The sequence below is a fragment of the Sphingomonas aracearum genome, assembly GCF_003345355.1.
GTDB lineage: Bacteria > Pseudomonadota > Alphaproteobacteria > Sphingomonadales > Sphingomonadaceae > Sphingomonas > Sphingomonas aracearum.
Genome location: NZ_QQNB01000001.1, coordinates 334539 through 389441, shown reverse-complemented (window position 1 = coordinate 389441; position 54903 = coordinate 334539). Strand labels below are relative to the sequence as shown.

The window sequence follows — 54903 nt, the reverse complement described above, 5'->3', positions numbered from 1 at the left end:
TGGGACGGGCTGGGCTTCGTGGTGCAGGCCTATGGCAAGCGCTGCCCGTTCGTGATCGACTGGATCGTCGATCTGGCGGGGCGCACCGGGCGGCGGATCATGGTGCGGCTGGTCAAGGGCGCCTATTGGGATGCCGAGATCAAGCGCGCGCAGGTGGACGGGCAGGTCGACTTCCCGGTCTACACCCGCAAGATCCACACCGACGTCGCCTATCTCGCCTGCGCCCGCCGGCTGCTGGCGGCGCGCGACCGGGTGTTCCCGCAGTTCGCGACGCACAATGCGCAGACGCTGGCGGCGATCTTTCACATGGCGGGTGGCCGGGACAGCGCGCGCGATTACGAATTCCAGTGCCTGCACGGCATGGGCGAGCCGCTGTACGAAGAGGTGGTCGGCGCCGACAAGCTCGACCGACCGTGCCGCATCTATGCGCCGGTCGGCACGCATGAGACGTTGCTCGCCTATCTCGTCCGGCGCCTGCTGGAGAACGGCGCCAATTCCTCCTTCGTGAATCGGATCGCCGACCCGGCGGTGGCGATCGAGGAGCTGGTGGCCGATCCGGTAACGGCGGTGCGCGCCATGCCGGAGCCGGGCGCGCCGCACCCGGCGGTGGCGCTGCCCGCCGACCTGTATGGCGCGCGCCGCAACTCGGCGGGGCTCGACCTTGCCGACGAGAACACGCTGGCGGCCCTGGCGGACGCGATGCAGGCGAGCGCCGCACGCGAGCGGCGCGCCGCATCGCCGCTGGGCGGCACGGCGCGCGAGGTGCGCAACCCGGCCGATCACAATGATGTGGTAGGCGTGGTCGAGGAATTGGCGCCGGAGCGGATCGGCGAGCTGGTGGCGGCTGCGGCGGGTTCGGCGGAGACCTGGGCAAAGGTGCCGCTCGCGGAGCGCGCCGCGTGCCTGGAGCGGGCGGCGGACCTGATGCAGGAGCGCATGCCCGAGCTGATGGGGCTGGCCGTGCGCGAGGCGGGCAAGTCGGCGGCCAACGCAGTGGCCGAGGTTCGCGAGGCGATCGACTTCCTGCGCTATTATGCGGCCGAGGCGCGCCGGGCGCTGGGCGAGCAGCACCGTCCACTCGGGCCGGTGGTGTGCATCAGCCCGTGGAACTTTCCGCTCGCCATCTTCACCGGGCAGGTTGCCGCGGCTTTGGTCGCCGGCAATCCCGTGCTTGCCAAGCCGGCCGAGGAGACGCCGCTGATCGCCGCCGCGGGGGTGGAGATCCTGCACCGGGCGGGCATTCCGGCGGATGTCCTTCAGCTCGTGCCGGGGGACGGCGCCGTGGGCGCGGCGCTGGTCGCGGCTCCGGAGACGGCAGCGGTGATGTTCACCGGCTCCACCGAGGTCGCCCGGCTGATCCAGCGGCAGCTTGCCGGGCGGCTGGGCGCCACGGGTCGGCCGATCCCGTTCGTCGCGGAGACGGGCGGCCAGAACGCCATGATCGTGGACTCCTCCGCGCTGGCCGAACAGGTGGTCGCCGATGTGATCGCTTCCGCGTTCGACAGCGCCGGGCAACGGTGTTCGGCGCTGCGCATCCTGTGCGTGCAGGAGGACGTGGCGGACCGGCTGCTGGAGATGCTGCGTGGTGCGCTGGCGGAGCTGACCGTTGGCAGCACCGATCGGCTGAGCCGCGACATCGGTCCTGTCATCACCGCGGAGGCGCAGGAAGGCATCGAGAAGCACGTGGCGGCGATGCAGGCGCGTGGCTGCGCGGTGCAGCGGGTGACCTTGCCGGACGAAACCTCGCGCGGGACGTTCGTGGCGCCGACCATCATCGAGCTGGCCGACATCGCGCAGCTGGAACGCGAAGTGTTCGGCCCGGTGCTGCACGTCGTGCGCTATCGCCGGCAGGATCTCGGCCGGCTGATCGATGCGATCAATGCGACGGGCTATGGGCTCACCTTCGGCCTGCACACCCGACTGGACGAGACGGTCGCAACGGTGTTGCCCCGCGTCCATGCCGGCAATCTCTACGTCAACCGCAACGTGATCGGCGCGGTGGTGGGGGTGCAGCCGTTTGGCGGGCGGGGCCTGTCCGGCACCGGGCCGAAGGCGGGCGGGCCGCTGTACCTCGGACGGCTTGTGGAGGGGCCGGCGATCGCCGTCGACGGCGCCGATGCAGCGCCCGATGGCGCCGCACGGGCGCTGGGCGCGCCGCAGCCTGTGGGCGAGTGGATCCGTTGCGATCGGCCGATCGAGCTGGCCGGGCCGGTGGGCGAGCGCAACCTTTATGCGCACCGCCCGCGCGGCCGCATCCTGCTGGTCGCGCAGACGGCGGCCGGGTTGCGCGAGCAGCTGGCGGCGGCGCTGGCCACCGGCAACGACGCGCTCGTGTCCGGCCCGGCGGCGTTGCGGCAAGCGCTGGTGGAACTGCCGCCCGCCGTGCGCGCGCGCGTCACGTTGCTGGGGGACGGGGTTCCCGCCGATTGCGCGGGCGTGCTGATCGAGGGCGATGCGGAGCAGCTTCTGGCGGCGCTGACCCAGGTGGCGGCGATGCCCGGCCCGATCCTCCTGCCGCAGGTTTCGCCCTATCGCGCCGACTGGCTGGTGGAAGAGGTATCGACTTCCATCAACACCACGGCCGCTGGCGGCAATGCGAGTTTGATGACGCTGGTATGACCCTCAGCCGGGCAGCAGCGCCAGGAACGCTGCGCCCCGCACGTCGGCGCGCGCATCGCTCAGGTGCGGCGTCCCGTCCCGGTCGAGGGCGAGAACGGTAACCCCGCCGCTCTTCTCGTGCGCGACGAACAGGCAGTCTTCGTGCTGTAGCAGGAAACGCGGGGACGAACCGCCGCTGGGCGCATGGCCGACGAGGCGGGCCTTGCCGTCGTCGATGGCGAAGGCGGCGACGCTGTCATGGCCGCGATTGCTGACCCACAATCGTCCGCCGTCCGCAGACAGCGCGATGGCCCCGCCAAGGCTTTCCCCGGCGGTGCCGGGCGGCAGGGTGGAGATGGTCTGCCGGGCATGCAGCAGGCCGGCCTCGTCCCGCTCGAGCACGGTCAAGGTCGAGGCGAGTTCGCTGACCAGGAAGGCGAGCGGCAGCGCAGGATGGAAGGCGAGCTGTCTGGGTCCGGAGCCTGGCGGCGCGGAAAATACGGTCGCAGGAGCCTCCAGCCCGCCGCGCGCCGGATCGGCAAAGGCGAGAATGCGGTCCGCGCCCAAATCGACCGCGTAGAGCCGCCGATCCGCACCGAAGCCGACCCAGTGCGCATGCGGTCCTTCCTGCCGTTCCCGGCTGGGGCCGCTGCCATGGTTCTGATGCCGTGCGAGCGGGCCGGCAGGCGATCCGTCCGGCGCCAGCGGAAGCAGTGCCACCGTGCCGCTGTCGTAATTGGCCACGGCGAGCAAACGGCCGTCCGGAGAGAGCGCAAGATAGCAGGGGCCCTCACCGCCCGACGGGAGAACCGCCTCTCGTCGCCAGCCTTCCGCACCGTCGAGCAGCACCAGCTGGCCCGCGCGCTCCTCCACCAGCCACCAGCGGGAGGAACCGGGTAGGGCAAGGCCCGCCGAGACGTTGGCGACGTTCGCGAGGGTGGCGCTTACCGCCAGCGCCCCGTTTCGGAACTCCAGCTCGACAAGGCCCTTCGCACCGGCCTCGGCATAGCCGCCTGCGATCAGGCGCAGCATTCACGCGATCCGTTGCGTGCGAGGGGGAGGACAGCCGTTTCCGCCATGCTGCCATGAACGGGTGCCTGACGGCTGGGTTGCAACAGATCAGCTGGAAGCCGGGACGCGCGCGCCCGAAGGGCATGTTTCTTCGGCACGACGCATGGCACTAGACAGCTAGCCAAGGCTGTCCCGCCGCGCCCGTGTCATTGCATTGCCGAAACGGAACCGGCCATCTACCTGCCCGTTGAACATGGGAACGGCAGTGGGAAACTTGCGATGACGGTGATTTCGATGGCGCGCAGTCTTGGCACGGCGGCTCTGGGCGTCGGTGCGGCACTCGCCCTGGCAGGCTGCGAGAGAAAGGAACTGGAGGCGGGCGCGCCGGTTTCGGGTGGCGCGCGGGCGGTCGCCAGCATGGTCACCTCCGATGGCGCCCCGGCAGGCCGCGCCACCGCCACCGAAGTGGCAGGCGGCGTGCGCTTCACGCTGGACGCCATGGGGGTGCCGGCTGGCACGCATGGTGCGCATGTCCACATGACCGGACGCTGCGACGGTCCGGATTTCACCTCGGCCGGCGGGCACTGGAACCCCACCGCGGCGAAGCACGGGACGATGAACCCGCAGGGGCCGCATCAGGGCGACCTCCCCAATCTGATCGTCGGCACCGACGGCCGCGGCACGATCGGCATCACCATCCCCGGCGCGACCATGGCCGGGCTGCTCGATGCGGACGGCTCGGCGATGATGGTGCATGCCAATGCCGACGATCTGATGACCGATCCCAGCGGCAATTCCGGCGGCCGGATCGCCTGCGGCGTGTTCCAGCCCGGCTGATACGTCGGCGAACTCAGCGGCGTTGCAGCAATTGCCAGGTCTTCGGTGCGCCGGTCGGGCGTGGCGTGCCGTCGATCCTCTGCGCGCGAAGGATCCGCACGGGGTGGAGGATCATCTGTCCCTTCATCGCTTCGGAGCCGCCGCCGCTCGGCTCCGCGAGGATGCGGCGAACGGTTGCCATGCCTTCCACCACCCGGCCGAAGGCGGGATATCCCGAATAGCCGGGGCGAGCGTCGAACTGCGGCGCCGGCCCCACCGTCACGAAGAAATTGCCGCCGGCGGGATCGTTCACCGTGCGGCGGGCCATGGAAATGGTGCCGTCCAGGTGCCGGATGCCGGTGCGATTGGTCGGCTCATGCGCATCCGGCGGCGGCAGGATGCGGCGCGCGTCGGTGCCGATCCCCCCTTGGATGAACCCGATCCTGGGGCGCAGGCGACTGCGCGCTGCGCGGTAGAAGCGCGTGCCGTCCAGTCGTCCGTCATCGACATATTGGAGGAACCGTGCCGTGGTCTTCGGCGCGTGGCGAGCATCCAGCGCGAGGACGAACGCGCCGTCGGAGGTGGTGATGCGGACACGCACCTTCCCGGCCTCGGGACGGGATTGCGCGACCGCGCTTCCGCTGGCGGCGAGCGTGAGCAGGGGGACGAGCAGGGAAAGACGGCGGAGCATTGCAGGCGCAGCTATGCGGGTGGGGCGACCGGGGCAAGGGGAGAGGCGAGGGCAGCGGAAGAGAGCAGGAGAACCTAGGCCAGGGGCCATCGCCCGACCGGTTCGTAACGGGCGCCCTCGCGTGTGAGAAAGCTTTGGTAGAGGAGCAGGTGCGACAGGCGGAAGGGCTCGCTGGCGAGCGCGGCATGCCGCGCCTGCCAGGAGACGATCTCCGGCGCCGCGCGCAGGCTGCGCGGGAAGCGCGCCAGCGTTATGTGCGGCAGGAACGCCCGGCGCTCCGGCTGGAGCCCGCAACGGACCAGCGCGTGATCCACCTTGCGGTGGAGCCTGGCGACGGGCTCGGCAGGCGCGACGCCGGCCCACAGCGCCGTGTCGAACGCGCCGACGCCGCGGATGCTGACAACGGGCGCTTCTCCCCCGACCTGGTCGATCGCGGCGGCGACGTCCTCCGCCGCGCGCCCGTCAACCTCGCCGATGAAGCGCAGCGTGAGGTGCAGCTGCTCGTCATCCTGCCACCGCACGTTCGACGGGCCTTCCATGGTGGCCAGCAGAAGATCGCGAACGGCAGGAGGAGGGCGCAGCGCAGCAAACAAACGAAACATGACAGAAACGTTTTAACCTCGCCACGGTGCCTGCAGAATACCCGGTTTCCCTTGTATTGGCGTATCGGAAGCGCGATATTCCGTCCATCCGGCCCGCTTGGCCGGGAGAGGAGTTTTATTCGCAATGGCAAACTGGTCTGACCCCCGGCCGACAGCCGCACCGTTCGGTGTTGCAGCCGGTACGCGCTCGGACGCGTACGATGCGGGGCTGCGGTCCTACATGCTGTCGGTCTACAATTACATGATCTCGGCGGTGCTGCTGACGGGTATCGTGTCCTTGTCCGTCGCCTATACGGGCATGTGGCGGATGCTGGTGTCGCCCACGGGCGGCATGAGCGGGCTTGGCATGCTGTTCGCCTTTTCGCCGCTCGCCATCGTGTTCGCGATGAGCTTTGGTGCGAACCGCATGTCGTCCACCACGCTTCAGGCGCTGTTCTGGGCCTATGCCGCGCTGCTCGGCGTGTCGCTGTCGACGATCTTCATCGCCTACACCGCCTCGTCGGTGGCGGGTGCGTTCTTCGCGACCGCAGCAGGCTTCGCCGGCCTCAGCCTCTATGGCTACACCACGCAGCGCAGCCTTGGCGCGATGGGCACGTTCCTGATCGTCGGCCTTGTCGGCCTGATCGTGGCGAGCCTGTTGAACCTGTGGCTGCAGTCCGGCCCGCTGGGCCTGGTGATCTCGATCGTCGGCGTGCTGATCTTCGCCGGTCTCACCGCCTATGACACGCAGCGGATCAAGAGCATGTACTCCCATGTCGCCGGTACCCCGGCGGAGGGGCACACCAAGATCATGTCGGCGCTGTCGCTGTACCTCGACTTCATCAACATGTTCCTGTTCGTCCTGCGTCTGTTCGGCTCCAGCCGCAACTGATCGCATCGACAGGTCGGTATCGGAGGCCCGGCGGGGAAACCTGCCGGGCCTTTTCTTGTGCGAGGAAAAAGCATGCGGGTCGGCATCGAGGCACGGCTGGACTATTGGATCGAGGAGCCGGCCGAAGTGCTGCTGCTGATCGAGGCGGCGGCGCTGCCCGACCAGCAGCTGCACCGGCAAAGCCTGTGGGTGTCGAGCGACGTGCCGCTGACCGCGCATCGCGGCACCGATGGCGTCGGACAGCGGACATGGGCGCTGGGTCGCGGGCGCTTCGTGGCCGATTACCATGCCGAAGTGGAGATCGTCCGGTCGTCCCCACCTGCCGCGAGCCTGCCGGCGACGCCGCTGCGCGATCTGCCGGACGAGGCGGTGCCCTATCTGCTGCCGAGCCGATATTGCGAGGCGGCCGAGTTCGAGGGTTTCGTGCACGACACTTTCCCCGGGCTGGAAGGTGGCGCACTGGCGACCGCCCTTGCCGCCTGGGTCCGCGACAACCTGCGGTACCGCTCCAACGCGAGCAGTGGCACCACGACCGCGCTGGACACCTTTGCGCGTCGGCGTGGCGTGTGCCGCGATTACGCGCACCTCCTCGTCGCCCTGGCCCGGGCGGGCGGGATTCCGGCGCGGTGCGTGTCCGCCTACGCGCCCGGCGTGGACCCGCCCGACTTCCATGCTGTCGCCGAATTGTGGCTGGCCGGCGGTTGGCGCCTGTTCGATGCGACCGGCATGGGGGACGAGAACAGCCTGGTGCGGGTGGCGGTGGGCCGCGACGCGACCGACATCGCCTTCATGACCATTTTCGGCGAGGCGCAACTTCTCTCGCAAAGCGTGCGCGTCTGGGAGGTTGGAGACGGGAACGCGGAAGGAAACATTTCGTTGTAACGGTTGAACACGCCCAGGAGAGAGCAATGAGCGACGTTGACACCGGCATCGATCAGGAGGCGCTCGACGAGAGCCTTTCGGTGAACCCGGGCTCGAACACCGAGGGCCGCAGCGAAGCGCAGGACGCGGGCCGCGATGAGAGCATCCAGCAGCGGCTGGACAAGAACCCGGAGAACAAGCAGGCCCGGCTCGACCGTGCGCTGGACGAGTCGATGGACGCGTCCGATCCGCCCGCGACGACCCAGCCCGTCCACAGCCACGAACCGCCGGCCTCGTCGGGCTATGACCCCGAGGCGGAAGCCCGGATCGCCGGCGAGCGCAAGTAAACTCCCAACCTTCGTCGGGGGCGTCCGGTTCGGCCGGGCGCCCTTTTCCTTGCCCGGCGCGCCGACCGCGGCGCCTTTCAGCCCTGTTCGAACGCGGCCAGGATGGGGCAGGGCCCCGAACCGCTGCTGCCGCATTCACCGGCAAGATGGCGAAGCGAGGCGCGTGCCTGTTCGAGTTCGCGGATGCGCAGGTCGAGCGCGGCGATCCGTTCCTCGGTGAGGGCACGGACGCGCGCCCGATCCTGCGTCGCATCGAGGTCCAGCAACTCGCGGATCTGCTCAAGCGTAAAGCCCGCGGACTGCGCGGCGCGGACAAAGCGAAGACGCCTGAGGTCGATCTCGCCATAACGCCGCACGCCGGCTCCGGTGAGGCGGTCCGGCGCATCGAGCAGGCCGCGGCGCTGGTAATAGCGCACGGTTTCCACGCCCACGCCACCTTGCTGTGCGAAACGTCCGATCGTCCAACTGGTCACCGCTTGACTCCGTACCATGGTACGGCCCCCATATGGGGGCGGACTCCAGTGCAGGAAACCCGCCATGACCGCCGCACCCGCTCGCCGCGCCACGCTCCACCGGATGGTGCTGGAGCACCATGTCTGCCCCTACGGCCTGAAGGCCAGGGACCTGCTGCGCCGCAAGGGCTATGCGGTCGAGGATCGCTGGCTGACGACGCGGGACGAGGTGGATGCGTTCAAGGCGGCGCAGGGCGTGAAGACCACGCCGCAGATATTCATCGGGGGCGAGCGCATCGGCGGCTATGACGATCTGCGCCGTCACCTCGGGAAGGCGGTCCGCGATCCCGGCAAGGCCAGCTACAGGCCGGTGGTGGCGCTGTTCGCGATCACGGCGGCGATGGCGCTGGCGGCGAGCCAGGCGGCGTTCGGGACGCCGCTGACGGTGCGCGCGGCGGAGTGGTTCGTCGGCTTCAGCATGGCGGTGCTCGCGCTGCTGAAGCTGCAGAATGTCGAGACGTTCGCGACCATGTTCCTCAACTACGACCTGCTGGCGCGGCGGTGGGTGCCCTATTCCTATCTCTACCCCTTTGCCGAGGCGGTTGCGGGGGTGCTGATGATCGCGGGCGTGCTGCCGTGGCTGTCGGTGCCGATCGCGCTGTTCATCGGGACGATCGGCGCGATCTCGGTGACGAAGGCGGTGTATATCGATCGACGGGAGCTGAAATGCGCGTGCGTGGGCGGGGCGAGCAACGTGCCGCTGGGCGCCTTGTCGCTCACCGAGAACCTGATGATGATGGCCATGGCCATCTGGATGGGGATCGCGGCGGTCGGCAGCAGCGCGCCGGCGGCGGATGCGAGCAGCGGCTATGCGACGGCTCGCCACGACATGATGGCGGGCATGGCCGGTGCGGCGACCGGCGACGCCGATCGCGACTTCCTGCGCAGCATGATCCCGCATCACGAAGGCGCCACGGCGATGGCGCGGGTGGAACTGATCCATGGTCGCGATCCGAGGGTGCGCGCGCTGGCGGCAAGCGTGATCGAGGCGCAGGAGCGGGAGATCGCGCAGATGCGTGGCTGGCTGGCCGAACGGCCGCGAGATGGAGCGGCGAAGTCACTCGGTTCAGCCGATTGACGGGGCGTCTTGCCCGGCTACAACACGCCTTCTCCCAGTGAAGGAAGCCCGATGCCGCGTTCTCCGTTGTTCCTTTCCCTTCTCGCCGCCTCGGCCCTGAGCGGCGCGGCCTTTGCGCAGCAGGCAGCCAAGACTGCGCCCGCCGCGGTGCCGGTTTCGCGCCCCGGCCATCCTGCCTACGGCACGTTCGGCATCGACACGCCGGGCATGGACCGGGCGGCGGTGCCGGGGGACGACTTCAACCAGTTCGTGAACGGCACCTGGGAAAAGACCACGACCATCCCGAACGACAAGCCGAACATCGGCGCGTTCGACGTGTTGCAGGACATGTCGCGCGAGCGGACCAAGGGCATCCTGGAGGCCGCCGCGAAGCAGCCCGGCTCCAAGATCGGGGACGCCTATGCGACCTATCTCGACACCGCAACCATCGAGGCGAAGGGCCTCGCGCCGATCAAGCCGTGGCTGGCGCGCATCGCGACCCTGTCGGACAAGGCCGGTTACCCGGCGCTGGCGGCCGAAGCGGACGTGAACGGCGTCGCCGGTCCGTTCGGCGCCGGCGTGTCGCAGGACTCGAAGGATCCGGAGCAGTATGCCCTGCGCATGGGCCAGGCGGGCCTCGGCCTGCCGGATCGCGACTATTATCTCGATGCGAAGCTGGCCGCGAAGAAGCAGGCCTATCAGGATCACATCGCCAAGATGTTCACCCTGGCGGGCGAGGCGAATGCCGAGGCGCGCGCCGCCGCGCTGGTGGCGTTCGAGACGCAGATCGCCGAAGTGAGCTGGGACCGGATCAAGAACCGCAATTCGGACCTCACCTACAACAAGTTGAGCGTGGCGGAGCTTGGGCGCTCGGCGCCGGGCTTCGACTTCGCGGCCTATTTCAAGGGCATGGGCACGCCGGTGGACACGGTGATCGTCGGCCAGCCGGATGCCGTGGCGAAGATCGCCGCGCTGATCGGGGCTGCGCCGCTCCAGGTGCTGAAGGATCAGCTGCTGCTGCGCTCGCTCGACGGCTATGCCTCCGTGCTGCCCAAGGCGTTCGATGACGAGCGTTTCCACATGTATGCGACGGTGATCGCGGACGTGCCGGAACAGCAGGCGCGGTGGAAGCGGGCGGTGGATTATACCGGCTCGATCCTGACCGACGAGGTCTCCAAACCCTATGTCGCGCGGTACTTCCCGCCGGCCACCAAGGCGGCGATGGACACGCTGGTCGCGGGCGTGATCGCGGCGATGAACGTGCGCATCGACAAGCTCGACTGGATGACGCCGGAAACGAAGGTGAAGGCGCATGCCAAGCTCGCCGCCTTCACGCCGCGGATCGGCTATCCCAGCCAGTGGCGCGATTATTCGAGCCTCAACATCGTGCGCGGCGACGCCTTCGGCAACGAGCTGCGCTCCAACCAGTTCGCGCACCAGTACAACATCGGCAAGCTGGGCAAGCCGATCTATCGCTGGGAATGGGGCATGACGCCGATGACGGTGAACGCCCAGGCGAACCCGACGCTGGTGGCGATCACCTTCCCCGCGGCGATCCTGCAGCCGCCGTTCTTCGATCCCAACGCCGACCCGGCGGTGAACTACGGCGCGATCGGCGCGGTGATCGGGCACGAGATGAGCCACCATTTCGACGACCAGGGATCCAAGTACGACGTGCAGGGCCGGCTGGCGAAGTGGTGGACCGACGCCGACGTCGCCGCCTTCAAGGCGCGCACCGACAAGCTGGTCGCGCAATATGACGCCTATGAGCCGCTGCCGGGCTATCACGTGAAGGGCGGGCTGACGCTGGGCGAGAACACCGCCGACATTGCCGGCCTCCTGGCGTCGCTGGACGCCTATCATGCGTCGCTCGGCGGCAAGCCGGCGCCGGTGATCGCGGGCACCACGGGCGACCAGCGCTTCTTCATGGGCTATGCGCAGGTCTGGCGCCGCAAGCATCGCGAAGGCGATCTGCGCAACCGCTTGCTCACCGATCCGCACGCGCCGGCCGCGCAGCGGGTGATGACGGTGCGCAACATGGACGCCTGGTACGACGCGTACAAGGTCGCTCCGGCGCAGAAGATGTACCTTTCGCCGGAAGAGCGCGTCCGCATCTGGTGAGACGAGCGGTTGCCGCTTGACGGGTGAGGCGGCGGGGCGACAGACAGCCGCATGGCTACCGCCCCGCTTACCGTTCCTGCCCTGACCCCCGCCCGCCAGGCCGCGCTGATCGCGGGCGGGGCGGGGCTGGCCGCGGCGGTGCTGATCCTCTGGGCGCTGGGCGACAGGACGGTTGCCGCCTGTTTTCTGGCGACGGGGCTGCTGGTGGCCGGCGGTCTGGTCGCCGCCCGCCATCTGTTCCCGGCGGCCGCGCGCGGCTCGGGCGACCCCGACTGGTCGGTTGCGCGCAGCCTGGCCGCCGACCTGCCGGAGGCGGTGGCGGTGACCGACCGCGCAGGCCGGCTGGTGTGCGCCAACGACCGTTACGAGGCCCTGTTCGAGGGCTTTCCCACGCCCCCGGCGCTGCCCCTGGGAGAGGCGGGGGTGGCGCGGATCGGCAGTGCCGGGCGTGCCGCCTGGCGGGACGGTCGCGCCGCGGCGGATGGGCTGATCTCGCGCGGCACGCCGCTGGCGGTGGTGGTGGAGCGGGTGGGTGCGGAGGACGATCTGCTGCTCTGGCGCTTCCGCGCGGCCGAGCAGGCGGAGCAGGCGCGCTCGGTGGAGACGATGCTGGCGGGCGCGGCGGGCGACCGGCTGGCGGAGGCGGGCATCATGGCCGCCCTGATCGCGCCCGACGGCCGCATCCGCGCCGCCAATCGCGTGCTGCGCGCGCGCGCGATGGGGCATGAGGAAGGGGCGATCGCCGGCCGCGATCTGGCGCACTTCCTCGTCACCGACCATCGCGGGCTGGTCCGTTTCGAGCGCGAGGGAACGGCGGGCAATCCGCTGCGCGTGCTGCAGGTGCCGCTGGCGCCGAACGGGGGCGAGGACGCCGCGCTGCTGATCGCGCTGCTGGACGAGGAGGAGGCGGTTGCCCATCCGGCGATCGGCGAAAGCGCGTCGGCGCATGTGCGCAGCCTTGTCAGCCTGATGCCGTTCGGCATGGCGCTGGTCGATCGCGACGGGCGCTTCCTCCAGATGAACGACGCTTTCGCCCGCGCCGCGCAGGTGGATGCCAAGGCCCCGCCCATCTACCCCGGCGACCTGGTGATCCGCGAGGACAAGGCGGCGGTGGCCGATGCGATCCGGCGATTCGCCGGCGGCGCGACGCATTCGGCCGACCTTGCGGTGCGGCTGAAGGACCATCCGGACGAGCCGGTCGCGCTTTCCATCGCCGGCGCGCGGGGACTGGGCGACGCGGCGGTGCTGCTGAGCCTGAAGGACAACAGCGAGGAAAGCCGGCTGAAGCGCGAGGTGGCGCAGGCGACCAAGATGCAGGCGGTGGGCCAGCTGGCCGGCGGCGTGGCGCACGACTTCAACAACATCCTGACCGCGATCATCGGGCATTGCGACCTGATGCTGATGCGCCATTCGCCGGGCGACAGCGATTATGACGACATCCAGCAGATCCGCGCCAATTCGAACCGCGCGGCCAGCCTGACGCGGCAGTTGCTCGCCTTTTCGCGCCAGCAGACGCTGCGCCCGCAGGTGCTGCAGCTGCCCGACGTGATCTCCGAGGTGTCGAACCTCCTCAAGCGGTTGCTGGGCGAGACGATCGTGCTGGACGTGCGGCATGGCCGCAACCTGGGCGCGGTGCGCGCCGATCCGGGCCAGCTCGAGCAGGTGGTGGTGAACCTGGCGGTCAACGCGCGCGATGCGATGCTGACCAAGGACCCGCGCCGGGGCGGAACGCTGTCCATCCACACGCGCGGCGTGACCGCCAGCGACGTGCGCCGGATGGCGTCGGACATCCTGCCGGTGGGCGATTACGTCGCGCTGGAGATTTCGGACACCGGCACCGGCATCCCCCCGGACGTGCTGCCCAAGATCTTCGAGCCGTTCTTCACGACAAAGGAGTTCGGCAAGGGAACGGGGCTGGGCCTGTCCACCGTGTACGGCATCGTCAAGCAATCCGGCGGCTACATCTTCGCGGACTCCAGGCCGGGGCAGGGCGCCACTTTCACCATCTACCTGCCGGTGCACGCCGCAGCGGCGCCGATTGCGGCGCCCGCCCCGGCGCCGGCGCGCGAGCGGCCGGCCGAGCTCTGGGGCACGGGCACGGTGGTGCTGGTGGAGGACGAGGACATGGTGCGCGCGGTCGCCGAGCGAGCGCTGGCGCGGCAAGGGTACACCGTGCTGACGGCCGAGAATGGCGAAGCGGCGCTGGAACTGCTCGAGCGCTGCGAGCGGCCGGATCTCTTGATCTCGGACGTGGTGATGCCGCTGATGGACGGGCCGACCATGGTGCGCCACGCGCGCAGGCGCTATCCGGACCTGCCGATCCTGTTCATGTCCGGCTATGCGGAGGAGCAGCTGCGCAAGTCGATCGACCTGGACAATGTGGCGTTCCTGCCCAAGCCGTTCTCGGTGCAGCAGCTTGCCGAGGCGGCGCGCGACGTGCTGGCGCCGAAATGATGTCCCACCGCCGGCCGGGAAATGGCTTTGCGCGGTGCAGCACGCCGCGCTAGGAGCGCCTGATGACCGGACCCTCCCGTATCCTCATCGTCGAGGACGAGCCACTGATCGCCATGATGCTGGAGGATTTCCTCGATCTCCTCGGCAAGCGGGTGGCAGGCACCGCCGAGACGGTGGAGGATGCGCTGGCGCTGGTTGCGGAGGGCGATGTCGATGCCGCCATTCTCGACGTCAACCTGCGCGGCGGGCAGAAGAGCTGGCCCATCGCGGACGCGCTGGCGGAGCAGGGCATCCCGTTCCTGTTCGCCACCGGCGGCACCCAGGACAGCATCGCGCCGGAGCATCAGAACCGCCCGACCCTGTCCAAGCCGTTCACCATGGACGGCGTGACGCGGGCGCTGGACGGCCTCGCCTGAACGGCGAAGAATTTACGTTCTCCTCTTGTTCTTTTGGAACAGATGTCGTACATGACCGATGACGCGTTGAACGGCGCGGACATCCGGTTTAGCGATGGAGGCAGGCAGTGGCGGCAAGTTTGAAGGTGATCGGCGGCGACATGGCGGCTTCCAGCGACAAGGCAAATGATCGGGTGAGTGCGGACCGGCAGAAGGCGCTCGACGCCGCGCTGGCGCAGATCGATCGCGCATTCGGCAAGGGTTCGGCGATGAAGCTGGGCTCCAAGGAGGCGATGCAGGTGGAGGCGATCTCCACCGGCTCGCTGGGGCTGGACATCGCGCTGGGCGTGGGCGGGCTGCCGCGCGGTCGCGTGATCGAGGTGTACGGGCCGGAAAGCTCGGGCAAGACGACGCTGGCGCTGCATGTGATCGCGGAGGCGCAGAAGAACGGCGGCACCGCGGCCTTCGTGGACGCCGAGCATGCGCTGGACCCGGTCTATGCCAAGAAGCTGGGCGTCAACATCGACGAGCTGATCGTCAGCCAGCCGGACACGGGCGAACAGGCGCTGGAGATCACGGACACGCTGGTGCGCTCCAACGCCATCGACGTGCTGGTGGTGGACTCGGTGGCGGCGCTGGTGCCGCGCGCCGAGATCGAGGGCGAGATGGGCGACAGCCATGTCGGCCTGCAGGCGCGCCTCATGTCGCAGTCGCTGCGCAAGCTGACAGGCTCCATCAGCCGCTCGCGCTGCATGGTGATCTTCATCAACCAGCTGCGCATGAAGATCGGCGTGATGTACGGCAATCCGGAAACCACGACCGGCGGCAACGCGCTGAAGTTCTACGCCTCGGTGCGCCTGGACATCCGCCGCACCGGCCAGATCAAGGACCGCGAGGACATCATCGGCAACACCACCCGGGTGAAGGTGGTGAAGAACAAGGTCGCGCCGCCGTTCAAGCAGGTCGAGTTCGACATCATGTACGGTGAGGGCATCTCCAAGATCGGCGAGATCCTGGACATCGGCGTGAAGCAGGGGCTGGTCGAGAAATCGGGTGCCTGGTTCAGCTATGACTCGGTGCGGATCGGGCAGGGGCGCGAGAATGCCAAGACGTTCCTGCGCGAGAATCCCGAGCTGCGCGACAAGCTGGAGCGTGCCTTGCGTGCACGCACGGAGGAGGTCGCCGAGGGGATGATGGCGGGCCCGGAACCGGACGACGACCTCTGATCGCGTCGGCGTCCCGGAGAAGGTACAAGCGGCTCGCCGGCAATGGCGGGCCGTTTTCGTGTGCGAAGGTGTTGCCGCAGCGGCGGTGTGGCGGCGCACCACCGCCCGAGGCGTCGGGCGGTGGGCTGCTCCCGTGCCGGTGTCCGTCGTCAGCGCACTGTCGAGCGCATCGCGCAACGGCGGAGGGCGGGGTGCGGAGCAACCGCCTTTCGGCTCGCGGCGCCGATCATTGGCGCGGTACGCACGTTTCGAATCTCGCCGGTCGGGGCGGGCGGTCATCGCCGGGCGCAGCATGACAGGCGCCGCAGACTGGACCGGCCGTGTCGGCGATGTCTGGGCGGCCGAATGGCGCCGCACCGACCGCGCGCTCGCGGATCTGGCGAGCCACCTCGATGCGGCGATCCTGGCAAGCGCCGGAGCCGGCACGCGAACCGCGCTGGACATCGGCGCGGGCGCGGGGGCGACCAGCCTGGCGTTGGCGCGATCTCGCCCGCAATTGGCGGTTACCGCTGCCGAGCTCTCGCCAGGTCTTGCGGCGATCGCGTCGCAGCGGCTTGGCGAGTCCCGAAACGCCCGCCTGGTGATCGGCGACGCACTTGGCGTGGCGTCGTCGGTCGGCCCTGTGGACCTGTTCTTCTCGCGGCACGGCGTGATGTTCTTTCCCGAGCCGCAGGCCGCCTTTGCGGCGCTGCGCGCGGCGGCGGCACCGGGGGCCGCCCTGGTGTTCAGCTGCTTCGCTTCGCGCGCCGACAATCCCTGGTCGGGCCTGATCGCCACGCCGCCCGCTCCCGCGCCGGGCTACGTGCCCGGACCGTTCGCCTTTGCCGATCCGGGGTTCGTTGAAGATATGCTCGGGAGGGCCGGGTGGCGCGAGCCGACACCTCGATGCGTCCGCTTCGCCTATCGTGTGGGCGCAGGCGACGATCCGGTCGGCGACGGCGCGGACTTCCTGTCGCGCATCGGCCCCGCCGCATCGCTGCTGCGCGACGCGGGTGCCGCCGAGCGTCCCGGCTTGCGGGCGCGGCTCGAATCCGCGCTCCGTGCGTATCGCAACGGCGATGTCGTCGATATCCCCGCGGCCGCCTGGATCTGGACCGCGCGGGCAGCAGGAGAGCATGCATGATCGTCCACCATCTAGAGAACAGCCGCTCGCAGCGCGTGCTGTGGATGCTCGAGGAACTCGGGCTGCCGTACGAGATCAAGCGCTACGAGCGGAACAAGGAGACCATGCTCGCGCCGCCCGAGCTGCGCCGGGTGCATCCGCTCGGCAAGTCGCCGATCCTGGAGGACGACGGCCGCACCATCGTGGAAACCGGGGCGATCGTCGACTATCTGGTCGACAAGGCGGACGGAAAGCTCGGCCCGCCGGCGCATCGGGACGCGGTGCTGCGCTATCGCCAGTTCCTGCACTATGCCGAAGGCTCGGTGATGCCGCCGCTGCTGGTGCTGCTGGTGCTCGGGCGCATTCCGCTGCTGGGCAAGCCGGCCGCCAAGCGCATCCAGCCGATGATCGACGTGCATCTCGATTATATCGAGTCCGAACTGGCGCAGCGGCCCTGGTTCGCCGGCGACACGCTGACCGGCGCCGACATCATGATGAGCTTCCCGCTGGAGGCCGCGCGCAGTCGCGCCGGGCTGGGGCCGAGCCGCCCGCATACCATCGCCTGGCTGGACAAGGTGCATGCGCGGCCCGCCTACCAGGCGGCGCTCGCGAAGGGCGGGCCTTATGCCTATGCGTGAGATGCGACTGCCGAACGGCTGACGAGCTCGAAAGCGCAAGATCGGTCGAGCCTGCAAGGCTCCGCGGCGCCTAGATGGGCGCGCCACGGAGGACGGAAGGATGAAGGCGCTTCGGAACTACCATGCCCGACTGCGACGGGCGCTGGACCATGTCGATCGTCATCTCGACGACGACCTGGACCTGGCAGCGGTGAGCGAGGTTGCGGCCTTTTCCAAATACCATTTCCACCGACAGTTCACGGCCGTGTTCGGCGTGTCGGTGCACCGCTATGTCCAGCTGGCGCGACTGAAACGCGCTTCCTACCAGCTGGCGTTCCGCGATGGGCAGAGTGTCACCGGCATCGCGTTCGACGCCGGCTACGATGCGCCGGACGCGTTTGCCCGTGCGTTTCGGCAGCGGTTCGGCCAGTCCCCTTCTTCGTTCCGTACAGCCCCCGATTGGGGGCCGTGGCTCCACGCCCTTGGGGCACTTGACGATGCAAGGAGCACGCTGATGACGAAGAACTATTCCGCTGCGGACGTGACGATCCGCGAGGTGTCGCCGACGTCGGTGGCCATCCTGGAGCACCGGGGCGATCCCGCCATGGTCGGCGCGACGATCCAGCGGTTCATCGCGTGGCGACGCAAGGCAGGGCTGGTCCCGCCGGCCAGCGCGACGTTCAACATCTTCCACGGCGACCCGAGGACGGCGGCGCCGGCCGACTATCGGATGGACCTGTGCGCGGGCACGGACCAATCGTTCGAGCAGCATGGCGAGCGGGTCGAGGCGGGGCTGATCCCGGGTGGGCGGTGCGCGGTTTTGCCCGTCGTCGGCGGCACAGACGATCTGGAGCCGGCTGCGCTCTTTCTCTACCGCGACTGGCTGCCGGCAAGCGGCGAGGAACTTCGCGATTTCCCGCTCTACTGCCAGCGCCTGAGCTTCTTCCCCGACGTGTCGGAGCATCAAGCCGTGGCGGAGCTGTTCCTGCCGTTGCGATAGGCCAGGATGGCGTTCAGCGCGATGCCTCGGCGAAGCTGTCGTCGTCGCGCTGCACGCCGCCGCCGCTCGGCGCGACCGGGGCGAGCTGTTCGGCCGGCTCGCGCGGGTCGAGCGGGCCTTCCCAGCGGGCGACGACGCTGGCGGCCACCGCGTTGCCCAGCACGTTGGTGGCGGAGCGGCCCATGTCGAGGAAATGGTCGATCGCCAGGATCAGGAGCAGGCCGGCCTCCGGGATGTTGAACGACGACAAGGTGGCGGCGATCACCACGAGGCTGGCGCGCGGCACGCCGGCAATGCCCTTGGACGTGATCATGAGGGTCAGCAGCATGGCGATCTGCGTGCCGAGCGGCAGGTCGATGCCATAGGCCTGCGCGATGAACAGCGACGCGAACGTCATGTACATCATCGAGCCGTCGAGATTGAACGAATAACCGAGCGGCAGGACGAAGCTGGCGATGCGGGGCGGCACGCCGAACCGGTCGAGCGCCTCCAGCGTGCGCGGAAAGGCGGCTTCGGAGGAGGCGGTGGAGAAGGCTAGGAGCGCGGGCTCGCGGATGTAGCGCAGGAGCAGCCGCGTGCGCCCGCCGACAAAGAGGAAGCACAGCGCGATCAGCACGCACCACAGCAGCGCCAGGCCGATATAGACCGAACCCATGAAGTAGGCGAGGTTGCCGATCACGCCCAGACCCTGCTCGGCGATGGTGGCGGCCACCGCGGCGAACACCGCGAAGGGCGCGAACCGCATCACGTAATCGGTGATCTGCAACATCACCGCGACCAGCGCCTCGGCGGCCTTCACGAGCGGCGCGGCACGCTCGCCCACCGCGGTGATGGCGACGCCGGCGAAGACGGAGAAGACGACGATCTGGAGGATGTCGTTCTTGGCCATCGCGTCGATCACGGAGGTAGGGAAGATGTGGGTGATGATCTTGGCGACGTCGAACGCGCTGCGATCCAGCCCGCTGCCCTCGGTGGCGGGCGGCAGCGGGAGGTTCAGGCCGACGCCGGGTTGCAGGATGTGGACGAGGATCAGCCCGAGCGTCAGCGAGATCAGGCTGGCGCTGACGAACCAGCCGAGCGAGCGCAGGCCGATGCGGCCGAGCGCGCCGGTATCGCCCATGTGCGCGATGCCGACCAGAAGCGTGCCGAAGACGAGCGGCGCGATGATCATCTTGATGAGCGACAGGAACACCGTCGTCACGATCTTCAGATAGCCGGCGATCGCCTCCAGCCGGTCGGCGGCGGCGGGCGTGCCATCGGCGATGGCGGCGTTCAGGGCCCAGCCAACCAGCAGCCCCGCCACCAGGCCGATCAGAATGTAGAGCGTGAGGCGCTTGGCCATCGAGGATCCTTCGAAACAAACTTGCGCGGCAGGGAAGGGGATTGCGGCGTCCGGGTCAAGCGCCCTAGTGTTTCCGGCATGCTCTCCCTTCCACGACGCCGCCTGATCGGCGCGGCCGCCGCCTTGCCGCTTTTGTCCCTGCCCGGCCTGTTGCGGGCGGCGGAGCCGGACACGTCAGACCTGAAGGACATCACCGGCGGCGCGGTGCCGATCGGTCCGGAGGAGCGGCGCGCGCGGATCGCCCGCGCGCAGGAGCGGATGCGCGCGAGCGGGATCGGCGCGGTGCTGATCGAATCGGGTTCCTCGCTGACCTATTTCACCGGCGTGCGCTGGGGGCGGAGCGAGCGGCTGACGGCGGCGGTGATCCCGGCGGACGGTGCGCCGATCATCGTCACGCCCTTTTTCGAGGCGCCGTCGGTTTCCGAAAGCCTGGGCATCCCGGCAGAGGTGCGCACCTGGCAGGAGGACGAGGATCCGCTGGCGGTGGTCGCTGCGTTCCTGAAGGAGCGGAGACTGGCGACGCAGCCGATCGGGGTGGAGGAGACGGTGCGCTTCTTCGCGGTGGATGGCCTGCGCAAAGCGCTGCCGGGCGCGCGGATCGTGTCGGCCAATCCGGTGGTGCGCGGCGTTCGCATGGTGAAGACCGCGCCCGAGATCGCGCTGATGCAGCTGGCCACGGACGTGACGATCGCCGCCTATCGCTGGACCTGGCCCAAGGTGAAGCCGGGCATGACGGCGGGCGAGATCGGCGCGCTGATGAACGCGGCGACGAGGCGGCTGGGCGGAGCGCCGGAGTTCAGCCTGGTGCTGATCGACGAGGCGGCGGCGCTGCCGCATGGCAGCCGCAAGCCGCAGGTGGTGAGGAACGGCAGCGTGGTGCTGATGGATTGCGGCTGCACCGTGCAGGGCTACCAGTCCGACGTGTCGCGCACGTTCGTGTACGGCACGCCCTCGGCCGAGGTGCGCAAGGTGTGGGGCGACGTGGCGCGCGGGCAGCAGGTGGCGTTCGCGGCGGCAAGGCTCGGCGCGCCGGCGGGCAGCGTGGACGATGCGGTGCGGCGCTATTACGAATCGCTCGGCTACGGCCCGCACTACCGGCTGCCGGGGCTGTCGCATCGCACCGGCCATGGCATCGGGCTGGACGGGCACGAGCCGGTCAACCTCGTCCACAACGAGGCGACGCCGCTTGCCGAGGGCATGTGCTTTTCCGACGAGCCGGGATTGTATCTGCCGGGCAGGTTCGGCGTGCGGCTGGAGGATTGTTTCCACATGACCGCAAGCGGGCCGCGCTGGTTCTCCGAGCCGCCCAGGTCGATCGACGCTCCCCTGGGCTGATCCGAAAGGACCGACGATGCGTGCTGCCGTTCTGACGATGCTTCCCTTGTTGCTGACCGCCGGTGCACAGCCGCCCGCGGCGGCACGGCTGAAGCCGGGTTTGTGCGCCTTTACCCAGGTGAAGACGGTCGGCCAGCGGCTTGAGGACGGCGGGGGAAGGCCGGTGCCGAACTCCGGCTCCGTGGCCGTGCTGGCCAACGGCATCGTCACGATCTCCTACGATCAGGTGCAGGCGGTTCTCTCGTCAAAACCGGGCGACCGCGCGATGGTGTGCCTCGTCCGCCTGCCGCGCCACTGCCCGCCGGGAGACGATCGCGGGCGCATCTACACCGTCACCAACCTGCGCACCGAGCAGAGCTGGACGCTGCCCGATTCGCAGCACATGTGCGGCGGGGCGTGAGGCGGGGGCTTAGCCCCAGGCGGTGAGGGGCGGGGTAGGTGCCTTGCGATCCTATTCGTCAGCGGGAAGTCGGGACGTTGGCATGCGCTCTCCTGACGTTTCCTCATGCGGCATCCGCGGTGAGCCGCAAGGGAAGCCAATGACGAACGATCCTTCCGCCGGCTGGGACGCGGTCGCCGGGCGCTTCATGGCCGTGCGGTCGGATGTCGGCGCCGACCTGGTCCGATCGTGGGCGAGACGCTGTCTTCCCCCGGCGTCCGACATCCTGGACATAGGCTGCGGGTCCGGCGTGCCGATCGCCCGGGCACTCGCAAGCGAAGGGTTCACGGTCCATGGCGTCGATGCGTCACCGGCGCTTGTGGCCGCCTTTCGGCGCCATCTTCCCGGCATGCCGGCCGCCTGCGAGACGGCGCAGGACAGCCGCTTCTTCGACCGCACCTTTGCCGCTGCTGTGTCGATCGGGCTGATATTCCTGCTCGACGAAGGCGACCAGCGGCGGCTCCTCGCCAACGTGGCGCGTGTGCTGGAACCCGGCGGGCGATTCCTGTTCAGCGCGCCGCGGGAGGCATGCCGCTGGAGCGATACGCTGACCGGCCGCCCGTCGATGTCGCTGGGAGCGGCCGCCTATGCCGCGCATCTTGCGGAGCTGGGCCTGACCCTGACCCGCTGTTACTCCGACGAAGGCGGGAACACCTATCACGAAGCCATCCGGCCCGCCGTTGCGGACGCGGCGGGCCATTGAGCGTGCCGCATCGCAGCCGTGCCGGTGACTACCAGCGACAAGGCAGAGCGCACGCTTGAGTGTAGGCTATGGCTCGCCTAAGTCGCGAGGCATGAGCTCGACCAACGACATCCGCCGTTCCTTTCTCGATTACTTCGGGTCCAACGGGCACAGCATCGTGCCCTCGGCGCCGCTGGTGCCGCAGAACGACCCGACGCTGATGTTCGTCAATGCGGGCATGGTGCCGTTCAAGAACGTCTTCACCGGGCTGGAATCGCGGCCGTACACGCGCGCGACCTCCTCGCAGAAGTGCGTGCGGGCGGGCGGCAAGCACAACGACCTCGACAATGTCGGCTACACCGCGCGGCATCACACCTTCTTCGAGATGCTGGGCAATTTCTCGTTCGGCGACTACTTCAAGGAACAGGCGATCACCCATGCCTGGACGCTGCTGACCCGCGAATGGGGGCTGCCGGCGGACAAGCTGCTGGCCACCGTCTACCATACGGACGACGAGGCGTTCGATCTGTGGAAGAAGATCGCGGGCCTGCCCGAGCACCGCATCATCCGCATCCCGACGAAGGACAATTTCTGGGCGATGGGCGAGAACGGACCGTGCGGACCGTGCTCCGAGATCTTCTACGACCATGGCGAGCACATCGCCGGCGGCCCTCCCGGCAGCCCGGACGAGGATGGCGACCGGTTCATCGAGATCTGGAACCTCGTCTTCATGCAGTTCGAGCAGGAAGCCAACGAGATCGTCGGCGAGCTGCCGAAGAAGTCGATCGACACCGGCATGGGGCTGGAGCGCGTTTCCGCGGTGCTCCAGGGCGTGCACGACAATTACGACACAGACACGTTCAAGGCGCTGATCGCCGCTTCCGGCGCGCTGACGCACACGCATACGACCGGCGAGAACCAGGCGAGCCACCGGGTGATCGCGGACCATCTGCGCTCGGCCGGCTTCCTGGTGGCGGACGGCGTGCTGCCGGCGAACGAGGGGCGCGGCTATGTGCTGCGGCGGATCATGCGGCGCGCGATGCGCCATGCGCATCTGCTGGGCGCAAAAGAGCCGCTGATGCACCGGCTGGTGCCGGCGCTGGTCGCCGAAATGGGCGCGGCCTATCCGGAGCTGGTGCGGGCGCAGCCGCTGATCGAGGCGACCCTGCAGCAGGAAGAAACGCAGTTCCGCCGCACGCTGGACCGCGGGCTGAAGCTGCTGGACGAGGCGACGGCGGGGCTGGGCGAAGGCGACACGCTGCCCGGCGAGACGGCGTTCCGGCTCTACGATACGTTCGGCTTCCCCTATGACCTCACCGAGGATGCGCTGCGCGCACAGGGGCTGGCGGTGGACCGTGCCGGCTTCGACAGCGCCATGGCCGAGCAGAAGCGTGCGGCGCGCGCGGCATGGAAGGGTTCGGGCGCGAAGGCTTCCGACGAACTGTGGTTCGACTTGGTCGAGGAAGCGGGCGCGACCGAGTTCCTCGGCTATTCGAGCGACAGCGGCGAGGGGCAGGTGCTGGCGCTCGTCAAGGATGGCGTGCGCGTGGAGCATGCGACTGCCGGCGACGCGGTGGACGTGATCGTCAACCAGACGCCCTTCTATGCCGAAAGCGGCGGGCAGGTGGGCGACGCCGGCAGCATCACCGGTGAAACGGGGCTGCGCGCGGCGGTGCGCGATACGTCCAAGCAGCTCGGCAAGCTGTTCGTCCACCATGCCGTGGTGGAGGACGGCACGATCAAGGTAGGCGACGCGGTTCGCCTGCAGATCGACGTCGCGCGGCGGGGACGCATCCGGGCGAACCATTCCGCGACGCACCTGCTGCACGAGGCGCTGCGCCAGCGGCTGGGGAGCCATGTCGCGCAGAAGGGCTCGCTGGTCGCGCCGGAGCGGCTGCGCTTCGACGTGTCGCATCCGAGCGCGATGAGCGTGGGCGAACTGGCCGATGCGGAAGCGGCGGTGAACGAGCAGATCCGCGGCAACGGCGCGGTGGTCACCCGGCTGATGACGCCCGACGACGCGATCAAGATGGGCGCCATGGCGCTGTTCGGGGAGAAATATGGCGACGAGGTGCGCGTCGTCTCCATGGGCAGCGAGGATGACGGCCGCACCTACTCGATCGAGTTGTGCGGCGGCACGCATGTGAATGCGCTGGGCGATATCGGGCTGTTCAAGGTGGTCGGCGAGAGTGCGGTTTCCTCGGGCGTGCGGCGCGTCGAGGCGCTGACCGGCGAGGCGGCGCGCCAGTATCTGACCGGCCGCGACGACAAGCTGCGCGAGGCGGCGGCGGCGCTGAAGGCCACGCCCGACGAGGTGCCGGCCCGCGTCGTCTCGCTGCTGGAGGAACGGCGGCGGCTGGAGCGCGAACTGGCGGAGGCGAAGAAGGCGCTGGCGCTCGGCGGGGGCGGGGGCGCTGCGCCGGCCGGGCCGGAGCAGGTTGGCGGCATCAACTTCGTCGGCCAGGTGCTCGACGGCTTTGAGGCCAAGGGCCTGCGCGGTGCGGTGGACGAGGCCAAGGGCCGGATCGGCTCGGGCGTGGCGGCGCTGGTGGCGATCAACGACGGGCGCGCCTCGATCGCGGTGGGGGTTACCGACGATCTCGTCGGGTCGCTGAGCGCGGTGGAACTGGTGAAGCTCGGCGTGGCGGCGCTGGGCGGGCAGGGCGGCGGCGGTCGCCCGGACATGGCGCAGGGCGGCGGGCCGGACGCAAGCCAGGGAGCGGCGGCGCTGGACGCGATCCGCGCGGCGCTGGCGGAAGCGACGGCGGCGGCATAACGGCCGTCGGGCGCTTCACCAGCCGGTAACGGCTTTGCGGCAGGGCAAGCGGCACGGAGGTGTCCATGCCGTTGCTGTTCCTCGCATTGCCCCAGGCCGCGCCGACCTTCACCGTGCGAACGCCGCCGCCGGTGGTCGTCACCTCCGCGCCGATGCGAACGGTGGCGGAGACGCCCCGGCCCGCGGAAAGCTATACCGTCGACGTCGAGGTGCGGGCGGGGCCTGCGCTGCTGTGGGCCGGCAGCCTGCGGGTGGCCACCGGCCAGTCGTCGCGCTTCTCGCGCAACCAGTCGGAGCCGACCGCGCCAGGGTGTGCGCCGGCTCGGGAGCGCTCGATCGACACCGCCTTCACGTTCGCGCTGTCGCCCCGCTATACCTACACGCCGGAACAGGGCGGTCGCGTGACCCTCTCGGTGCGCTGGAGCCGTCCGGCGGATACGAACTGCGCGGACGGCAGCGGGCTGCGAACGGTGGAAGTGAGCGAGGACCTGGTCCTGTCGCCGGGGGCGACGGTGACGGTGCGGGGCGATGCGGACCTGAGCGTCAAGCTGCACCGCCGCTGAGCGCTAGCGCGTCAACGCCGGGCGGCATGCGCTTCGGCGCGGGCCAGCAGCGCGTCCAGATCCTCGCGGCTGATATCGAAGCTTTCGTGCATCTCGGCGAGGGCCGCGTCGATGTCCGACGGGGCGAAGCGCGGCCCCGGCGCGGGCGCCAGCCTGTGCGGGTAGCTGTGGCCGCTGATCCGGTGAAAGGCGATGCCGAGCAGCACCAGCAGGACGGAGTTCACGGCAACGGGCCAGAACGCGAAGGCGAAGCCGGCGGCGTGGATCGCCGGGCCGCCGATCACCGCCGTCAACGCTGCGGCGCCGCCGGGCGGGTGAAGGCAGCGGAGCAGCGACATGACCAGGATCGCGGCGCCCACCGCGACGCCGGCGGCGAGCGCCGCGTCGGGCACGATCCTTGCGACCGCCACGCCGACCAGCGCGGAAAGCGTGTTTCCGCCAACCACCGACCAGGGCTGCGCCAGGGGGCTGGCGGGAACGGCGAACACCAGCACCGCCGAGGCTCCCAGCGGGGCGACGAGGAACGGCAGGTCCGCGCTTGCCAGCGGCACCAGGCGGCACAGGGCGGCCGTCGCAGCAAGGCACAGCAGCGCGCCGAGACAGGCGACCAGCCGGTCGCTCCACCGCGCGCCGGGTAGCAGCAGGGCAAAGCGCATCGCTTCAGGTCGCGTCCTGCGTGCGCAGGCGGCGGATGCGCGGTTCGCGCTCCAGCTCGGCCTCGGCCCTGATCGACTGGCGCAGCTCGTCGCGCTTCTCATGGATGGACGCGATCACCGGTCCCATCGCGACACCCAGATCGACCAGCAGCGCTTCCGAAAGCTGCAGCGAGCTTTCCAGCGTCTCGGGCACCGCGTCCGTGACGCCCGCGCGATACAGCTGCGCGGCATGGTGCGCATCGCGCGCGCGGGCGACAATGGTCAGGCCGGGCACCCAGCCGCGAACCCGGCGGGCAAGGCGGACGGTGAGCACCGGATCGTCCATGGTCAGCACCAGCGCATCGGCCCGTCCGAGGTTCAGGCGATCAACAAGCTCGGGCCGCGCGACGTCGCCGAACATCACCGGATAGCCGTCCCGCCGGGCCTCGGCGACGGCATCGATATCCGCCTCCACCGCGGTGAACGGCTTGCCATGGGCGCGCAGCATGTCGCACACCATGCGCCCGACCCGGCCGAAGCCGATGACCACCGTTCCCGGCCCGACTTCCGCCACTTCGGCCTCCACGTCCTCGCCTGTGCCGCGCATCTCGATACGGCGCGCCGCGGACTTGCCGGCCTGCGCCAGCAACGGCGTGATCGTCAGGCCGATCGCGGTCACCGTCTGCCAGTAGCTCGCGGTGGACGGCTGGATGAGCTGGGCCTGGGCGGCCGTTGCGAGGACGATCAGCGTGGTTTCGCCGGGGCTGGACATCAGCATGCCGGTTTCGGCGGCAACCGCGCTGCGGATGCGCGACAGCTTCAGGAGGCCGAACGTCACCAGCGCCTTCACCGCCACGACCCCGGCGATGCCCAGCAGCAGCGACTGCCAGTTCTCCGCGATGAGGCGGAGATTGAGGCTCATGCCCACGGTGATGAGGAACACGCCCAGCGCCAGGCCCTTGAACGGCGCGGTCATCACCTCGACTTCGCTGTGATACTCCGTCTCGGCGATCAGGAGCCCGGCGAGCAGCGCGCCGACGATGGGCGAAAGGCCCGCCGCGGCCGTGGCAAGGCTGGCGACGATCACGACCAGCAGCGAGATCGCCAGGAACAGTTCCGGGCTCTTGGTGCGCGCGGCCTGGCCGAACAGGCGCGGCAGGAAGATGCGGCCGCCGATGAACATGATCGCCACGGTGATGAAACCGCGCAGCAGCACGCCCATGATCCCGGCCCATCCCTGGTCGGCGGTGGGCGCCATGGCGCCGAGCGCGAAGATGATGGGGACGAGCGCGAGATCCTCGAACAGGAGCATGGCGAAGGCGGGGCGGCCGACCGGGCTGCTCGTGCCGGCGATCGGCAGGATCAGCGCGGTGGACGACAGCGCAAGCGCAAGACCGAGCCCGATCGCACCGGCCCAGCCCTGGCCGAGCAGGTTCAGGCCGAGGCCGATGATCGCCGCCGCGCCGATCAGCTCCGCCGCGCCGAGGCCGAACACGGACGCGCGCATCGCCCACAGGCGGCGCAGGGAGAGTTCGAGCCCGATCGAAAAGAGGAGCAGAACGATGCCGAACTCGGCGAACGGCTCGATCGCATGCGCATCGGAGATGGTGAGGTAATAGAGCCAGGGGTAATCGCGCACGAGCGTGCCCAGCCCCGAAGGGCCGACCAGCAGGCCGACCAGGATGAAGCCGATCACCGGACTCACCTTGAAGCGCGCGAACGCCGGAATCACGATGCCCGCCGCGCCAAGGATCACAAGAGTGTCGCTGAAGCCCGTATTTTCCAATCCGATCGCCATGGCGGCATGTAGACAGGTAGCGGCGGGTTTGTCAGGTCATGCGGACAGTTTTTGTGCTTTGGGCCGAGCCGGCGCGCCTTGATCTGGTAGCGGCGGCCGCTGGCATCGCAAGCGTCGAAGGCGGCACGGGAGTTGGGCTCCAGCGTCCAGCCGAAGGCGCGGGCGAACAACGTTTCGGCATAGTCGCCGACCGGAGAATAGGACACGCCCTAGCCGAGCGGATGGTGCCGCGGGCGCGTAGTTCCTCCAGAACGCCGGCGTAGAGCGAAAGAAGGACAGCTTCCCCGTGGCCGGCAAGCGCGCTGCGCTCGGCAGGCTGGCCGACTGCGGCTGCATCGTGATCGATGAAGGACGCGTAGGCTGTCAGTGCGGCGCGACAGTTGCGAACGCTGGCCGGGGCACGCCGGCGGACGACAGCCGCAGGGCGAGTGCATCGACAGGGTCTTTGCCGAGCAGAGTGGTATCGAGATCGAGTGCGAGCACGCGCTCTACCCGGCGGAGATAGGCAAAATAGCTTCCCGCGCTGGCCTCGCTGATGCGGCGAACCAGCCAAGCGCGGAAAGCATCTTCTCTTATCGATCAGGCGGCGGTCGCGCCCATCTTGGTTTCGAGGTTCTTCACGATCGCCTCGAAGAACTGCTCGGTGGTCATCCAGGGCTGGTCCGGGCCGATGAGGATGGCGAGGTCCTTGGTCATCTGGCCCTGCTCGACCGTCTCGACGCAGACCCGCTCCAGCGTCTCGGCGAACTGCGTCACCTCCGGCGTGTTGTCGAACTTGCCGCGATACTTGAGGCCGCCGGTCCAGGCGAAGATCGAGGCGATCGGGTTGGTGGAGGTCGCCTTGCCCTGCTGGTGCATGCGGTAGTGGCGGGTGACGGTGCCGTGCGCGGCCTCGGCCTCCACGGTCTTGCCGTCGGGGGTGAGCAGCACGGAGGTCATCAGGCCGAGCGAGCCGAAGCCCTGGGCGACCTGATCCGACTGCACGTCGCCGTCATAGTTCTTGCAGGCCCAGACGAACTCGCCGTTCCACTTCAGCGCGGAGGCGACCATGTCGTCGATCAGGCGATGCTCGTAGACGATGCCGGCTTCCTGGAACTTGTCCTTGAACTCGGCCTCGAACACCTCGGCGAACAGGTCCTTGAAGCGGCCGTCATAGGCCTTGAGGATGGTGTTCTTGGTGGACAGGTACACCGGCCACTTCAGGTTCAAGCCGTAGTGCATCGAGGCGCGGGCGAAGTCGCGGATCGAATCGTCGAGGTTGTACATGCCCATGGCGACGCCCGACGAGGGGAACTGGAACACCTCCTCGTCGATCACGGTGCCGTCCTCGCCCTCGAACACCATGCGCAGCTTGCCCGGCCCGGGGACGCGGAAGTCGGTGGCGCGGTACTGGTCGCCGAAGGCGTGGCGGCCGACGACGATCGGGTGCGTCCAGCCGGGGATCAGGCGGGGAACGTTCTTGATGACGATCGGCTCGCGGAAGACAACGCCGCCCAGGATGTTGCGGATGGTGCCGTTGGGCGACTTCCACATCTTCTTGAGGCCGAATTCCTCGACGCGCGCCTCGTCCGGCGTGATGGTGGCGCACTTGACGGCGACGCCGTATTTCTGGGTGGCCTTGGCCGCATCCACGGTGATGCGGTCCTCGGTTTCGTCGCGCTTCTCGACGGAGAGGTCGTAATATTCGAGATCGATGTCGAGGTACGGAAGGATCAGGCGCTCGCGGATCCACTGCCAGATGATCCGCGTCATCTCGTCGCCGTCGATCTCCACGACAGGCGTCTTCACCTTGATCTTAGCCATCGAAACTCTCTTTCCGTAGGGGAGGTTGCGGCGTGTCCTAGGAGCATGGACAGCGGGGATCAACCGGCCCGATCCTTGTTGTGCGTCAAGTGCGGTTGTCCTCCCGCGCCGGGCGGGATAGACGAGGGCGATGGCCTCTCTCGACAAACCACCGGTGGTGACCACCACGGTGAAGTGGCGCTTTCCGGACGTGCATCCGGAAGGCCGCAAATATATCGCGATTTCCGCTGTTCTGGTGCTGCTGTCCTGGTTCTTCCTGTGGGACATCGTCACCTGGCCGTTGATCGGCCTGACGATCTGGGTGGCGGCGTTCTTCCGCGATCCGGTGCGCGTGACGCCGCAGGGCGAAGGGCTGATCGTGGCGCCCGCGGACGGGCTCGTTACCATGATCGAGCGCGTGCCCGTTCCGCGCGAACTGGCCGGGCCGAACGGCCTGGGCGAGGCGCCGCTGGTGCGCGTGTCGATCTTCATGTCGGTGTTCGACGTGCACATCAATCGCTCGCCAATCGCGGGCACGATCCGGCAGGTCGTCTATATCTCCGGCAAGTTCCTGAACGCCGATCTCGACAAGGCGAGTGAGGAGAACGAGCGCCAGCACGTGGTGGTGGAAGGCCGCGACGGGCAGCGGATCGGCTTCACCCAGATCGCCGGGCTGGTGGCCCGCCGCATTGTCGGCTTCGTGAAGCCGGGCGACATGGTGGCGGCCGGCCAGCGCGTGGGCCTGATCCGCTTCGGCAGCCGGGTGGACGTCTACCTGCCGGACGGCATCGCGCCGCAGGTGGCGCTGGGCCAGCGCAGCATCGCCGGCGAGACGGTGCTCGGTCGCCCGCACGTGCCCGCCGCGCTTGGCGTATCGCAATAACCGTGCGCCCTTCCTTGCCCCGGATGCGTCGCGGGCTGCCGCTGCGGGCGGTGGTGCCCAATGCGGTCACCGCGCTGGCGCTATGCTCCGGGCTCACCGGCATCCGCTTCGCCATTGCCAGCCAGTGGGAAACGGCGGTGCTGATGATCCTCCTGGCCGGCGTGCTGGACGGTCTGGACGGGCGCATCGCCCGGTTCCTCCGGGGCGAAAGCCGGTTCGGCGCGGAGCTCGATTCGCTCAGCGATGCGATCTCCTTCGGGGTGTCGCCGGCACTGATCCTGTATCTGTGGTCGCTGATGCTGGTGCCGCGGCTCGGCTGGCTGGTGGCGCTGATCTTTGCCGTGTTCTGCGCGCTGCGCCTCGCCCGGTTCAATGCGCAGATCGACCTGACCGAGCAGCCGCACAAGTCCGCCGGGTTCCTGACCGGCGTGCCGGCGCCGGCCGGCGCCATGCTGGCGATGCTGCCGCTCTACCTGTGGTTCTGGAGCGGCGAGCCGGTGTTCGCCTCGCCCTGGCTCGTCGCGCCCTGGGTTGCGCTGGTTGCGCTGCTGATGGTGTCCAGCGTGGCGACCTTCTCCTGGTCGTCCCTGCGCCTGCGCAGGAACATCCGCTTCGAGGCGCTGGCCGGGCTGGTGCTGGTGGGGGCGGCGGTGATCGCCGCGCCGTGGCAGATGCTGTCGCTGGTGTGCGTCGCCTATGCCGCGACGATCCCGTTCAGCTATCGCGCCTACGCGAAGATCAGGCGGCTACGCGCCAGTTCGCCACCGGCGCCGTGACCGCGGAGGTGCCCGCAAACGAGCGGGTCCGACGACGCTCGCCAATGACGATGCGGTGCTGGCTGGCCAGCGCGGGATCTTCCCGGCCGGCAAGAACGGCGCGGATGCGCGGCAATGCCGGAACGAGCGTAAAGGCGAACACCCAGGCGACAAGGGCGAAAGCGAAAGCGAAAACCAGAACCGTGGAAACCATCGTCATCGGCCCAACTCCCTGAATCTTGGGCTGGAATTTGGATGGAACAACGCCGCCAATTCGAACGCGGTTCCATGAGCCCGTTGTGATCTCCTAATGTTCCCCAATCGTTCCCTTGTCAATACTTGATCTTGCCCGGTCGCTCGTCTATGGCGCGCGCCTCAACCCCGCATGGGGAGCATACATACCGGTGTCGCGAGGCTTTGGAGCCTCACTCGATTCCCGCTCCCCAGAGGCATAACCGGAAGGAAGAAGATTATGGCGGCCCCTGTCGTCACCATGCAGCAATTGCTCGAAACCGGCGCTCACTTCGGTCACCAGACCCACCGCTGGAACCCGAAGATGAAGCCCTACATCTTCGGCGATCGCAACGGCGTCCACATCCTCGATCTCTCGCAAACGGTGCCGCTGTTCGCGCGCGCCCTCGAGTTCGTGTCGTCCACCGTCGCGGCCGGCGGCAAGGTGCTGTTCGTCGGCACCAAGCGCCAGGCGCAGGAGCCGGTGGCGGATGCGGCGCGTCGTTCGGGCCAGTATTTCGTCAACCATCGCTGGCTCGGCGGCATGCTGACCAACTGGAAGACGATCTCGGGCTCGATCAAGCGCTTCAAGGCGCTGGAAGAGCAGCTTGCGGGCGACACCGCCGGCCTCACCAAGAAGGAAGTGCTGCAGCTCACCCGCGAGCGCGACAAGCTGGAGCTGTCGCTGGGTGGCATCAAGGACATGGGCGGCATCCCGGACGTGATGTTCGTGATCGACGCCAACAAGGAAGAGCTGGCGATCAAGGAAGCCAACACGCTGGGCATCCCGGTGGTGGCGATCCTCGATTCGAACGTGTCGCCGGACGGCATCGCCTTCCCTGTGCCCGCCAATGACGACGCCGCGCGCGCCATCCGCCTCTACTGCGAGGCGATCGCCATTGCCGCGACCCGCGGTGGCCAGGAGCAGCAGCAGCGCCGCGGGGCCGATTTCGGCGCCATGGCCGAGCCGCCGCGCGAGGAAGCGCTGACCGTTTCGGCCGATCCGGAAGCGCCGGCTGCCGCGACCGAGGCCGAGATGGCCGTCGAGGGCGAGCGCCAGATCGACGCCTGAGCCTTTGGCCTGACCGCCGGGGCTTCGACAAGCCTCTCACCGTTCGTGCTGAGCCTGTCGAAGCACTGTCTTTCTCTTGCAACGATCGCAGGGGAAGGACGGCCCTTCGACAGGCTCGGGGCGAACGGTTTTTCATATATCCAACCGGCTGCCCTTCAGGGCGCCCACCAAGAGGAACACGAACATGGCCGAGATCACGGCAGCGATGGTCAAGGAACTGCGCGAAAAGAGCGGCGCGGGCATGATGGACTGCAAGAAGGCGCTGAACGAGACGAGCGGCGACCTGACGGCGGCGATGGACTGGCTGCGCACCAAGGGCCTGGCGGCTGCCGCCAAGAAGTCGAGCCGCACGGCGGCCGAGGGTCTGGTGGGCGTCGCGGTGAGCGGCACCACGGGCGCAGCGGTGGAGGTCAACTCCGAAACCGATTTCGTCGCCAAGAACGAGCAGTTCCAGGCGTTCGTGCGCGAGGTGACCCAGGTCGCGCTGGCGACCGGCGATGACCTCGAGGCGATCAAGGCGGCGGCGATGCCGTCGGGCACCACCGTCGAGGACGCGCTGACCAACAACATCGCCACGATCGGCGAGAACCAGACGCTGCGCCGCGCGCGCCGCCTGTCGGTGAACCAGGGCGCGGTGGTCAGCTATGTCCACAACCAGCAGGCGCCCGGCATGGGCAAGATCGGCGTGCTCGTCGCGCTCGAATCGGAAGCCGGTGCGGACGTGCTGGAGCCGCTGGGCAAGAACATCGCGATGCATGTCGCCGCCGCCTTCCCGCTGGCGCTGAACGCCGAGGGCATCGATCCTGCGGTGATCGAGCGCGAGGCGGCCATCGCTCGCGAGAAGAACGCGGAGAAGATCGCCGGCAAGTCCGAGGAGATCGCGGCCAAGATCATCAACGGCCCGGTGGACAAGTTCCGTCGCGAAAACGCGCTGCTCACCCAGGCGTTCGTGATGAACGACAAGCTGTCGATCCAGGACGTGATCGCGCAGGCGGGCAAGAAAGCCGGCACGAAGATCACGCTGGTGGACTATGTCCGCTTCCAGCTGGGCGAGGGCATCGAAAAGGAAGAAAGCGACTTCGCCGCCGAAGTCGCCGCAGCCTCGGGCGTGCCGCAGGGCGTCAACTGAGCCTGGTTCTCAGGTGAGAAAGTCGGGGCGGTCGCGATGCGGCCGCCCTTTCTTTTTGTCCTCGGCCGACCGCCCCTGAGCAGGGTCGGCTCCGCGCTGCCTAGGAGGCGGCGCGCGGCTGCGCGTCCAGGAAGCGGGCGACGTCGGCAAGGTCCACCGACCGGTCGAGGAACGTCCGGCCGATCCCGCGCGCCAGCAGGAACGGCAGGGTGCCCGCGTCCATCTTCTTGTCGTGCAGCATGTGATCGACCAGCCGCGCACCTGTGGCGCCGATGCCGGCAGCCGCGAGGCAATCGGGCAGGCCGACGGACCGGAAATGCGCGGCGACCCGCTCGGCGTCCTGTCCGGAGCAGAGGCCGCGATCGGCCGAATAGGCGAACGCCAGGGCGCAGCCGGCGGCCACGCCTTCGCCATGGATCAGCTTCTGCGAAAACCCCGTTTCCGCCTCGAGCGCGTGCCCGAACGTATGGCCGAGATTGAGCAGGGCGCGGGTCCCGTTCGTCTCATGCTCGTCGGCCGCGACGATGCGCGCCTTGGCCGCGACCGCATGCGAGATGGCGTGGGCACGCGCGGCAGGATCGCCCGCGAGCAAGGCGGCGCCGTTCGCCTCGCACCATTCGAAAAAGGCGAAGTCGTCGATCAGCCCGTATTTGACCACCTCGGCATAGCCGGCGCGCACTTCGCGCGGGGGCAGCGTATCGAGCACCGAGGGATCGATCAGGACCAGGCTGGGCTGGTGAAAGGCGCCGACCAGGTTCTTGCCCGCCCGCGTGTTGATCGCGGTCTTGCCGCCGACCGACGAATCGACCTGCGCCAGCAAAGTGGTGGGGACCTGCACGAAGCGGCAGCCGCGCTTCAGGATCGCGCAGGCGAAGCCGACGAGATCGCCGATCACGCCGCCGCCCAGCGCGATCACATGGTCGCGCCGCTCCACGCCGAGTTCGAGCAACCGGTCGACAAGGTCTGCCAGCGTGGCCCAGCTCTTGGAGGCCTCGCCCGGCGACAGCACGATCGCCTCGCTGCGCACGCCGGCGGTGGCAAGCGCCGCCTGGAGGGTCGCGAGATGGGGGCGGAGGTTCTCGTCCGTGACGATCGCCATCGGGCGACCGCGCGAGAGCGGCTGGAGATAATCGGCCGCGCGGGCGAGCAGGCCGTCCTGCACCAGCACGTCGTAGCTGCGGTCTCCGAGCGAGACCGGGACGGTGATCATCTGCCAAGCGCCTTCAGGATGGCAACCACCGTATGCTCGTGCGGGGCCTGGTGGCTGGAAACGTGGATCGGGGCCTCCGCGTAGATCGGATTGCGCACCGCGGCCAGTTCGCGCAGCACCTCGGCGGGATTGCGGTCCTTCAGCAAGGGACGGTGATTGCGGCGGCGCACCCGCTCCACCAGCACGTCGATGCGCGCATCGAGCCAGACGGCGGTCGACTGCGCGAGGATCAGTGCACGGGTTTCGGGATTGATGAAGGCGCCGCCGCCGGTGGCGATCACCTTGGGGGTGCCATCGATCAGGCGCTGGATCACGCGGCGTTCGCCGTCCCGGAAATGCGCCTCGCCGAACCGTTCGAAGATCTCGGCGACCGACATGCCGGCCGCCGCCTCGATCTCGTTGTCGGCATCCACGAACGGCAGGCGCAATCGGGCGGCAAGGCGGCGGCCCACGGTGGACTTGCCCACGCCCATCAGGCCGACCAGCACGATCGGTCGAAGAGGCGCTTCGGAAAGCGGCAAGGCGAGGCTTTGCAACATCGGATCGCGGGCTATACAGCGGCGACACGCGTGCGGCAAAGCGCGCGTTTCTCGCGTATCGGTTTGCAAGGGTTCGCCGTCATGTCCCGCCTCGTGGTTATCCTCATTGCCGTGCTGGTCGTGATCGTCGGCGGGCTGTTCCTGCTGGCGGGCAGCGCCAAGGAGCGGCCGCCGGTGCGCGTCGAAAAGGTCGTGCCGCTTGCGAATCTCCAGAGCTAGCGCCGGGCTGGGCGCGCTTGCGGCGGTGATCGCCGCGGGCCTGCCGGCATTGGCGCAGGAACGGCCCGAATCGATCCTGCCGCCCGGGTTCGGCGATCCGGTCACGACGCCGCCGCCACCGGTGGCGCGACCGACGATCGCGCCCCGTGCGACGCCGGTGCCACGACCCACCGTCAGCGGGACGCCTGCGGTCGCGCCGTTGCCGGGCGACGTGCCCACGCCGCTGCCTTCTGCTTCGCCCAGCGCGAGCCCGAGCCCGACGCCAACGGTGCCCGCCATCGCACGGTATCGCATGCCCGATTATGCGCGCCGATCGCTGGCGCTGGTCGGGGTGGAGGGCAGCGGCCTCCCGGCGGACGCCTTCGGCAACGCCGATGGACGACGGCTGGAGCGGCTGATGCGGCGCATCGACACGCCGCTCGCCTCCCGCTGGCTGCATATCGGCCTGCGCCGCATGCTGCTGGCGCCCCTGCGCACCCCGCGACGCGTGAACGGCGCGGACTTCGCCGCCGAGCGTGCCTGGCTGCTGCTGCGCATGGGCGAAGCGCCCGCCGCGCGCAGCGTGGTGCAGGCGGTGGACGACGAGAACTACACCCCGAAGCTGATGCAGATGGCGATGCAGTCGGCGCTGGCGAATGGCGATCCGGGCGCGCTGTGCGCCATTGCCGACGCTGCGGCGGTGCGCGATCCGGAGCGTGGATGGACGCTGGCGCAGGGCATGTGCGCGGGCATCACCGGGGAAAGGGCAAAGGCCAGGGCGATCTTCGCCGCCGCCCGCCGCCAGCGGGTGGCGCGCGGCGTGAACCTGCAACTGGCGCAAAAGGTCGCCGGCGCGGGCGCCAACGGCCGGCAGGTCATCACCATCGAATGGGCCGGCGTGCCGCAACTGACGATCTGGCGCTTCGGGCTGGCGCTGGCCACGGGGGTGGAGATCCCGCCCGACCTGCTTGCCAGCGTGGGGCCGCAGGTGCGGGCCTGGCGCGCGACGTCCCCCTTGCTGACGCCTGCGCAGCGGGCGGAGCCGGCGATGGACGCGGCGGCGCGCGGCGTGTTCTCGAACGCCGCGCTGGTCGATCTTTACGCCGCGATGGACGAGGGCGAGGACAATGCGGCCGCCGCGCAGGCGCTCGCGAACCGGTTGCGGCTCGCCTACACCGCTGCCGGCGCGAGCGAGCGGCTGGACGCGCTGAAGGCGATCTGGGACGAGCCCAAGGACGCGGCCGGGCGGCTTGGCCGGCTGGTGCTCACCGCGCGGGCCGCGGCGCGGGTGCCGGTGGGCGCCAGCGGGGCGGATGCGGACCGGCTGGTCGCCGCCATGCTGACCGCCGGCCTCGATCGCAGCGCGGCGCGGTGGAGCGGGACGGTGGCGGCCGGCAGTCCGGCCTGGGCCATGCTGGCGCTCTCCGACCCGGACCGGGAAGGGGCGGTCACGTCCTCCAGCGTGGAAGGGTTCGCGGGCGGCCGCCGGCGGCAGATGTTCTTTGCCGCGCTGGCCGGGCTCGGCCGGATGCGCGCCGAGGACGTGGAGTCGGCGGCACAATCGCTGGACGTGCGGATCGGCGCGGACAACGGCTGGACACGAGCGATCGATGCGGCCGCGTTCGATGGCGAGCCGGCCACCGTGCTGCTGCTGGCGGCGATCGGCATGCAGACGCAAAGCTGGGGCGGGGTGCCGCCGGAAGCGCTGTACCATGTCACCGCCGCGTTGCGCGCCACCGGACAGGAAGGCCTCGCACGGATGATCGCGGCCGAGGCGATCGGGCAGCTGTGAACGGGCAGGCGCCAGACGCGGCGCTGATCGACCGTTTCCTGGAGATGATGGCGGCCGAAAGCGGAGCGGCGGCAAACACCCTTGCGGCCTATCGCAGCGATCTCGCCCTGGCGTCCTCCTTCCTGGAAGGCGGGCTGGCAGCCGCGGACGCCCCTGCGCTGGAGCGGCTCGCCCATGACTGGCGCGATCTGTCGCGCGCCACCGTGGCCCGCAAATCGGCTGCTCTTCGCCGCTTTTTCGCGTTTCTGGCGGACGAGAACCACAGGAGCGACGATCCCGGCACCTCGCTGCCGCGTCCGGGGGCGGCGCGCGGCCTGCCCAAGACGCTGAGCCACCAGGACGTGGACCGCCTGTTCACGGCGATCGACGAGCGGCTCGCGCGCGTTCCGCTCGACCCGCGCGACCTGCGACTGGCGGCGCTGGTGGAGCTGCTTTACGGATCCGGCCTGCGCGCCAGCGAACTGGTGGCGATCCCGCGCAACGCGATTGCGCCCGACCGCCCCTATCTGATCCTGCGCGGCAAGGGCGGTCGCGAGCGGCTGGTGCCGATCTCCGATCGCGCCAGGGCGGCGGTGGCGGCGTGGCGCAACCATGTCGCGGCCGACCGCGCCTGGCTCTTCCCGTCCGGCAAGGCGCACCTGTCGCGCATCCGGCTCTATCAGCTGCTCAAGGCGCTGGCGGCGGAAGCCGGCATTCCGCCCGAGCGCGTCAGTCCGCACGTGCTGCGCCATGCCTTCGCCACGCACCTGCTGGAGGGCGGTGCCGATCTGCGCGCACTGCAATCCATGCTCGGCCATGCCGACATCGCCACCACTGAAATCTACACGCATGTCGACAGTTCGCGGCTGGTCGAACTGGTGAACACGCGGCACCCTTTGGCCGACCGGGAGCGGCGGCGCGTTGACGACGCGGTGCAAGCGCCCTAACTGCCGCGCGATGGTGGCCAGCTTCCTTGATTTCGAGAAACCCATCGCCGAGCTTCAGGCGCGGATCGACGAACTGCGCGAAACGGCCGAAGGCGGCACGATCGACATCGATGCGGAAATCCGCAAGCTTCAGTCGAAATCCGACAAGCTGCTGCGCGACACCTATGCGCGGCTGACCCCGTGGCAGAAGACGCAGGTCGCCCGCCATGCCGAGCGGCCGCACTTCAAGGATTATGTCGCCGGCCTGTTTGACAGCTGGATGCCGCTCGCCGGCGACCGCGCCTTTGCCGACGACCAGGCGATCCTGGGCGGCTTTGCCCGCTTTCGCGGCCGGCGGGTGATGGTGATCGGGCACGAAAAGGGCGACGACACCGCTACCCGGCTCCGCCACAATTTCGGCATGGGCAAGCCCGAAGGCTATCGCAAGGCGATCCGGCTGATGGAACTGGCCGATCGGTTCGGCCTGCCGGTAATCACCCTCGTGGACACCTCCGGCGCATTCCCCGGCGTGCAGGCGGAGGAGCGCGGTCAGGCCGAAGCGATTGCGCGCTCCACGGAAACCTGCCTGGCGCTGGGCGTGCCGCTGATATCCGCCGTTGTCGGTGAAGGCGGCTCCGGCGGCGCGATCGCCCTGGCTGCGGGCAATCGCGTGCTGATGTTCGAGCACGCGGTCTATTCCGTCATCTCGCCCGAGGGCTGCGCCTCCATCCTGTGGCGCACCGCCGAACGCGCCCCGGAGGCGGCGGAAGCGATGAAGGTGACCGCGCAGGATCTGCACGGGCTGGGCGTGATCGACGGAATCGTCGCCGAGCCGCTGGGCGGCGCGCATCGCGACCCCGCCGCGGCGATCGGCAGCCTCGGCACCGCGATCGAAACGGCGTTGGAAGAGCTGGCGGGCGAAACTCCGGAAGCGCTGCGACGTGGGCGGCGCAAGAAGTTTCTGGGCATCGGCCGGCTTTAACCGGGCGGCAGGTACAAGAAGGGCGGCGGAACCCAGGTCCCGCCGCCCCGATCCTGATCAGCGTGAGAGCTATCAGCCGCCGGCAGGCGAATTCTGCAGCCGCGTCGAAACGTTGCCGAAGGTGGTCTTCAGCTGGTTGCCCAGGCCCTGCATGGCGGCGATGGCGGCAACGGCGATCAGCGCGGCGATCAGGCCGTACTCGATGGCGGTCGCGCCCTTGTTGTTCTTGATGAACTTGCGAATGGTCTGCATTTCCGGTCTCCGATAAACGATACTTCAGTCACCCGGCTGAGCCGGAGAACCGGATCAGCGATGCGATTCCTAGGAGGGTGAGGTTGAGAAAGGTTTAAGCGGCGCGGGAACCTTTCGGGCCGTCGGCCAACCGGTCCGGTTCAGCGGCCCTGGCGCGCATCCTCGATCCTGGCCTGCGTGTTGTTCCACATGCCCGAGGTCGTGCGCGCGACTTCGATAAAGGTGGCGATCATGGTGATGGTGACCAACGCGGCGATCAGGCCGTATTCGATCGCCGTGCCGCCACGGCGACATCGAACAAGCCTTTCAGTCACCCTCCGAACCTTCACACGTCGCACCCCTTCCGAAAGGCGGTCCGGCCTTACGCCCGGAGCGTTAACGAATGGCTGACACCCTGCTTCTCCCGGTCGTCGCCGCCGCGATCCTGGACGGGGAGGGGCGATGCCTGGTCCAGCGCCGCCCCGTGGACAAGGAGCATGGCGGCCTGTGGGAGTTTCCGGGCGGCAAGGTGGAACCGGGCGAATCGCCGGAAGCTGCGCTGGCGCGCGAGATCGCCGAGGAGTTGCAGGTGACGATCGACGCGCCGGTGCCGCTTGCCTTTGCCAGCGAGGCTAGGGGGCCGCGCCACCTCCTCCTCCTGCTCTACCGGGTGGAGCGATGGACCGGCACGCCCCGGCCGCTTGCGGGATCGATCCTGCGCTGGTGCCGGCCGGCCGAGCTGCCCGGACTGGCGATGCCGCCGGCGGACCGCCCGCTTGCCGACGCGCTGATCGCCGGGAGCGGCAAAAACGCCGCGCACGGTTGACATGGCGGCACGCACGCCGCAAGTGCGCCGCCTTCCCGCAGTCGAGGCCCGATGGCGGAGTGGTGACGCAGAGGACTGCAAATCCTTGCACCCGGGTTCGATTCCCGGTCGGGCCTCCATCCGCCGCCGTCGCCTACATGCCGCGCCGGGATTCGCCCTCCTCCCGAACTTGTTCGAATTTGCGCCCGCACCTGCTTGGCGGAAGGGCGCGCCGGCGATACAAGCATCAGCAACATAGTGTATTGCGCAGCTATAACAGTTGTGCGACAGGGTGAGAACATGACCGATACCGCCATCGACACCGGCCGTTTCGCGGCCCAGCGCCAGGCCATGGTGGCCAGCCAGCTGCGTCCCAACGCCGTCAACGACCCGCGCGTGGTGGCCGCGATAAACGCGGTTCCGCGCGAGGCGTTCATCCCGGGCGAGCGGGGGCCGCTCGCTTACCGCGACTCCGCGCTGCCGCTGGGACGCGGACGCTTCCAGAACAACCCGATCGCCACCGGCCGGCTGCTGACCGAGGCCTATCTGCTGCCCGCCGACAAGGTGCTGCTGATCGGCGCGGCGGGCGGCTACACCGCGGCGGTGCTGGCGCGCCTCGTGGCGCATGTCACCGCGGTGGAAAGCGATCCCGAACTGGCCAGCTTCGCCAAGGGCGCGCTGGCGTTCGACACCAACGTCGTCGTCGTACAGGGGCCGATGGAGGCGGGCGCGCCGGACCATGCACCGTATGACGTGCTGGTGATCGACGGCTCCGTTGAGCATCTGCCGGCCGCGATCGTCGACCAGCTCGCACCCGGGGCGCGGGCAGTGGGCGGCGTGATCGACCGCGGCGTCACCCGTCTCGCCTCCGGTCGGCGCAGCGAGGGCGGCTTCGCGCTGAACGGCTTCGCCGACGTCGAATGCGTCCCTTTGCCGGGCTTCTCACGCCCGAGCAGCTTCACCTTCTAACCTTTCCAGACACAGCACGGGGCAGGATGCGACGGACTTATCTTCTGGCCGGTGCCGCGTTCGGGCTGGCTGCCTCGCCGGTGCTTGCCGTGCCCGCCGCTGCCGAGACGCTGCGCGAGGCGCTGGTCAAGGCGTATAACGGCAACCCGACCCTGACCGCGCAACGCGCGGCGCAGCGCGCCACGGACGAGAACGTGCCCATCGCGCGCGCGGCCGGACTGCCGGCGGTGAGCGTGGACGGCGGCTATACGGAGAACGTGCTGTCCGCCAGCAACGGCAACAGCAACAGCTTCAGCTCGCCCAACCGGCTGCTCAACTCCAGCGGCAGCGTGTCGGTGCCGCTGCTGACCTTCGGCGCGGTGCGCAATTCGGTTCGTGCCGCCGAGACGCGGGTGGATGCCGGGCGCTTCACCTTGCGCGGAACGGAGTCGGACCTCTTCACCGACGTGGTCGGCGCTTATATGGACGTGATCCGCGACGATGCCATTGTCGGGCTGAACCGGCAGAACGTCCGTGTCCTCGAAGTGAACCTGCAGGCCACGCGGGATCGGTTCCAGGTGGGTGACCTCACCCGCACCGACGTCGCCCAGTCCGATGCGCGCCTCGCCCTTGCCCGCAGTCAGCTGCAATCGGCGGAGGCGCGCCTGATCTCCAGCCGCGAGAACTATGTGCGCCTGGTCGGCACCCCGCCGGGCACGCTGGAGCAGCCGCCGGCGCTGCCCGCGCTGCCTGCATCGCCGGACCAGGCGGTGGATGTCTCGCTGGAGAACAATCCTGCGCTGCTGGCGGCGCAGCGGGCCCGTGACGCCACCGCCTTCGACATCGACGTGGCCAGGGCCGGGCGCCTGCCGCGGGTGAGCGCGGTGGTGGGCGGCGTCTACAACAATTATCTAGGCTCGCTGGGCTCCGGCACCGGCGTGCGGGTAGGGCAGGACAGCCTGTCGGCGCAGGGCGGCCTGCAATTCACGATCCCGCTGTTCCAGGGCGGCCGCCCCGCAGCGCAGGTGCGCCAGGCACAGGCCCGGCGCAGTCAGGCGATCGAACAGGTGACGGAGGCCGAACGCGGCGTGATCGCCTCCACGCGCTCCGCCTATGCCGTGTGGCGTTCCTCGCAGGAGGTGATCGCCTCCTCCGAAGTGGCGGTGAGCGCCAACAAATTGTCGCTGGAGGGCGTCCGCGCGGAGAACAGCGTCGGCAACCGCACCATTCTGGACATCCTGAACGCCGAGCAGGAGCTGCTGAACAGCCAGGTGAACCTCGTCACCGCGCGCCGCGATGCGTATGTCGCTGGTTTCGCGCTGCTGGCGTCGATGGGCCGCGCGCAGGCCCGCGACCTGAACCTGGAGGGGGCGGACCTCGCGCTCTATGATCCGGTCGCCAACTATGATCGCGTTCACCACCGCATCAACGACTTCGAAAGCGATCCGGAGCCGCAGGCGGTTGCCAGCGGCACCCGCGAGACGCCGGCGCAGACCGCCACCGTGGTGCAGCCGACGGATCCCAGCCTGAACAGCAATGTGGATCGCGGCGCCGCCATCCGCGGGGCGCCCAATCCCGGCGCCGCCAACAGGGCCGTTGACAGGAGCGGGGCTAATCCCGCAGGTGACGCTGCGCCGCGCCGGTAGCCGGGCGTGCGCTGGGGAGCTGCAATGGGCGATGTGAGCGCGGAGCCGTCGATGGAAGATATCCTGTCCTCGATCAAGCGCATCATCGCCGAGGAGGGCGACGGCGCGGTTTCCGCGCGCGCGCCGCGCCGTGCGCCGGCTCGCCCCGTTGCGCCGCCCGTCGCCGAGCCGGAGGACGAGGAAGAGGTGCTGGAGCTGAGCGAGCCGGCGCCTGCTCCCGAGCCTGCCGCGCCGCCCGCGCCGGCGCCCCTTGCGTCCGCGCCGCCGCGCGCTGCCCGCGCGCCCGAACCGGTGTCCGGCGAGCCGATCGTCTCCCGCGAGGCAGAGGAAGCGGCGCGCAGCCCGCTGACCGCGCTGTCGCGCCTTGTGGTGAAGCCGGAGGTCTCCGGCACCGATACCCTGGAGGGCATGGTGCGCGAGATGCTGCGTCCCATGCTGCGCGAGTGGCTGGACGCGAACCTGCCTGCGATGGTCGAGTCGATGGTTGCCAAGGAAATTGCGCGCATCACCGGCGCAGCCCGCTGACGGAACCGGCCCGGACCGACCGGGGTTAGCGGAACATGGATTTGGAAGACCGTCAGGGCATCACGGAACAGCACGATGAGTCGCGTGCGCCGCCCATCGCAGATGGGCGACCGCCTCATCAGGCACGCTCCGACATCTTCTTCGCGGCGGTGAAGACCACGCGGATGCCGATGATCGTCACCGATCCGCACCAGCCGGACAATCCGATCATCTTCTGCAACGAAGCCTTCGTCTATACGACCGGCTATTCCGAAGAGGAGATCCTCGGCGCCAATTGCCGCTTTCTGCAGGGTCCGGAAACCGATCGCACGGTGGTGGCGGAGATCCGCAAGGCGATCGCGGCGCGCGAAGAGATCGCCGTGGAGATCCTGAACTATCGCAAGAACGGATCGACCTTCTGGAACGCGCTGTTCATCTCGCCCGTCTACAACGAGGCTGGCGAACTCCTGTTCTTCTTCGCCAGCCAGCTGGATATTTCGCGGCGGCGAGAGGCCGAAAACGCGCTGCACGAGGCGCAGAAGATGGAGGCGGTGGGCAAGCTGACCGGCGGCATCGCGCACGACTTCAACAATCTGCTTCAGGTCATCCTGGGCTATGTCGACATCCTCGATGCGCCGGTGGACGCGGCGGACCGGCCGGCGCGGCGCGCGGTAGAGGCGATCGCCACCTCCGCCGACCGGGCCGCACAGCTGACGCAGCAACTGCTCGCCTTTGCCCGCAAGCAGGAACTCCGCGACCGGCTGATGAACTTCAGCTCGCTGGTGCGCGATTTCCGGCCGGTGATCGACCGCACGGTGGGCGACAGCGTGACGTTGCGGGTCGACCTGGCGGAGGAGCTGTGGAACTGCCGCGTCGATCCGGTGCAGGCGGAAATGGCGCTGCTCAACATCCTCGCCAATGCGCGCGACGCCACGAATGCCGCCGGCGAAATCCGGGTGACCGCGAGCAACGTGGTGGTGCCGCACGATGACCAGGCGCAGGGCAAGCTCGCCGATGGCGAGTATGTCCGCGTGGACATCGAGGACAATGGCCCCGGCGTGCCGGCCGACATCGCCGAGCGCATCTTCGACCCGTTCTTCTCCACCAAGGAGGTGGGGAAGGGCACGGGCCTGGGCCTCGCCATGGTCTACGGCTTCCTGCGCCAGTCGAACGGCATGGCCACGGTGGGGCACAGCGAGGCCCTGGGCGGCGCCTGTTTCCGCCTGTACTTCCCTCGCGCCACCGGCGCGCTGGAGCGCAAGGCACCGCAAGCTGCGCACAGCAATCCGGGCGGACAGGAACGCGTGCTGATGGTCGAGGACCAGCCGGACGTTGCGGCCCTCGGCGCCGCCATCCTGGGCGATCTGGGATATGACGTGGTGCATGCCAGCAGCGCGCGGGCGGCGCTGGACGTGCTCGCCGCCGACCAGAATTTCCACCTGCTGTTCACCGACATCATCATGCCCGGCGGAATGACCGGCGTGGCGCTCGCGCAGAGGGTCCGGCGCGATTATCCGCATACGCGCGTGCTGCTGACCACCGGTTTCGCCGACGACAATCTGGACGAGGGCAGCAACTCGTTCGAGCTGATCCGCAAGCCGTGGCGCCGGGCGGAACTCGACGCGAAGATCCGCGCGGTGCTGGATCGTCCCGGCGCGCGGACCTGAACGGCGGAGCCGGGGACACGTCGGCAGATTTCATCTGCCGTTCAGCTGCCGCTTTCTAGCTTTTCGTCCGCCTTCAACAGAGAATGCGGAGGAAATGTCATGCATCTGATGACCAAGCTGATCCTGGGCGGCGGCGCGATGGTGTCGCTCGCGGGCGGCGCACTGGCGGCGGACAAGGCCGGCGTCCACACGGCGGAGATCCCGCTCGGCAACGGACAGGTCGCCACGGTGCGCTATGTCGGCGACGTGCCGCCAAAGATCAGGATCGTGCCGGTGGAGCGGGTCGCCGTGTCGGTCGCGCTGGTGGATCCGGGCTTTGCGACATTCGACCGGATGGTGGCGGAGATGAACGCGCGTCGTGATGCCATGCTGCGCCAGGTTGCGGCGATGGCCGCGCAGGCGCCGGCCGCGGGCGCAAGCCGGGTTTCGCTCCGGCAACTGCCGGCCGGGACCGTCAGCTATTCCTTTGTCTCCACCACGGGCGCCGATGGTTGCACGCGCACGGTGCGCACCAGCTACACCGCCGGCCAGCCGCAGCCACAGGTGATCAGGCAGCAGTCCGCCGGCTGCCGCGCGACAGACCGGGCGCCGACGCCTGCGGCCGCACCGGGAACCTCCGCCCCGGCGAAGGTGACGCCGGTGGCCGCGCCGGTGGCGGCAAAGAAGCCGTTCGATCCCAGGACGATCTGATCGGCAGCATAGGAACAAGGGGAGGGCGGCCTTGCGGGGCCGCCCTTTTCTTTTGTGGCCCGCCCGGTAAAGCCGTGCCCCATGACCGAGCTGCCCAAGACCTTCGACCCCGCCGCGATCGAAACCCGCTGGTACACGCATTGGGAAGAGACCGGGCAGTTCCGCCCCGACCGGCCGGGCGCCGAGCCCTGGACGATCGTCAACCCGCCGCCCAACGTCACCGGCTCGCTGCATATCGGCCACGCGCTGGACAACACGCTGCAGGACATTCTCGTCCGCCATGCCCGGTTGAAGGGCAAGGACGCGCTGTGGGTCGTCGGCACCGACCATGCCGGCATCGCCACGCAGATGGTGGTGGAGCGGCAGATGGCGCAGCGCCAGCAGAAGCGCACCGACTTCACCCGCGACGAGTTCGTTGCCAAGGTGTGGGAGTGGAAGGCGGAGAGCGGCGGGCAGATCACGCAGCAGCTGCGCCGGCTCGGCTGCTCGATGGACTGGGCGAACGAGCGCTTCACCATGGACGAGGGCTTCAGCCGCGCCGTGCTGAAAGTGTTCGTGGACCTCCACGCGCAAGGCCTGCTGTACCGCGACAAGCGGCTGGTGAACTGGGACCCGGGCCTGGGCACGGCGATCAGCGACCTGGAGGTCGAGACGCGCGAGGTGAACGGCAAGTTCTGGCACCTGCGCTATCCGCTGGCCGACGGATCCGGCACGATCGAGGTGGCGACCACCCGGCCCGAGACGATGCTGGCCGACATGGCGGTGGCGGTGAACCCGGCGGACGCACGCTACCAGGCGCTGATCGGCAAGGAGATCCGGCTGCCGATCACCGGTCGCCTGATCCGCATCGTGGCGGACGAGCATGCCGATCCGGAGCTCGGCTCGGGCGCGGTGAAGATCACGCCGGGGCATGACTTCAATGACTTCGAAGTCGGCCGCCGTGCCGGGATCGAGGCGCGCGACATGCTCAACATGCTCGATGGCGCAGCGGCGATCTGCCAGACGGCGGACGGGCTGGTCCCGGCCGACCTGATCGGGCTCGACCGGTTCGAGGCGCGGCAGCGGGTCGTGCAGATGCTGGAAGAGGACGGCGTCCTCGTCCGCGTCGAGGATCGCGTGATCCAGACGCCCTATGGCGACCGCTCGGGCGTGGTGATCGAGCCGTGGCTCACCGATCAATGGTATGTCGATGCTGCCACGCTGGCGCAGCGGCCGATTGAGGCGGTGCGATCGGGCGCGATCAAGATCGTGCCGAAGAGCTGGGAGAAGACCTTCTTTAACTGGATGGAGAACATCCAGCCCTGGTGCGTCTCGCGGCAATTGTGGTGGGGCCATCGCATCCCGGCCTGGTTCGGCGACGACGGCAAGACCTATGTCGCGCTGACCGAGGCGGAGGCGCAGGCGCAGGCGGGCGAGGGTGTGGCATTGCAGCAGGACCCCGACGTGCTCGACACGTGGTTCTCGTCAGCGCTGTGGCCGTTCGCCACCCTGGGATGGCCGGACGAGTCCGATCCGACGCTCGGCGGGCGCTACCCCAACGACGTGCTGATCTCCGGCTTCGACATCCTGTTTTTCTGGGATGCCCGCATGATGATGCAGGGCATGCAGTTCATGAACGAAGTGCCGTTCAAGACGCTGTACCTCCATGGACTGGTGCGTGCGGCCGATGGCGCGAAGATGTCCAAGTCCAAGGGCAATACGGTCGATCCGCTGGGGCTGATCGACCGCTACGGCGCCGACGCGCTGCGCTTCTTCATGGCGGCGATGGAAAGCCAGGGCCGCGACATCAAGATGGATGAGAAGCGGGTCGAGGGCTATCGCAACTTCGCGACCAAGCTATGGAACGCCAGCCGCTTCTGCCAGGCCAACGGCATCGGCGGCTCGGCGACGCTCGATGCGCCGGAGGCCGCCCATGCGGTGAACAAATGGATCATCGCGGAAACGATCGCGACGGTGCAGGCGGTGGATCTGGCGCTCGCCGACCTGCGCTTCGATGGTGCGGCGAACGCGATCTACCAGTTCGTCTGGAGCCGTTTCTGCGACTGGTATCTGGAGCTCATCAAGGGGTCGATCGACGAGGAGACGAAGGCGGTGGCCGGCTGGGTGCTGGACCAGATCCTCGTCCTGCTCCACCCGTTCATGCCGTTCATCACCGAGGAGCTGTGGCATGCCCTCAGCCCCCGCGACCATGACCTGATCGTCGCGGCCTGGCCCAGCGCCGATGCCCGCAGCCTCGACCCCGAAGCGAGCCGCGAGATCGACTGGCTGATCCGCCTGGTGAGCGAGGTGCGTTCCAGCCGCACCGAACTGAACGTGCCCCCGGGTGCGCGGCTGGGCTACCAGGTGCGGGACGCCAGGCCGGAGACGCGCGCCCGACTGGAACGTCAGGCGGCCGTGATCGCGCGCCTGGCACGGATCGATCCGGCGCCGGCGACGGATGAAGGCGGCGCGGTGCAGGTGGTGGTGGACGAGGCGACGTTCGTGTTGCCGCTGGAGGGCGTCATCGACCTTGCCGCCGAGCGCGCGCGCCTCGCCAAGGCGATCGCGGCGGCGGAGAAGGAGCGGGATGCGCTGGCAGGTCGGCTCGGCAACGCCAGCTTCGTGGAACGTGCCAAGCCCGAGGCGGTGGAAAAGGCGCGGGCGGATCACGCCGAGAAGTCGGCGGAAGCGGAGCGGCTGTCGGCGGCCCTGGCCCGGCTCGGCTGACCCCGTGCAGGGCCGGAGCGGGATCAGCGGCCCCGGCCGCCCCGCTTCTTGCCGCCGCGCTCGATCGGCGGGAGCCCCGTCTGGATGGTCAGCAGTTCGGCGCGACTAAGCACGCCATCCTTGTCCTTGTCGAAGCGGGTAAAGGTCTCGGCGAGGTTCGCCTGAAGCTCTGCCAGGGTGATGCGGTCGTCATGGTCGCTGTCGATCGAGAACGGCGAGGGCAGGGCATTGCGGCTGCCCAGCCAACGCTCCGCCCAATCCGCGAAATCAATAAAGCCCAACGACCCGCGCTTGCTCGCATCCGCACCGGCGAAGGTCCGCGCGACGCACGCGGTCGCTTCGGCGCGGGTGGTGCGGCCATCGCTATCGGCATCGCATGCGGCCAGGAACATGGCGACCGGTTCGACGATGATCGTGGCCGGCGGCTGCTGGCCCGGCTGTGCAGAGGGCGAGTGCGGGCTTTGCTGCGCGGCGAGAAGGAGGGAAAGCAGGATCATCGCGCCAGCCTAGGGCAGCAGCAGCGATGCGTCACCATAACTGTAGAACCGGTACTCCTTCGCGATCGCATGGGCGTACGCCGCCTGCATCCGCTCCAGCCCCATCAGCGCCGAGACCAGCATGAACAGGGTCGAGCGCGGGAGGTGGAAATTGGTCATTAGGCCGTCCACACCGCGGAAGGTGTAGCCCGGCGTGATGAAGATGGCGGTGTCGCCTTCGAACGGGGCGATGAGGCGGTCCGGCGTGGCGGCGCTTTCGAGAAGTCGCAGGCTGGTGGTGCCCACGGCGACGATGCGGCCGCCGCGGGCGCGCACGGCGTTGAGCCGCTCGGCGGTGGCAGCGTCGATGCGGCCCCATTCGGCGTGCATGCGGTGGTCCGCCGTGTCGTCTGCCTTGACCGGCAGGAAGGTGCCGGCGCCGACATGCAGGGTGAGCGTTTCGTGGCCGATGCCGGCCTCGATCAGTGCCTCCAGCAGCGCCGGCGTGAAATGAAGCGCCGCGGTGGGGGCGGCAACGGCGCCCTCCTCCCGGGCGAACATCGTCTGGTAGTCGTCGCGGTCCTGCGCGTCGGGCGCGCGCTTGCCGGCGATATACGGCGGCAGGGGCATGGTGCCGGCTCGTTGCAGCAGCAGTTCGACCGGTTCGTCGCCAGCGAAATCCAGCGCGATGCTGCCATCCTCCTGCCGGTCGGATGCGATCGCCGAAACGCCGGCACCGAACGCGATCTCGTCGCCCTCGCGCACGCGCTTGGCGTTGCGGACAAAGGCACGCCAGCGACGCGGGCCTTCGCGCTTGTGCAGGGTGGCGCCGATCCGCGCCTCGCCGCGCCGGCCTTCGAGCTGCGCAGGGATCACTCGCGTATCGTTGAACACCAGGCAATCGCCGGCGCGGAGCTGCCGCGGCAGATCGGACACGTGCAGGTCGCGCGTGCCGGTGCCGTCGAGAACAAGCAGGCGCGCGGCATCGCGCGGCACCGCCGGGCGAAGCGCGATGCGCTCCGCCGGCAGCACGAAATCGAACAGATCGACCTGCAAGCGCTTACTTCTTCGCCGGGGCCTTCTTGAGCAGCGGCTTGGCGACGCCACGCTGGGTAGCCGGCTTGCTGGGCGGCAACTCGGTCAGCGGGGCGGCAGCCGGCGGCGGCGGGGCGTAAGCGGGAGGATTGTCGGCCGCCACATAGGCGTGGACGATCTTGGTCGGGTTCGCCGGCGGTTCGCCGCGTTCGATCTGATCGACATAGGGCATGCCGCCTATCACCCGGCCGAAGATCGTGTACTTCTTGTCCAGGGTCAGGTTCGGCATGAGCATGATGAAGAACTGGCTGTTGGCCCCGTTCTTCGCCGCGTCGATCTGCTCCTGGCTCGCGCCCTCGCCGGCGCTCGGACGAGCCGCCGCCACCGCGCCGCGGACATGCGGCAGGTAGTTGTACTCGGCAGGGACGTTGGGAAGCGTGGAGCCGCCGGTGCCGTCGCCCTTGGGATCGCCGCCCTGTGCCATGAAGCCTTCGATCACGCGGTGAAAGGCCAGGCCGTCATAGAAACGCTGACGGACAAGCGTCTTGAACTGGGTGACCATCTTGGGTGCAACATCGGGGCGCAGCCAGATGGTGACGCGCCCGCCGTCGGACAGGTCGAGATAGACGAGGTTCTCGGGATCGGTCTGCGACGGCGCGGCGGCGCGACCGTTCATCTGCTCGTTGATGACCTGCGCGCCGGCAGGGGCGGTCAGCGTGGCAAGGGTCATCGCGACCAGACTGGCAATCAGACGCATTCGTTTCCTCGGATCAGCAGGCACCCGCAGTGGCGGGAAAGCAAGGCGCTATTAGGGCAGATGCGGGCTTGCGACAAACTGAACGTGAAAAGGGCGGCCTCGCTGGTGCGGGACCGCCCTTTGTCATAGGCCTGGAGCGCCACGCCGTCAGACATCGCCGGCTGCGCCGGTGCTGCTGCCCGCCGTGGCGAGATCGTGGATTGCCGCAGGCAATCCACGTCCGCCCGCTTAGCGCTTGGAGAACTGGAACGAACGACGGGCCTTGGCGCGGCCGTACTTCTTGCGCTCCACCGCGCGGCTGTCGCGGGTGAGGAAGCCGGCGGCCTTCACCGGCGCACGCAGCGCGGGCTCGTACTTGGTCAGCGCCTGGCTGATGCCGTGCTTCACCGCACCGGCTTGGCCGGAGAGCCCGCCGCCCTTCACGGTGGCGATCACGTCATACTGGCCCTCGCGGCTGGTGATGCCGAACACCTGGTTGATGACGAGGCGCAGCGTGGGGCGGGCGAAATACACTTCCTGGTCACGGCCGTTGACCGTGATCTTGCCGGTGCCGGGCTTCAGCCACACACGGGCAACCGCATCCTTGCGGCGGCCGGTGGCATAGGCGCGGCCATAGGCGTCGAGCTCCTGCTCGCGCAGCGGGGCGCGCTGCACCGGCTCGTCGACCTGACCGGAAAGGTAGGCGTCGGCCGAGGCATCGGACTGGGCGACGGCCGCTTCGCGCTGCTGCTCGAGCGCGGCGCCGAGATCAGAAAGGGACTGGCGGTTGTCGGACATTATGCGCCCACCTTGTTCTTGCGGTTCATGCTCGCGATGTCGAGCACTTCGGGATTCTGCGCGGCGTGCGGATGCTCCGAGCCGGCGAAGATGCGCAGGTTGCGCATCTGCTGACGGCCCAGCGGGCCACGCGGGATCATGCGCTCCACGGCCTTTTCGAGGACGCGCTCCGGAAAGCGGCCTTCCAGCACCTTCTCGGCGGTGACGCCCTTGATACCGCCGGCATAGCCGGTGTGCTTGTAATAGACCTTCTGCGCGGTCTTGTTGCCGGTGAAGCGAACCTTCTCGGCATTGATGACGATCACGTTGTCACCGCAGTCGACGTGCGGGGTGAACGACGTCTTGTGCTTGCCGCGCAGCACGTTGGCGATGATCGTCGCAGCGCGGCCGACCACCAGGCCCTCCGCATCGACGATGTGCCACTTCTTCTCCACCTCATGCGGCTTGGCCGACTTGGTGGTCTTCATCAGCGCCTTCATGGGCCTTGGACCTCTTCGTTAAACGACGCGCGCCGCCCGGACGAGGGGCGGCGCGAACGGGGGTGCATTGCGGCAGCGGGCCTGCAAAGTCAAGCTTTCCGCCACTTTCCTGACGGGTATCATGATACCGTAAGCTCGTTCCGGGTAGTCGTGACCGTCTCGAGCGCGGTGCCCGTGGCGCCGTTCACCGCCATGCGCGTCGTCTCCTCGCTGTGGCGGAGAAGGCCGGTTGCGGGATCGAACAGCCGTTCGCGCGACACGCTGCCGCTGCCGTTGCCCAGCGGGGTGGAGATCGAACCGGCCGCCTGGGTCGTGACCGCGAGCGCCTCCGGCGTGCGCACGAACGTCTCCGTCCCGTCCACCGGGAGCGGCGCTCCTGCGAGCGGCACCTTGACCGGGCTGGTGCCGGTTGCCGCCGGCAGATCGGGCGCAATGGCGGGCAGGAGGAGGGAGGCCAGGGCGGTGAGTTGCCGCTCCGGCGGAAAGGCCCGGAGCGGATTCGTGCCCGTTCCGTCCAGACCGGCGGCCTGCGCTTCCCAATGGCCGGCCAGATCGTCGAGCGAGAGCACATGGCCGCTCGCGTCGAGACGAAAGCGCAGCGTGCGACCGAGCAGACCCGCCTGGCTGACGCGATACCGCTCCGCCGTCTTCCCCTCGGGCTCCGCGGCGACGCGGTCCAGCGTGAGTTCGGCAACGAAGCGGGCGCCATCCGGCCGGAACACCAGCCGGCGTTCGGCAACGAAGCGCAGATGCGCGGGCCCGATCTGCCGATCCTGTGTGGTCCGGAGGCGCAAGACGCGTCCGGTCGGCGGGGCGAAGCGTCGCCCGGGCAGTGGGGCCGGTGCGTTGATCGCGGCGGGCGGCGCTGCCTGCGCGATCATGCGCGCTGGCGGCCGATCGCATGCGCGCTGGCGACGGCGGCGATCAGCAACAGCGCCGCGTTCGCCTGATGCGCCACCGCAACGGCGATCTGCACGCCGGTGAGCAGGGTGGCGATGCCGAGCAGGATCTGCAAGGTCACCAGCCCATGCACCGCCATGCCGGCCTGCCGGGCGCCGGCCTTCATTGCACGAATGCCGAGGACGATCAGCGCCACGGCCGAGGGAAACGCCCACCAGCGGTGAAGAAACTGCACGACTATCGGGTTGTCCACCGCATTGAGCCAGCCCGGGCTGAGCATCGGAACACCGGCGGGGAACAGCGCATCGCCCATCAGCGGCCAGCTCGAAAAGGCATAGCCCGCGTCCAGCCCCGCGGTGAACGCGCCGAGCACGAGCTGCACCGCCAGCATCAGCAGGGCAATGGCGGCAACCGGGCGCAGCCGTGCCGGCCCGGCCGTCGGATCGCGCGCGAGCGCCAGCAGATCCAGGGCGGTCCACACGATGCCGGCCAGCGTGACCAAGGCGGTCATCAGGTGCACGGCAAGGCGGATATGGCTGACGTCGGTGCGAACGGCGAGGCCTGACTTCACCATCCACCAGCCGATCGCGCCCTGCAATCCGCCCAGCGCGAGCAGCGCGACCAGCCGCCAGCCATAACCGCGCGGGATCGCTCGGCGTATCGAGAACCAGATCAGCGGCAGCGCGAACGCGGCGCCGATCGTGCGGGCAAGCGCACGGTGGAGATATTCCCAGAAGAAGATCGCCTTGAACCCGGCCAGCGTCATGCCGCGGTTGAGCTGCTGATATTCCGGAATCCGCTGATAGTTCCCGAATTCGGCCTGCCACTGCGCTTCGGTCAGCGGGGGCACGATGCCGGTCAGCGGCTTCCATTCGGTGATGGAAAGCCCGGAGTTGGTGAGCCGGGTGATGCCGCCGACCACCACGATGGCCACGATCATGCCGGCGACCACCAGCAGCCAGCGCGCAACCGAGCGCGGGCGGGCAGTGGCGGGCACGAGAATCCTTTCCTGAAGCATGCATGGGGCGTTACTCCTCCTCCGCGGCAGCGCCAAGCACGGCTTGCCGGAAGAAGGGGAGGGAAGGCGCGATGACGTTCCTGTTGGCCATGCTGATCCAGGCCGCGGCACCCGTACCTGGCCAGGAAGCGCAGCCCCAGCCGCTTCCGCCGCTTCATGGCGGGCCCGCGCCGATGACCTGCCCGGTGGGCGGCGAGTCGTTCAGCGCGTGGCAGCCAGGCGCCTGGAGCACCTATGGCGAGCGGCCGGACGGAAGGCCGTACAGCTACCTGCCGATGCCTTTCCCGGTGCCCGAATGCCCGGGCAACAAGCTGGTGGTGTTCGACAAGTTCAGCGCAGAAGAAATCGCGCAGCTGCCCGAACTGCTCCGGTCGGAGGAATATCGGCGCCTCGTGGTCGAGGACACCGCTTATTATCGCGCCGCGTGGCTGGCGGCCAGGCTCGGTCGTTCCGCGAAGGAGTCGCTTGGCCTGCTGCTCACGGCATCGTGGGAGGGCAAGGATGACCTGCGTGCGACCGACACGGCCGCGCGGGCGAGGGAGCGGGCGGTGCGGTACAATGCGGAGTTTGCGCGCCGTGTGGCCGCCCTCCCCGCCAGCGAGAGGGAGGTGTGGATGGACGCGCGTGCCGTTAACGCCTTGCGGGAGGCAGGGCGGTTCGGCGCCGCCGAGTCGTTGCGAATGGTGACCTTGCGCCAATATTCGGTGGCGGCGCGGGGAAACTGGACGGCCTATCTCGAGCGGCTGGCCGGCCCGATCGCCCGCCGGGACCGCTCGCCCGAACCGCTCGACGCCGTGCCCCCGCAACAGGTGGCGTTTCTTTGCATAAGCCGGGAGGGTTCGCTCAACAGCTTCGACGCGGCGTTCTGCGCCAGGCCCGAACATGCCGATGACATCGCCCGCATTCGAGCGCAGCGCGCCAAAATGCAGCACAAC

The 54903-nt window shown here is 68.9% G+C and carries 55 protein-coding genes, 1 tRNA gene and 1 pseudogene (2 of these 57 running past the window's edge); 36 read left to right on the top strand and 21 right to left on the bottom strand.

Annotation, left to right across the window (positions count from 1 at the left end; genetic code table 11):
- Positions 1–2619, top strand: partial view of a bifunctional proline dehydrogenase/L-glutamate gamma-semialdehyde dehydrogenase PutA gene (gene putA, locus DVW87_RS01910; protein ID WP_114686078.1) — the 3' portion only. 954 nt of this gene lie to the left of the window's left edge; the window shows 2619 of its 3573 coding nt (coding positions 955–3573); the start codon falls outside the window, past its left edge; its stop codon occupies positions 2617–2619.
- A 3-nt stretch (positions 2620–2622) separates the two neighbouring features.
- On the opposite strand, the gene DVW87_RS01905 is transcribed toward putA, so the two are convergent.
- On the bottom strand, positions 2623–3630 hold the full coding sequence (locus DVW87_RS01905; protein WP_114686077.1) for a lactonase family protein: 1008 nt from the start codon (positions 3628–3630) through the stop codon (positions 2623–2625).
- 273 nt (positions 3631–3903) lie between these two features.
- Between DVW87_RS01905 and DVW87_RS01900 the strand changes: the two genes are divergently transcribed.
- Positions 3904–4446 (top strand): superoxide dismutase family protein, encoded by a 543-nt coding sequence (locus DVW87_RS01900; protein WP_114687003.1) that lies wholly within the window; start codon positions 3904–3906, stop codon positions 4444–4446.
- 13 nt (positions 4447–4459) lie between these two features.
- Here DVW87_RS01900 and DVW87_RS01895 read toward each other — a convergent pair whose 3' ends face one another.
- Together DVW87_RS01895 and thpR are read right to left on the bottom strand one after the other, a co-directional pair.
- The gene (locus DVW87_RS01895; RefSeq protein ID WP_114686076.1) at positions 4460–5116 is read right to left on the bottom strand and encodes a peptidylprolyl isomerase; all 657 of its coding nucleotides are present in this window, start codon (positions 5114–5116) and stop codon (positions 4460–4462) included.
- Positions 5117–5190: 74 nt separating this feature from the next.
- Positions 5191–5718: an RNA 2',3'-cyclic phosphodiesterase gene (gene thpR, locus DVW87_RS01890; RefSeq protein ID WP_114686075.1), complete on the bottom strand. Its 528-nt coding sequence runs from the start codon at positions 5716–5718 to the stop codon at positions 5191–5193.
- A gap of 124 nt (positions 5719–5842) precedes the next feature.
- On the opposite strand from thpR, the gene DVW87_RS01885 reads away from it, so the two are divergent.
- From DVW87_RS01885 to DVW87_RS01875, 3 genes are all read left to right on the top strand, one after another.
- Positions 5843–6589 carry a Bax inhibitor-1/YccA family protein gene (locus tag DVW87_RS01885; protein WP_114686074.1) on the top strand — a complete coding sequence of 249 codons (747 nt, stop codon included), beginning with the start codon at positions 5843–5845 and terminating at the stop codon, positions 6587–6589.
- 72 nt (positions 6590–6661) lie between these two features.
- Positions 6662–7471 carry a transglutaminase-like domain-containing protein gene (locus DVW87_RS01880; protein WP_114686073.1) on the top strand — a complete coding sequence of 270 codons (810 nt, stop codon included), beginning with the start codon at positions 6662–6664 and terminating at the stop codon, positions 7469–7471.
- A 26-nt stretch (positions 7472–7497) separates the two neighbouring features.
- Positions 7498–7797, top strand: a complete 300-nt coding sequence (locus tag DVW87_RS01875; RefSeq protein WP_114686072.1) for a hypothetical protein — start codon at positions 7498–7500, stop codon at positions 7795–7797.
- A 77-nt stretch (positions 7798–7874) separates the two neighbouring features.
- Here DVW87_RS01875 and DVW87_RS01870 read toward each other — a convergent pair whose 3' ends face one another.
- Positions 7875–8288, bottom strand: coding sequence for a MerR family transcriptional regulator (locus DVW87_RS01870; protein WP_114686071.1), 414 nt, complete (start codon positions 8286–8288; stop codon positions 7875–7877).
- 46 nt (positions 8289–8334) lie between these two features.
- Between DVW87_RS01870 and DVW87_RS01865 the strand changes: the two are divergent.
- The 9 genes and pseudogenes from DVW87_RS01865 to DVW87_RS01830 all read left to right on the top strand — a co-directional run.
- A pseudogene (locus tag DVW87_RS01865) lies at positions 8335–9066 on the top strand (MauE/DoxX family redox-associated membrane protein); the annotation flags it as partial.
- Positions 9040–9387: a CopM family metallochaperone gene (copM, locus tag DVW87_RS18205; protein WP_338056367.1), complete on the top strand. Its 348-nt coding sequence runs from the start codon at positions 9040–9042 to the stop codon at positions 9385–9387. The pseudogene DVW87_RS01865 and the gene copM, both read left to right, overlap by 27 nt.
- 51 nt (positions 9388–9438) lie before the next feature.
- The gene (locus DVW87_RS01860; protein ID WP_114686069.1) at positions 9439–11487 is read left to right on the top strand and encodes a M13 family metallopeptidase; all 2049 of its coding nucleotides are present in this window, start codon (positions 9439–9441) and stop codon (positions 11485–11487) included.
- 51 nt (positions 11488–11538) lie between these two features.
- Positions 11539–13941, top strand: coding sequence for a hybrid sensor histidine kinase/response regulator (locus tag DVW87_RS01855; RefSeq protein WP_114686068.1), 2403 nt, complete (start codon positions 11539–11541; stop codon positions 13939–13941).
- A gap of 62 nt (positions 13942–14003) precedes the next feature.
- Entirely contained in the window at positions 14004–14357 is a 354-nt protein-coding gene (locus DVW87_RS01850; protein WP_114686067.1) for a response regulator, read from the top strand.
- A gap of 107 nt (positions 14358–14464) precedes the next feature.
- On the top strand, positions 14465–15562 hold the full coding sequence (gene recA / locus DVW87_RS01845) for a recombinase RecA (protein WP_420822312.1): 1098 nt from the start codon (positions 14465–14467) through the stop codon (positions 15560–15562).
- Between the two features lie 292 nt (positions 15563–15854).
- Entirely contained in the window at positions 15855–16685 is an 831-nt protein-coding gene (locus tag DVW87_RS01840) for a class I SAM-dependent methyltransferase (protein ID WP_114686066.1), read from the top strand.
- Positions 16682–17302 carry a glutathione S-transferase family protein gene (locus DVW87_RS01835; protein WP_114686065.1) on the top strand — a complete coding sequence of 207 codons (621 nt, stop codon included), beginning with the start codon at positions 16682–16684 and terminating at the stop codon, positions 17300–17302. The genes DVW87_RS01840 and DVW87_RS01835 overlap by 4 nt, the downstream gene beginning before the upstream one ends.
- 100 nt (positions 17303–17402) lie before the next feature.
- The gene (locus tag DVW87_RS01830) at positions 17403–18281 is read left to right on the top strand and encodes an AraC family transcriptional regulator (protein ID WP_114686064.1); all 879 of its coding nucleotides are present in this window, start codon (positions 17403–17405) and stop codon (positions 18279–18281) included.
- 13 nt (positions 18282–18294) lie between these two features.
- Here the strand turns inward: DVW87_RS01830 and DVW87_RS01825 are convergent, their stop codons facing one another.
- Complete coding sequence (locus tag DVW87_RS01825; RefSeq protein WP_114686063.1) at positions 18295–19623, bottom strand: dicarboxylate/amino acid:cation symporter; 1329 nt, start codon at positions 19621–19623, stop codon at positions 18295–18297.
- 78 nt (positions 19624–19701) lie between these two features.
- Between DVW87_RS01825 and DVW87_RS01820 the strand changes: the two genes are divergently transcribed.
- The 5 genes from DVW87_RS01820 to DVW87_RS01800 all read left to right on the top strand — a co-directional run bounded on the left by DVW87_RS01820 (position 19702) and on the right by DVW87_RS01800 (position 25418).
- A complete protein-coding gene (locus DVW87_RS01820) occupies positions 19702–20958 on the top strand; it encodes a M24 family metallopeptidase (protein WP_114686062.1) in 1257 nt (418 codons plus the stop codon).
- Positions 20959–20974: 16 nt separating this feature from the next.
- Entirely contained in the window at positions 20975–21358 is a 384-nt protein-coding gene (locus DVW87_RS01815; protein WP_114686061.1) for a hypothetical protein, read from the top strand.
- Between the two features lie 139 nt (positions 21359–21497).
- Entirely contained in the window at positions 21498–22100 is a 603-nt protein-coding gene (locus DVW87_RS01810) for a class I SAM-dependent methyltransferase (protein WP_114686060.1), read from the top strand.
- A 91-nt stretch (positions 22101–22191) separates the two neighbouring features.
- Positions 22192–24855 (top strand): alanine--tRNA ligase, encoded by a 2664-nt coding sequence (gene alaS, locus DVW87_RS01805; protein WP_114686059.1) that lies wholly within the window; start codon positions 22192–22194, stop codon positions 24853–24855.
- Positions 24856–24920: 65 nt separating this feature from the next.
- Positions 24921–25418: a hypothetical protein gene (locus tag DVW87_RS01800; protein ID WP_114686058.1), complete on the top strand. Its 498-nt coding sequence runs from the start codon at positions 24921–24923 to the stop codon at positions 25416–25418.
- An 11-nt stretch (positions 25419–25429) separates the two neighbouring features.
- On the opposite strand, the gene DVW87_RS01795 is transcribed toward DVW87_RS01800, so the two are convergent.
- From DVW87_RS01795 to DVW87_RS01785, 4 genes are all read right to left on the bottom strand, one after another.
- Positions 25430–26074 (bottom strand): HPP family protein, encoded by a 645-nt coding sequence (locus DVW87_RS01795; RefSeq protein ID WP_114686057.1) that lies wholly within the window; start codon positions 26072–26074, stop codon positions 25430–25432.
- Between the two features lie 4 nt (positions 26075–26078).
- Positions 26079–27851 carry a cation:proton antiporter domain-containing protein gene (locus DVW87_RS01790; protein WP_114686056.1) on the bottom strand — a complete coding sequence of 591 codons (1773 nt, stop codon included), beginning with the start codon at positions 27849–27851 and terminating at the stop codon, positions 26079–26081.
- Positions 27806–28057 carry a DUF6998 domain-containing protein gene (locus DVW87_RS17675; RefSeq protein WP_147276179.1) on the bottom strand — a complete coding sequence of 84 codons (252 nt, stop codon included), beginning with the start codon at positions 28055–28057 and terminating at the stop codon, positions 27806–27808. Before DVW87_RS17675 ends, DVW87_RS01790 begins: the two co-directional genes overlap by 46 nt.
- A gap of 373 nt (positions 28058–28430) precedes the next feature.
- Positions 28431–29654, bottom strand: a complete 1224-nt coding sequence (locus DVW87_RS01785; protein ID WP_114686055.1) for an NADP-dependent isocitrate dehydrogenase — start codon at positions 29652–29654, stop codon at positions 28431–28433.
- Between the two features lie 130 nt (positions 29655–29784).
- Here DVW87_RS01785 and DVW87_RS01780 point away from each other — a divergent pair, with 130 nt between their 5' ends.
- Positions 29785–30516: a phosphatidylserine decarboxylase gene (locus DVW87_RS01780; protein WP_114686054.1), complete on the top strand. Its 732-nt coding sequence runs from the start codon at positions 29785–29787 to the stop codon at positions 30514–30516.
- Positions 30517–30539: 23 nt separating this feature from the next.
- Positions 30540–31292, top strand: a complete 753-nt coding sequence (pssA, locus tag DVW87_RS01775; RefSeq protein ID WP_114686053.1) for a CDP-diacylglycerol--serine O-phosphatidyltransferase — start codon at positions 30540–30542, stop codon at positions 31290–31292.
- Here the strand turns inward: pssA and DVW87_RS01770 are convergent.
- Entirely contained in the window at positions 31255–31491 is a 237-nt protein-coding gene (locus DVW87_RS01770) for a hypothetical protein (protein WP_114686052.1), read from the bottom strand. The genes pssA and DVW87_RS01770 overlap by 38 nt on opposite strands.
- A gap of 252 nt (positions 31492–31743) precedes the next feature.
- On the opposite strand from DVW87_RS01770, the gene rpsB reads away from it, so the two are divergent.
- Both rpsB and tsf read left to right on the top strand, forming a co-directional pair.
- Positions 31744–32574 carry a 30S ribosomal protein S2 gene (rpsB, locus tag DVW87_RS01765; RefSeq protein ID WP_114686051.1) on the top strand — a complete coding sequence of 277 codons (831 nt, stop codon included), beginning with the start codon at positions 31744–31746 and terminating at the stop codon, positions 32572–32574.
- A gap of 184 nt (positions 32575–32758) precedes the next feature.
- Positions 32759–33703, top strand: a complete 945-nt coding sequence (gene tsf, locus DVW87_RS01760) for a translation elongation factor Ts (protein WP_114686050.1) — start codon at positions 32759–32761, stop codon at positions 33701–33703.
- 100 nt (positions 33704–33803) lie between these two features.
- On the opposite strand, the gene aroB is transcribed toward tsf, so the two are convergent.
- Together aroB and DVW87_RS01750 are read right to left on the bottom strand one after the other, a co-directional pair.
- Positions 33804–34913: a 3-dehydroquinate synthase gene (aroB, locus tag DVW87_RS01755; RefSeq protein WP_114686049.1), complete on the bottom strand. Its 1110-nt coding sequence runs from the start codon at positions 34911–34913 to the stop codon at positions 33804–33806.
- Entirely contained in the window at positions 34910–35452 is a 543-nt protein-coding gene (locus tag DVW87_RS01750; protein ID WP_114686048.1) for a shikimate kinase, read from the bottom strand. Before DVW87_RS01750 ends, aroB begins: the two co-directional genes overlap by 4 nt.
- An 81-nt stretch (positions 35453–35533) precedes the next feature.
- Between DVW87_RS01750 and DVW87_RS17945 the strand changes: the two genes are divergently transcribed.
- Genes DVW87_RS17945 through DVW87_RS01735 form a run of 4 tightly spaced genes read left to right on the top strand, consistent with a single transcriptional unit; the run spans position 35534 to position 39329 of the window.
- Positions 35534–35671 carry a hypothetical protein gene (locus tag DVW87_RS17945; protein ID WP_181814680.1) on the top strand — a complete coding sequence of 46 codons (138 nt, stop codon included), beginning with the start codon at positions 35534–35536 and terminating at the stop codon, positions 35669–35671.
- Positions 35652–37442: a hypothetical protein gene (locus DVW87_RS01745; RefSeq protein WP_114686047.1), complete on the top strand. Its 1791-nt coding sequence runs from the start codon at positions 35652–35654 to the stop codon at positions 37440–37442. Before DVW87_RS17945 ends, DVW87_RS01745 begins: the two co-directional genes overlap by 20 nt.
- Positions 37439–38368, top strand: a complete 930-nt coding sequence (locus DVW87_RS01740) for a tyrosine recombinase (protein WP_114686046.1) — start codon at positions 37439–37441, stop codon at positions 38366–38368. Before DVW87_RS01745 ends, DVW87_RS01740 begins: the two co-directional genes overlap by 4 nt.
- Positions 38369–38378: 10 nt before the next feature.
- Complete coding sequence (locus DVW87_RS01735) at positions 38379–39329, top strand: acetyl-CoA carboxylase carboxyltransferase subunit alpha (RefSeq protein ID WP_420822311.1); 951 nt, start codon at positions 38379–38381, stop codon at positions 39327–39329.
- Positions 39330–39401: 72 nt separating this feature from the next.
- Here the strand turns inward: DVW87_RS01735 and DVW87_RS01730 are convergent, their stop codons facing one another.
- Complete coding sequence (locus tag DVW87_RS01730; RefSeq protein WP_114686045.1) at positions 39402–39581, bottom strand: Flp family type IVb pilin; 180 nt, start codon at positions 39579–39581, stop codon at positions 39402–39404.
- Positions 39582–39721: 140 nt separating this feature from the next.
- The gene (locus DVW87_RS01725; RefSeq protein WP_239017712.1) at positions 39722–39895 is read right to left on the bottom strand and encodes a Flp family type IVb pilin; all 174 of its coding nucleotides are present in this window, start codon (positions 39893–39895) and stop codon (positions 39722–39724) included.
- 68 nt (positions 39896–39963) lie between these two features.
- Between DVW87_RS01725 and DVW87_RS01720 the strand changes: the two genes are divergently transcribed.
- The 8 genes from DVW87_RS01720 to DVW87_RS01685 all read left to right on the top strand — a co-directional run bounded on the left by DVW87_RS01720 (position 39964) and on the right by DVW87_RS01685 (position 48526).
- A complete protein-coding gene (locus tag DVW87_RS01720) occupies positions 39964–40386 on the top strand; it encodes a (deoxy)nucleoside triphosphate pyrophosphohydrolase (protein WP_114686043.1) in 423 nt (140 codons plus the stop codon).
- Between the two features lie 45 nt (positions 40387–40431).
- A tRNA-Cys gene (locus DVW87_RS01715) sits at positions 40432–40505 on the top strand.
- A 160-nt stretch (positions 40506–40665) separates the two neighbouring features.
- The gene (locus DVW87_RS01710; protein WP_114686042.1) at positions 40666–41334 is read left to right on the top strand and encodes a protein-L-isoaspartate O-methyltransferase family protein; all 669 of its coding nucleotides are present in this window, start codon (positions 40666–40668) and stop codon (positions 41332–41334) included.
- Positions 41335–41360: 26 nt separating this feature from the next.
- The gene (locus DVW87_RS01705; RefSeq protein ID WP_181814679.1) at positions 41361–42959 is read left to right on the top strand and encodes a TolC family outer membrane protein; all 1599 of its coding nucleotides are present in this window, start codon (positions 41361–41363) and stop codon (positions 42957–42959) included.
- Between the two features lie 24 nt (positions 42960–42983).
- A complete protein-coding gene (locus DVW87_RS01700) occupies positions 42984–43484 on the top strand; it encodes a DUF2497 domain-containing protein (protein WP_181814678.1) in 501 nt (166 codons plus the stop codon).
- Between the two features lie 35 nt (positions 43485–43519).
- Positions 43520–45130, top strand: coding sequence for a histidine kinase famiy protein (locus DVW87_RS01695; protein WP_114686041.1), 1611 nt, complete (start codon positions 43520–43522; stop codon positions 45128–45130).
- 108 nt (positions 45131–45238) lie between these two features.
- Positions 45239–45820, top strand: coding sequence for a hypothetical protein (locus tag DVW87_RS01690; RefSeq protein WP_147276178.1), 582 nt, complete (start codon positions 45239–45241; stop codon positions 45818–45820).
- Positions 45821–45901: 81 nt separating this feature from the next.
- On the top strand, positions 45902–48526 hold the full coding sequence (locus DVW87_RS01685) for a valine--tRNA ligase (RefSeq protein WP_114686039.1): 2625 nt from the start codon (positions 45902–45904) through the stop codon (positions 48524–48526).
- A 23-nt stretch (positions 48527–48549) separates the two neighbouring features.
- Here the strand turns inward: DVW87_RS01685 and DVW87_RS01680 are convergent, their stop codons facing one another.
- The 7 genes from DVW87_RS01680 to DVW87_RS01650 form a co-directional block, all read right to left on the bottom strand.
- On the bottom strand, positions 48550–49023 hold the full coding sequence (locus tag DVW87_RS01680; protein ID WP_114686038.1) for an EF-hand domain-containing protein: 474 nt from the start codon (positions 49021–49023) through the stop codon (positions 48550–48552).
- Positions 49024–49032: 9 nt separating this feature from the next.
- A complete protein-coding gene (queA, locus tag DVW87_RS01675; protein ID WP_114686037.1) occupies positions 49033–50058 on the bottom strand; it encodes a tRNA preQ1(34) S-adenosylmethionine ribosyltransferase-isomerase QueA in 1026 nt (341 codons plus the stop codon).
- A gap of 4 nt (positions 50059–50062) precedes the next feature.
- Positions 50063–50794, bottom strand: a complete 732-nt coding sequence (locus tag DVW87_RS01670) for a peptidylprolyl isomerase (protein WP_114686036.1) — start codon at positions 50792–50794, stop codon at positions 50063–50065.
- 228 nt (positions 50795–51022) lie between these two features.
- Positions 51023–51571 carry a 30S ribosomal protein S9 gene (gene rpsI, locus DVW87_RS01665; protein ID WP_114686035.1) on the bottom strand — a complete coding sequence of 183 codons (549 nt, stop codon included), beginning with the start codon at positions 51569–51571 and terminating at the stop codon, positions 51023–51025.
- On the bottom strand, positions 51571–52050 hold the full coding sequence (gene rplM, locus DVW87_RS01660) for a 50S ribosomal protein L13 (protein WP_114686034.1): 480 nt from the start codon (positions 52048–52050) through the stop codon (positions 51571–51573). The genes rpsI and rplM overlap by 1 nt, the downstream gene beginning before the upstream one ends.
- 119 nt (positions 52051–52169) lie before the next feature.
- Complete coding sequence (locus tag DVW87_RS01655; RefSeq protein WP_181814677.1) at positions 52170–52844, bottom strand: hypothetical protein; 675 nt, start codon at positions 52842–52844, stop codon at positions 52170–52172.
- Positions 52845–52927: 83 nt separating this feature from the next.
- The gene (locus DVW87_RS01650; protein ID WP_114686032.1) at positions 52928–53968 is read right to left on the bottom strand and encodes a COX15/CtaA family protein; all 1041 of its coding nucleotides are present in this window, start codon (positions 53966–53968) and stop codon (positions 52928–52930) included.
- A 71-nt stretch (positions 53969–54039) separates the two neighbouring features.
- Between DVW87_RS01650 and DVW87_RS01645 the strand changes: the two genes are divergently transcribed.
- A protein-coding gene (locus tag DVW87_RS01645; protein WP_114686031.1) for a hypothetical protein crosses the window boundary here: on the top strand, positions 54040–54903 show its 5' portion. 3 nt of this gene lie beyond the right edge of the window; the window shows 864 of its 867 coding nt (coding positions 1–864); its start codon is at positions 54040–54042; its stop codon lies beyond the right edge, outside the window.

What these genes read in the sequence shown, in the direction of transcription:
- DVW87_RS01905 (WP_114686077.1), bottom strand. Translation starts at nt 3,630, where the DNA reads ATGCTGCGCCTGATCGCAGGCGGCTATGCCGAGGCCGGTGCGAAGGGC.
- DVW87_RS01900 (WP_114687003.1), top strand. Translation starts at nt 3,904, where the DNA reads ATGGCGCGCAGTCTTGGCACGGCGGCTCTGGGCGTCGGTGCGGCACTC.
- DVW87_RS01895 (WP_114686076.1), bottom strand. Translation starts at nt 5,116, where the DNA reads ATGCTCCGCCGTCTTTCCCTGCTCGTCCCCCTGCTCACGCTCGCCGCC.
- thpR (WP_114686075.1), bottom strand. Translation starts at nt 5,718, where the DNA reads ATGTTTCGTTTGTTTGCTGCGCTGCGCCCTCCTCCTGCCGTTCGCGAT.
- DVW87_RS01885 (WP_114686074.1), top strand. Translation starts at nt 5,843, where the DNA reads ATGGCAAACTGGTCTGACCCCCGGCCGACAGCCGCACCGTTCGGTGTT.
- DVW87_RS01880 (WP_114686073.1), top strand. Translation starts at nt 6,662, where the DNA reads ATGCGGGTCGGCATCGAGGCACGGCTGGACTATTGGATCGAGGAGCCG.
- DVW87_RS01875 (WP_114686072.1), top strand. Translation starts at nt 7,498, where the DNA reads ATGAGCGACGTTGACACCGGCATCGATCAGGAGGCGCTCGACGAGAGC.
- DVW87_RS01870 (WP_114686071.1), bottom strand. Translation starts at nt 8,288, where the DNA reads ATGGTACGGAGTCAAGCGGTGACCAGTTGGACGATCGGACGTTTCGCA.
- copM (WP_338056367.1), top strand. Translation starts at nt 9,040, where the DNA reads ATGATGATGGCCATGGCCATCTGGATGGGGATCGCGGCGGTCGGCAGC.
- DVW87_RS01860 (WP_114686069.1), top strand. Translation starts at nt 9,439, where the DNA reads ATGCCGCGTTCTCCGTTGTTCCTTTCCCTTCTCGCCGCCTCGGCCCTG.
- DVW87_RS01855 (WP_114686068.1), top strand. Translation starts at nt 11,539, where the DNA reads ATGGCTACCGCCCCGCTTACCGTTCCTGCCCTGACCCCCGCCCGCCAG.
- DVW87_RS01850 (WP_114686067.1), top strand. Translation starts at nt 14,004, where the DNA reads ATGACCGGACCCTCCCGTATCCTCATCGTCGAGGACGAGCCACTGATC.
- DVW87_RS01840 (WP_114686066.1), top strand. Translation starts at nt 15,855, where the DNA reads ATGACAGGCGCCGCAGACTGGACCGGCCGTGTCGGCGATGTCTGGGCG.
- DVW87_RS01835 (WP_114686065.1), top strand. Translation starts at nt 16,682, where the DNA reads ATGATCGTCCACCATCTAGAGAACAGCCGCTCGCAGCGCGTGCTGTGG.
- DVW87_RS01830 (WP_114686064.1), top strand. Translation starts at nt 17,403, where the DNA reads ATGAAGGCGCTTCGGAACTACCATGCCCGACTGCGACGGGCGCTGGAC.
- DVW87_RS01825 (WP_114686063.1), bottom strand. Translation starts at nt 19,623, where the DNA reads ATGGCCAAGCGCCTCACGCTCTACATTCTGATCGGCCTGGTGGCGGGG.
- DVW87_RS01820 (WP_114686062.1), top strand. Translation starts at nt 19,702, where the DNA reads ATGCTCTCCCTTCCACGACGCCGCCTGATCGGCGCGGCCGCCGCCTTG.
- DVW87_RS01815 (WP_114686061.1), top strand. Translation starts at nt 20,975, where the DNA reads ATGCGTGCTGCCGTTCTGACGATGCTTCCCTTGTTGCTGACCGCCGGT.
- DVW87_RS01810 (WP_114686060.1), top strand. Translation starts at nt 21,498, where the DNA reads ATGACGAACGATCCTTCCGCCGGCTGGGACGCGGTCGCCGGGCGCTTC.
- alaS (WP_114686059.1), top strand. Translation starts at nt 22,192, where the DNA reads ATGAGCTCGACCAACGACATCCGCCGTTCCTTTCTCGATTACTTCGGG.
- DVW87_RS01800 (WP_114686058.1), top strand. Translation starts at nt 24,921, where the DNA reads ATGCCGTTGCTGTTCCTCGCATTGCCCCAGGCCGCGCCGACCTTCACC.
- DVW87_RS01795 (WP_114686057.1), bottom strand. Translation starts at nt 26,074, where the DNA reads ATGCGCTTTGCCCTGCTGCTACCCGGCGCGCGGTGGAGCGACCGGCTG.
- DVW87_RS01790 (WP_114686056.1), bottom strand. Translation starts at nt 27,851, where the DNA reads ATGGCGATCGGATTGGAAAATACGGGCTTCAGCGACACTCTTGTGATC.
- DVW87_RS01785 (WP_114686055.1), bottom strand. Translation starts at nt 29,654, where the DNA reads ATGGCTAAGATCAAGGTGAAGACGCCTGTCGTGGAGATCGACGGCGAC.
- DVW87_RS01780 (WP_114686054.1), top strand. Translation starts at nt 29,785, where the DNA reads ATGGCCTCTCTCGACAAACCACCGGTGGTGACCACCACGGTGAAGTGG.
- pssA (WP_114686053.1), top strand. Translation starts at nt 30,540, where the DNA reads ATGCGTCGCGGGCTGCCGCTGCGGGCGGTGGTGCCCAATGCGGTCACC.
- DVW87_RS01770 (WP_114686052.1), bottom strand. Translation starts at nt 31,491, where the DNA reads ATGACGATGGTTTCCACGGTTCTGGTTTTCGCTTTCGCTTTCGCCCTT.
- rpsB (WP_114686051.1), top strand. Translation starts at nt 31,744, where the DNA reads ATGGCGGCCCCTGTCGTCACCATGCAGCAATTGCTCGAAACCGGCGCT.
- tsf (WP_114686050.1), top strand. Translation starts at nt 32,759, where the DNA reads ATGGCCGAGATCACGGCAGCGATGGTCAAGGAACTGCGCGAAAAGAGC.
- aroB (WP_114686049.1), bottom strand. Translation starts at nt 34,913, where the DNA reads ATGATCACCGTCCCGGTCTCGCTCGGAGACCGCAGCTACGACGTGCTG.
- DVW87_RS01750 (WP_114686048.1), bottom strand. Translation starts at nt 35,452, where the DNA reads ATGTTGCAAAGCCTCGCCTTGCCGCTTTCCGAAGCGCCTCTTCGACCG.
- DVW87_RS17945 (WP_181814680.1), top strand. Translation starts at nt 35,534, where the DNA reads ATGTCCCGCCTCGTGGTTATCCTCATTGCCGTGCTGGTCGTGATCGTC.
- DVW87_RS01735 (WP_420822311.1), top strand. Translation starts at nt 38,379, where the DNA reads ATGGTGGCCAGCTTCCTTGATTTCGAGAAACCCATCGCCGAGCTTCAG.
- DVW87_RS01730 (WP_114686045.1), bottom strand. Translation starts at nt 39,581, where the DNA reads ATGCAGACCATTCGCAAGTTCATCAAGAACAACAAGGGCGCGACCGCC.
- DVW87_RS01720 (WP_114686043.1), top strand. Translation starts at nt 39,964, where the DNA reads ATGGCTGACACCCTGCTTCTCCCGGTCGTCGCCGCCGCGATCCTGGAC.
- DVW87_RS01710 (WP_114686042.1), top strand. Translation starts at nt 40,666, where the DNA reads ATGACCGATACCGCCATCGACACCGGCCGTTTCGCGGCCCAGCGCCAG.
- DVW87_RS01705 (WP_181814679.1), top strand. Translation starts at nt 41,361, where the DNA reads ATGCGACGGACTTATCTTCTGGCCGGTGCCGCGTTCGGGCTGGCTGCC.
- DVW87_RS01700 (WP_181814678.1), top strand. Translation starts at nt 42,984, where the DNA reads ATGGGCGATGTGAGCGCGGAGCCGTCGATGGAAGATATCCTGTCCTCG.
- DVW87_RS01695 (WP_114686041.1), top strand. Translation starts at nt 43,520, where the DNA reads ATGGATTTGGAAGACCGTCAGGGCATCACGGAACAGCACGATGAGTCG.
- DVW87_RS01690 (WP_147276178.1), top strand. Translation starts at nt 45,239, where the DNA reads ATGACCAAGCTGATCCTGGGCGGCGGCGCGATGGTGTCGCTCGCGGGC.
- DVW87_RS01685 (WP_114686039.1), top strand. Translation starts at nt 45,902, where the DNA reads ATGACCGAGCTGCCCAAGACCTTCGACCCCGCCGCGATCGAAACCCGC.
- DVW87_RS01680 (WP_114686038.1), bottom strand. Translation starts at nt 49,023, where the DNA reads ATGATCCTGCTTTCCCTCCTTCTCGCCGCGCAGCAAAGCCCGCACTCG.
- DVW87_RS01670 (WP_114686036.1), bottom strand. Translation starts at nt 50,794, where the DNA reads ATGCGTCTGATTGCCAGTCTGGTCGCGATGACCCTTGCCACGCTGACC.
- rpsI (WP_114686035.1), bottom strand. Translation starts at nt 51,571, where the DNA reads ATGTCCGACAACCGCCAGTCCCTTTCTGATCTCGGCGCCGCGCTCGAG.
- rplM (WP_114686034.1), bottom strand. Translation starts at nt 52,050, where the DNA reads ATGAAGGCGCTGATGAAGACCACCAAGTCGGCCAAGCCGCATGAGGTG.
- DVW87_RS01650 (WP_114686032.1), bottom strand. Translation starts at nt 53,968, where the DNA reads ATGCTTCAGGAAAGGATTCTCGTGCCCGCCACTGCCCGCCCGCGCTCG.